General features: G+C 68.5%; 35 protein-coding genes. 18 read left to right on the forward strand and 17 right to left on the reverse strand.

Annotation, left to right across the window (positions count from 1 at the left end):
* The first annotated feature begins 26 nt into the window (after positions 1 to 26).
* From glf to E3O60_RS17620, 4 genes are all read left to right on the forward strand, one after another.
* Positions 27 to 1193, forward strand: a complete 1167-nt coding sequence (gene glf / locus E3O60_RS17605) for a UDP-galactopyranose mutase (protein WP_088455278.1) — start codon at positions 27 to 29, stop codon at positions 1191 to 1193.
* 29 nt (positions 1194 to 1222) lie between these two features.
* Entirely contained in the window at positions 1223 to 2446 is a 1224-nt protein-coding gene (locus E3O60_RS17610) for an acyltransferase (RefSeq protein WP_166789024.1), read from the forward strand.
* 80 nt (positions 2447 to 2526) lie between these two features.
* The gene (locus tag E3O60_RS17615; RefSeq protein ID WP_134498805.1) at positions 2527 to 4209 is read left to right on the forward strand and encodes a glycosyltransferase; all 1683 of its coding nucleotides are present in this window, start codon (positions 2527 to 2529) and stop codon (positions 4207 to 4209) included.
* Positions 4197 to 5099: a glycosyltransferase family 2 protein gene (locus tag E3O60_RS17620; protein WP_088455281.1), complete on the forward strand. Its 903-nt coding sequence runs from the start codon at positions 4197 to 4199 to the stop codon at positions 5097 to 5099. The genes E3O60_RS17615 and E3O60_RS17620 overlap by 13 nt, the downstream gene beginning before the upstream one ends.
* 88 nt (positions 5100 to 5187) lie before the next feature.
* Here the strand turns inward: E3O60_RS17620 and E3O60_RS17625 are convergent, their stop codons facing one another.
* Genes E3O60_RS17625 through E3O60_RS17640 form a run of 4 tightly spaced genes read right to left on the reverse strand, consistent with a single transcriptional unit; the run spans position 5188 to position 10312 of the window.
* Positions 5188 to 7422 (reverse strand): hypothetical protein, encoded by a 2235-nt coding sequence (locus tag E3O60_RS17625; RefSeq protein ID WP_134498807.1) that lies wholly within the window; start codon positions 7420 to 7422, stop codon positions 5188 to 5190.
* Positions 7422 to 8705: a hypothetical protein gene (locus E3O60_RS17630; protein WP_088455283.1), complete on the reverse strand. Its 1284-nt coding sequence runs from the start codon at positions 8703 to 8705 to the stop codon at positions 7422 to 7424. Before E3O60_RS17630 ends, E3O60_RS17625 begins: the two co-directional genes overlap by 1 nt.
* Before the next feature lie 4 nt (positions 8706 to 8709).
* Positions 8710 to 9459: an ABC transporter ATP-binding protein gene (locus E3O60_RS17635; RefSeq protein WP_088455284.1), complete on the reverse strand. Its 750-nt coding sequence runs from the start codon at positions 9457 to 9459 to the stop codon at positions 8710 to 8712.
* The gene (locus E3O60_RS17640; protein ID WP_174776281.1) at positions 9443 to 10312 is read right to left on the reverse strand and encodes an ABC transporter permease; all 870 of its coding nucleotides are present in this window, start codon (positions 10310 to 10312) and stop codon (positions 9443 to 9445) included. Before E3O60_RS17640 ends, E3O60_RS17635 begins: the two co-directional genes overlap by 17 nt.
* Before the next feature lie 275 nt (positions 10313 to 10587).
* On the opposite strand from E3O60_RS17640, the gene E3O60_RS17645 reads away from it, so the two are divergent.
* Positions 10588 to 12369 (forward strand): hypothetical protein, encoded by a 1782-nt coding sequence (locus tag E3O60_RS17645; RefSeq protein ID WP_134498809.1) that lies wholly within the window; start codon positions 10588 to 10590, stop codon positions 12367 to 12369.
* 26 nt (positions 12370 to 12395) lie between these two features.
* Here the strand turns inward: E3O60_RS17645 and E3O60_RS17650 are convergent, their stop codons facing one another.
* Positions 12396 to 13697, reverse strand: a complete 1302-nt coding sequence (locus tag E3O60_RS17650) for an O-antigen ligase (protein WP_134498811.1) — start codon at positions 13695 to 13697, stop codon at positions 12396 to 12398.
* Positions 13694 to 15007, reverse strand: coding sequence for an O-antigen ligase (locus E3O60_RS17655; RefSeq protein WP_166789025.1), 1314 nt, complete (start codon positions 15005 to 15007; stop codon positions 13694 to 13696). Before E3O60_RS17655 ends, E3O60_RS17650 begins: the two co-directional genes overlap by 4 nt.
* 103 nt (positions 15008 to 15110) lie before the next feature.
* Between E3O60_RS17655 and E3O60_RS17660 the strand changes: the two genes are divergently transcribed.
* Positions 15111 to 15422, forward strand: a complete 312-nt coding sequence (locus E3O60_RS17660; protein WP_088457870.1) for a rhodanese-like domain-containing protein — start codon at positions 15111 to 15113, stop codon at positions 15420 to 15422.
* On the forward strand, positions 15419 to 15718 hold the full coding sequence (locus tag E3O60_RS17665) for a metal-sensitive transcriptional regulator (protein ID WP_134498815.1): 300 nt from the start codon (positions 15419 to 15421) through the stop codon (positions 15716 to 15718). Before E3O60_RS17660 ends, E3O60_RS17665 begins: the two co-directional genes overlap by 4 nt.
* A gap of 44 nt (positions 15719 to 15762) precedes the next feature.
* Here E3O60_RS17665 and E3O60_RS17670 read toward each other — a convergent pair whose 3' ends face one another.
* The 5 genes from E3O60_RS17670 to E3O60_RS17690 all read right to left on the reverse strand — a co-directional run bounded on the left by E3O60_RS17670 (position 15763) and on the right by E3O60_RS17690 (position 21681).
* Positions 15763 to 17517 (reverse strand): HNH endonuclease signature motif containing protein, encoded by a 1755-nt coding sequence (locus E3O60_RS17670; protein WP_134498817.1) that lies wholly within the window; start codon positions 17515 to 17517, stop codon positions 15763 to 15765.
* A gap of 188 nt (positions 17518 to 17705) precedes the next feature.
* Positions 17706 to 18149 (reverse strand): SRPBCC family protein, encoded by a 444-nt coding sequence (locus tag E3O60_RS17675; protein ID WP_241983704.1) that lies wholly within the window; start codon positions 18147 to 18149, stop codon positions 17706 to 17708.
* An 8-nt stretch (positions 18150 to 18157) separates the two neighbouring features.
* Complete coding sequence (locus E3O60_RS17680; protein WP_134408692.1) at positions 18158 to 19639, reverse strand: NAD(P)/FAD-dependent oxidoreductase; 1482 nt, start codon at positions 19637 to 19639, stop codon at positions 18158 to 18160.
* A complete protein-coding gene (locus E3O60_RS17685) occupies positions 19640 to 20425 on the reverse strand; it encodes a polyprenol monophosphomannose synthase (protein WP_088455292.1) in 786 nt (261 codons plus the stop codon).
* 77 nt (positions 20426 to 20502) lie between these two features.
* Complete coding sequence (locus tag E3O60_RS17690; protein WP_088455293.1) at positions 20503 to 21681, reverse strand: acyl-CoA dehydrogenase family protein; 1179 nt, start codon at positions 21679 to 21681, stop codon at positions 20503 to 20505.
* A gap of 127 nt (positions 21682 to 21808) precedes the next feature.
* On the opposite strand from E3O60_RS17690, the gene manA reads away from it, so the two are divergent.
* Positions 21809 to 23092 carry a mannose-6-phosphate isomerase, class I gene (gene manA, locus E3O60_RS17695; RefSeq protein ID WP_134498819.1) on the forward strand — a complete coding sequence of 428 codons (1284 nt, stop codon included), beginning with the start codon at positions 21809 to 21811 and terminating at the stop codon, positions 23090 to 23092.
* On the opposite strand, the gene E3O60_RS17700 is transcribed toward manA, so the two are convergent.
* Entirely contained in the window at positions 23020 to 24081 is a 1062-nt protein-coding gene (locus E3O60_RS17700; RefSeq protein WP_088455295.1) for a GlxA family transcriptional regulator, read from the reverse strand. The genes manA and E3O60_RS17700 overlap by 73 nt on opposite strands.
* An 89-nt stretch (positions 24082 to 24170) precedes the next feature.
* Between E3O60_RS17700 and E3O60_RS18610 the strand changes: the two genes are divergently transcribed.
* The 6 genes from E3O60_RS18610 to E3O60_RS17725 all read left to right on the forward strand — a co-directional run bounded on the left by E3O60_RS18610 (position 24171) and on the right by E3O60_RS17725 (position 31556).
* Positions 24171 to 24314 carry a hypothetical protein gene (locus E3O60_RS18610; protein WP_165787882.1) on the forward strand — a complete coding sequence of 48 codons (144 nt, stop codon included), beginning with the start codon at positions 24171 to 24173 and terminating at the stop codon, positions 24312 to 24314.
* A gap of 51 nt (positions 24315 to 24365) precedes the next feature.
* Positions 24366 to 25331 carry a UDP-glucose 4-epimerase GalE gene (galE, locus tag E3O60_RS17705; RefSeq protein ID WP_088455296.1) on the forward strand — a complete coding sequence of 322 codons (966 nt, stop codon included), beginning with the start codon at positions 24366 to 24368 and terminating at the stop codon, positions 25329 to 25331.
* A gap of 147 nt (positions 25332 to 25478) precedes the next feature.
* A complete protein-coding gene (locus E3O60_RS17710; protein WP_088455297.1) occupies positions 25479 to 25814 on the forward strand; it encodes a WhiB family transcriptional regulator in 336 nt (111 codons plus the stop codon).
* Positions 25815 to 25909: 95 nt separating this feature from the next.
* On the forward strand, positions 25910 to 28987 hold the full coding sequence (locus E3O60_RS17715; RefSeq protein WP_134498821.1) for a glycosyltransferase family 2 protein: 3078 nt from the start codon (positions 25910 to 25912) through the stop codon (positions 28985 to 28987).
* Positions 28977 to 30431 (forward strand): DUF5719 family protein, encoded by a 1455-nt coding sequence (locus E3O60_RS17720; RefSeq protein WP_134498823.1) that lies wholly within the window; start codon positions 28977 to 28979, stop codon positions 30429 to 30431. The genes E3O60_RS17715 and E3O60_RS17720 overlap by 11 nt, the downstream gene beginning before the upstream one ends.
* A 24-nt stretch (positions 30432 to 30455) precedes the next feature.
* The gene (locus E3O60_RS17725) at positions 30456 to 31556 is read left to right on the forward strand and encodes an NAD(P)-dependent oxidoreductase (RefSeq protein ID WP_134498825.1); all 1101 of its coding nucleotides are present in this window, start codon (positions 30456 to 30458) and stop codon (positions 31554 to 31556) included.
* 29 nt (positions 31557 to 31585) lie between these two features.
* Here E3O60_RS17725 and E3O60_RS17730 read toward each other — a convergent pair whose 3' ends face one another.
* Positions 31586 to 32737: a cell wall metabolism sensor histidine kinase WalK gene (locus tag E3O60_RS17730; protein ID WP_134408697.1), complete on the reverse strand. Its 1152-nt coding sequence runs from the start codon at positions 32735 to 32737 to the stop codon at positions 31586 to 31588.
* A complete protein-coding gene (locus E3O60_RS17735) occupies positions 32734 to 33495 on the reverse strand; it encodes a response regulator transcription factor (protein WP_198414976.1) in 762 nt (253 codons plus the stop codon). The genes E3O60_RS17730 and E3O60_RS17735 overlap by 4 nt, the downstream gene beginning before the upstream one ends.
* 109 nt (positions 33496 to 33604) lie before the next feature.
* Here E3O60_RS17735 and E3O60_RS17740 point away from each other — a divergent pair, with 109 nt between their 5' ends.
* The 3 genes from E3O60_RS17740 to E3O60_RS17750 are packed head-to-tail and all read left to right on the forward strand — an operon-like array spanning position 33605 to position 35600.
* The gene (locus tag E3O60_RS17740) at positions 33605 to 34273 is read left to right on the forward strand and encodes a glycosyltransferase family 2 protein (protein WP_198414974.1); all 669 of its coding nucleotides are present in this window, start codon (positions 33605 to 33607) and stop codon (positions 34271 to 34273) included.
* A complete protein-coding gene (locus E3O60_RS17745) occupies positions 34270 to 34911 on the forward strand; it encodes a DUF2064 domain-containing protein (RefSeq protein ID WP_134498827.1) in 642 nt (213 codons plus the stop codon). The genes E3O60_RS17740 and E3O60_RS17745 overlap by 4 nt, the downstream gene beginning before the upstream one ends.
* The gene (locus tag E3O60_RS17750) at positions 34908 to 35600 is read left to right on the forward strand and encodes a bifunctional 2-polyprenyl-6-hydroxyphenol methylase/3-demethylubiquinol 3-O-methyltransferase UbiG (protein ID WP_088455303.1); all 693 of its coding nucleotides are present in this window, start codon (positions 34908 to 34910) and stop codon (positions 35598 to 35600) included. The genes E3O60_RS17745 and E3O60_RS17750 overlap by 4 nt, the downstream gene beginning before the upstream one ends.
* Here the strand turns inward: E3O60_RS17750 and E3O60_RS17755 are convergent.
* Entirely contained in the window at positions 35549 to 36037 is a 489-nt protein-coding gene (locus tag E3O60_RS17755; RefSeq protein WP_133160298.1) for a hypothetical protein, read from the reverse strand. The two genes, E3O60_RS17750 and E3O60_RS17755, sit on opposite strands and share 52 nt — an antisense overlap.
* Positions 36034 to 37272 carry a molybdopterin-dependent oxidoreductase gene (locus E3O60_RS17760; RefSeq protein WP_240632373.1) on the reverse strand — a complete coding sequence of 413 codons (1239 nt, stop codon included), beginning with the start codon at positions 37270 to 37272 and terminating at the stop codon, positions 36034 to 36036. The genes E3O60_RS17755 and E3O60_RS17760 overlap by 4 nt, the downstream gene beginning before the upstream one ends.
* Positions 37273 to 37395: 123 nt before the next feature.
* Between E3O60_RS17760 and E3O60_RS17765 the strand changes: the two genes are divergently transcribed.
* Entirely contained in the window at positions 37396 to 38799 is a 1404-nt protein-coding gene (locus tag E3O60_RS17765) for a glycosyltransferase family 87 protein (RefSeq protein WP_134498829.1), read from the forward strand.
* On the opposite strand, the gene E3O60_RS17770 is transcribed toward E3O60_RS17765, so the two are convergent.
* On the reverse strand, positions 38787 to 40370 hold the full coding sequence (locus tag E3O60_RS17770; protein WP_165787883.1) for a glycosyltransferase family 39 protein: 1584 nt from the start codon (positions 40368 to 40370) through the stop codon (positions 38787 to 38789). The genes E3O60_RS17765 and E3O60_RS17770 overlap by 13 nt on opposite strands.
* Positions 40371 to 40644 lie beyond the last annotated feature (274 nt).

The raw sequence follows: 40644 nt of genomic DNA on the forward strand, positions 1-40644 counted from the left end.
GCCGGCTGTAAGTGAGGATGGGTGTTATGAACGTTGACCTTGTGGTTGTCGGAGCCGGTTTCTTCGGCCTCACCGTGGCAGAGCGCTGCGCCAACGAATTGGGATTGCGGGTTGTCGTCATCGACAAGCGCGACCACATCGGTGGCAACGCATACAGCTCGGTCGAGCCCGAGACCGGAATCGAGGTGCATCGCTACGGCGCCCACCTCTTCCACACCTCGAACAAGGTGGTCTGGGACTACGTCAACAGGTTCACGTCCTTCACGGCCTACCGGCACCGGGTGTACACCACCCACAAGGGTGAGGTCTTCCCGCTGCCGATCAACCTCGGCACCATCAACCAGTTCTTCCACAGCGCCTACTCGCCCACCGAGGCCCGCGCGCTGATCAGCGAACAGGCCGCGGAGGGTGAGCTCGCCACGGTGAGCAACCTCGAGGACAAGGCCGTCGCCCTGATCGGCCGTCCCCTCTACGAGGCGTTCATCAGGGACTACACCGCCAAGCAGTGGCAGACCGACCCGCGGGAGCTGCCCGCAGAGGTCATCAGCCGCCTGCCCGTGCGGTACAACTACGACAACCGGTACTTCAGCGACACCTATGAGGGACTGCCCGTCGACGGGTACACGGCCTGGATCGAACGCATGGCCGATCACCCCAACATCGAGGTGCGGCTGTCCACGGACTTCTTCGACCTCGACCAGGAAATCAACATCCGCGACACCGTCGGCACGGTCCCCGTCGTCTACACCGGTCCCGTCGACAGGTACTTCGACTACTCGGAGGGGCCGCTGTCCTGGCGCACCCTGGACTTCGAGGAAGAAGTCATCCAGACCGGTGACTACCAGGGCACACCGGTGATGAACTACGCGGACACCGACGTCGCGTACACCCGCATCCACGAGTTCAAGCACTTCCACCCCGAGCGGGACTACCCGAACGACAAGACCGTGATCATGCGGGAGTTCTCGCGCTTCGCCGAGGAAGCCGACGAGCCCTACTACCCCGTGAACACCGCTGCAGACCGCGAACGCCTGCTGCGCTACCGGGAGCGCATCGCCGAGCAGCCCAACGTGATCTTCGGCGGCCGACTGGGCACCTACCAGTACCTCGACATGCACATGGCGATCGGTGCCGCACTGTCCACCTTCGAGAACAAGCTCCGTCCGCTTTTCGCGACGGACGCCACGGCCTGACCCGGTCGTGGGCCACACGGAAGGCTGACGTGTCCGGAACCTCCCTCGCCGACACTCCGGTCGGCGCCGCCCCCATCAGGCAGATCCATGCCCTGACCGGTGTGCGGATCCTTGCCGCGCTCTGGGTGGTGCTGTTCCACATCCGGTTCAGCATCGCCGCAGAGTTCCCCGCGGTGTACGCCGCCTTCGCTCCGATCATCACCCACGGCGACTACGGCGTCGACCTCTTCTTCATCCTCAGCGGTTACGTCATCACGCTGAACTACGGGCGCAAGATGGGTGGCTCCCTCGACCGTAAGGCGAGCGTCAAGTTCTGGTGGGCCCGGCTGTCGCGCATCTGGCCGGCGTACTTCGTCATGCTGGCCTTCGTGTCGGTCTGGCACGGCAGCTTCCTGATCTTCGGCGCCACCGACCCCGTCGCGCCGCGTGACTTCAGCGTGTGGAGCTTCCTGCGCCAGTCGACCCTGGTCGTGCAGTGGACCGAAGCCGACTTCAACCGGCTGACCTGGAACGGCGCCGCCTGGTCGGTGTCGGTCGAAGCCCTGGCCTACCTGCTGTTCCCGATCCTCGCCCTGCTGTTGTTCCGCCTGTCGCGGGTGCTCGGAACCCGCGGCCTCGGCATCCTCGCTGTCGTCACGGTGATGCCGGTGGTGCTCTTCGCCCTCGCCCTCGGATCGTTGTACGCCCCCTGGATGTGGCTGATCCGCATCCTCTGCGAGTTCGTGGCCGGCGGGTTGCTTTTCTACGCTCTCGAACGGGTGCAGAACCGGCCCGGTGCTCAGCGCATCGCCAACTGGCTGGCACCCGCACTGATCGTGGTGGTGCTGATCGTGGCCTACCTGCTCAACGGCAGGGTCAACGAGCGGTGGGGAGTGCTCGTGGTCCCCGCGTTGCTGGTCTTCGTCGGTGCGATCGTGGTGGGCCGCAAGGGCCTGATGAGTCTCCTCGGGCACCGCTGGCTCGTGATCGGCGGCATGGCGTCGTACAGCGTCTATCTTGTGCACATGCCGCTGATCGAAATTGTCTGGACGGCCCAGGAGAGGCTCCCATTCCTGGCGCAAGGTACACTTGCTAGCAAGATCCTCATCTTCCTGGTCCCCGCGCTTGCCACGATCTTCGGCTTCGCCCTGTGGAAGTGGGTCGAGGAACCGGCCCGCCGCGCCATGCGACGCATGTCCCTCCAGAACATCCCCGAACGCGCCGTTGACGACGTGCCCATCAAACAGGCCGGCATCGAGGCACCACGTGCTTGATCCGGTCGGCTGCGGGAGTCGACGGTGCCACCGGGCATCGACTCCTGCCAGCCAAGCGAAGTGAAAGTACCCTCTTCACCATGTCTGACCTTCTCTCGACGGCCTTCGGTCGTCCCGCACTGTTCACCGCCGACCTCTCAGCCCCGGCGGCGGAGAAGCTCGGGTCTGCGCTGACCGAGCGGCAGCTGGCGCTGCTGGTCTCCGCGACCAACTTCCACGCCCTCGACAATCCGGGCGCCCGCCTGCGCATCGTGGTGCACATCAACCGCCCGGGCCTCGGGGCGCACCTGACGGATGCCGGCACCCGGCACGAGAAGGTCACCGCCGAAGCGACCAGAGTGGCCGAGTTCACCATCGTGAGCACCGTGGCCGGCTCGCCGCACCCGCACTACACCCACACCCGCAAGAGCTGGCTGACCGACCCGGAAACGGGGGTTCGCAACATCGTGATCGACGCCGAGCGCGAACCCGGATCCACCGCGACCGTCGGGCGGGCCAGCCTGTACTGGCGGCTGCGCGGCGGCATCGAACGGCGGTACCCGTTCGAGTACGACCGGCTGCGGCAGTGGCTGCTGCGCGGACGTGAGTCCTCGCTGAACTCCACCGTCGTGGCGCGCCGCGTTGTCGACCTGACCGGCGTGCCGACCGGCGGCACCGCGACCGACCTGGAACCCGCCGTCATCATCGGCCTGCACTGGCTCGAGCTGGGCGGTGCAGAGCGCTGGGCAATGGAGTCCATCGCGCTCGCCCGCAACAGCGGGCTGCGACCCATCGTCATCACCGATGTGCCCTCGACGCACCCGTGGATCACCAAGGCCGAGTTGGACGGTGCCATCGTTCTCACACTGACGCACCCGGTCAACCAGCCAGAGCACTCAGAACCGGTGCTGGAGGCCCTCGCCACGAACTTCGACGTCCGTGGCGCATTCGTGCACCACAGCCGGTGGCTCTACGACCGGTTGCCGTGGCTGCGCAACCGCATCCCGGGGCTGCACGTGGCCACCACCCATCACATCCTCGAATACAACGGCGGTGGCTACCCGGCAATCGGCGCGGCCCTGGACGAGTTCATCGACGTGCACCACGTGATCTCGCCGCAGCTGCAGGACTGGTTCGTTCGGGTGCAGGGCGTGGACCCGGCGAAGGTGGCGGTGGCGCCCCTGATCGGTCTCACCACAACGGGGTCGGTCGCCGAGGTGGCGCGTGCGCGCGTCGATGAGTCGGTGCTGACTCTGGGCTTCATCGGCCGCTTCGCGGCGCAGAAGCGTCCCTACCTGTTCACCAAGTTGGTCAGGGAGCTTCAGGACGTCGAGGGGCTGACCATCCGGGTGGTGATCCAGGGTGGCGGCGAACTCGAGCAGTTCGTCCGGCGGGACATCGACAGCCACAAGCTGTCCAGCCTGGTCGAATGGGTGGACGAGGGATCTCCGGTCAGCAATACCCTCGCCCGGATCGACTGCCTCGTCCTGAGCTCGCAGAACGAAGGACTCACCCTCACCACGCTGGAGGCCTTGGCAGCGGGTGTGCCCGTGATCTCCACCGACGTCGGCTCCCAGCGCACCGTCATCGTGCCCGACGCCCTGGTGTCCCGCGACCCCGGCCTGTTCCTGACCGAGGCGAGCGAAATCGTCACCCGGATGGCCGGCTCAGAGGATTATCGAACAGACGTCTGGCGTCGAGAAGTCGCCCTGGCCCAGGAATTCACCGAGTATGAAAGCGCCCACGATTGGGCCGGAAAGCTGTTCGAGTTATGGATCAAGTAAGCGCCGTCGTCGTCACCTTCAACAGGCTCGCGAAGCTCAAGACGGTGATCGCCTCCATCGAAGCCCAGACCTTCGCGCCCACCCGCCTCATCATCGTGGACAACGCGTCGACCGACGGCACCGCGGAGTACCTCGGTCAGCTGACGACCAGCATCCCGCTCGAGGTGATGTCTCTGCCCACGAACACCGGTGGGGCCGGCGGATTCTCGGCGGGCATGGAGCGCGGCTATCAGCTCGGCGCCGATTTCGTCTGGATCATGGACGACGACTGCTACCCGCAGCCCGACGCCCTCGAGAAGCTGCGTGACGGCTTCGTCGCCGCCGTCGCCGAGCTCGGCCCCGAGGTGCCGTTCTCCTGCTCGCTGGTCAACTACATCGACGGCGCCATCTGCGAGATGAACAACCCTGAACCCACCTGGGACTGGGCCAGGCTCGTGTCCAAGGGTCAGCGTTCGGTGACGGTGAAGAGCTGTTCCTTCGTGTCGGTGCTCATTCCCCGTTGGGTGATCGAGAAGCACGGCCTGCCGTACTCCGAGTACTTCATCTGGTTCGACGACCACGAGTACACCCTGCGCATCACCCGAGCCTGCCCGGGTGTGCAGGTCCTCGACAGCGTTGTCGTGCACGACATGGGCGACAACAAGGGCGTCAACTTCGGCTTGATCGATGACGCCAATGCGTGGAAATTCGCCTACGGCATCCGCAACGAGGCGTCCTTCAGGCTGCACCACCAGAGTCTCTTCGCTTACCTGTACCTGTGCGCCCGGGTGGCCCTGATGATGCGGCGGGGCCGGGTCGCCGGCAAGCTGCAGCGCCGGATGTACGGTCGCCTGCTGGCCGGAATCCGGTTCAACCCGGCCGTCGTGTTCCCCCGGACGTCGCCTCAGTAGGTCTGACGCGTTCGTCGCACGGTCCGCACTGCACAGACGAGAGCCCCGGCTGGATATCCAGCCGGGGCTCTCGTGCGCCTGCGTGGGGCTAGGCGGCGGCAGTGGAGCGGCGGCGCAGTCGGCCGACCGAAACGAGTAGCGTCCAGATCAGGATGCCCGCCAGCGCGGTCAACCAGGCGGTCACCTCGATGGCCCAGCCCGGCGGCTGGAAGGTGACGGTGACGACCTCGCCGACCGACGACTGCGGAATATCCACCCCAAGGAGGAAACCGTCCACAGGCGCCGTGCTGAGCGTGGCGTTCTCGGCCGAGTATCCGGGCCAAGCCAAGCGGCTCAGGGCCACCGTGCCCCCGTCAGCGGGCGCTGAGAGCACCTTCATGGTGACGGAGGTGTCCGTCTGGGACAGGGTCTCGACGCTGGTGCCGTCGCTGCTCCACACCACGTCACCGGCGGAACCGACGGGTTCGTCCCGGCTCCAGACCACGGTCAGTCCGGTGTCGCGCTCGATGCTCCACCCGGCGGGGGGTGTGCGCCATTCGTCGTCGTCGTCGAACGCGGCCTTGAGAATCTGGATGTTGTCGATCGAGAGCTGGTCCACCAGGAGCAGCCCCGTCGCCTCGCGCGGCTCGAAGAGGGTGGTGAGCAGTTCGGGGCAGGTGCCGCCCAGGTATTGCAGGCAGAGCGCCGAGTTGTACGCGGCGAACCCGATGAGCTGGTAGCGGTTCTGCACCTGGGCCGGGCTGAGGTACCACATGTTGGCCATCAGCGTCTCCCGCCAGGCCGCGGGGTCGGCCCCGTAGATGAGGGGGTCGCCCACTACGATCACGTCGCCTTCGATACCTTCGAGCACGCCCTTGGCGATGCTCGTGTCGGCGGGCACGTTGTTCATCGACAGCGGGCTTGAGCGCGTGTCGTAGTGCTGGGCAGCCGTCAGCACCAGGCTGACGGCGACGGCGACGGCGGCCACGGTCGGCCAGACCGAGCTGTGTTCGGGGCGCCGGCGCATCAACCACCAGATTGCGCCGAGACCGAGGATGGCCACCAGGCCGCTGAAGATGAGGGCGAGATAGTGCGGCGGAAGTTGGGCCCAGGACAGGTAGACCGCGGCAATGATCACGGCGGCGGCGCCGAAGATCCGGTTGCGGCCCGGCCGGGGCACGCCAGCCCGGCTGAGGGCGACCACGGTGAGGACAATCAGGGTGAGGGCGAAGTACGGCATGAAGCGCACCGGATAGCGCAGCGGCCCGATCACGGTCGGCAGGAGCACGTAGAGCAGGGACAGGCTCATCACGATGGTCAGGTCCCGCACCTGTGCGCGGTTCTGCAGGGCCTTGCGCCAATCGACGAAGAACAGCACCGGCAGGAACCAGGCGATGTAGACCACCGGGCTGGTCGCGGTGGGCCCGGACCACCACCAGGAACTCACCTGCGGGTAGCCCGTGGCGATGGTGGAGCTGAAGATGCCGCCCAGGTCCACGCTCATCATGCCGTCGTTGCCGACGATGTTCACGGCACGGTTGGTGACCGACCCCGTCAGCGCGCCGGGCAGGAAGACCGTGACGGCCACGAGCACCAGCGCGACGCCGACGCCGACGACGCGCATGGCTTTGGCCCAGTGCCGGCGGATGAGGCAGTCGACGCCGACGGCGAGAAGCACGAAGCCGATGGCGAAGACACCCTGCACGTAGCCGACGGTGACGATGAGATAGCCGACCAGGAAGGCGGGCAGCGGGTTCGCCGAACGCTGGGTGAGCCGCCGCAGCGCGACCCAGAAGTAGGGAATCAGCGCCCAGACCAGCAGACCGGTGACCCAGGATGGGGCATCGAAGTAGATGGTGAAACCGTTGAGGGTGACGGCGAAACCCGCCACGTAGGCCAGTGGCGGAGCGGCACGGTAGGACCGGGCCAGCAGGTACACGCCGCAGCCCGCGATGATCAGGAGCAGCACCTTCAGAACTGTCATGAACAGCACCGCGTTGGTGCCGAGGTACGCGCCGACGCCGATGAGCATGATCAGCGGGTTCCAGGTGCCCCACTGACCCTCTGCCAGGTAGTTGCCGCTTGACCATACCGACGGGTTGAGGACCGGGAGTTTTCCGGCCAGGAGATTCTGTCCGATGTGGTACCAGACGCCGAAGGCGCCGTTCTCCGAGTCGTCCTGGAAATAGAACCGTCGGTTCCAGATGAGGGGAACCAGTGCGAGCACACCGACGGTCAGAGCGGTCAGCGCCAGCCACTTGAGATCGGCGAGCCTGTGCGGGCCGGTGCGGTTCATGGCGGAGGTGTCTTTCGTCGAGGTGGTCGGCAGGGGAGGGACTGACATCAGTCAGTGACCAGCGCGTCAGGGGCGACGGGTGCGGCTTCGCCGTTCCGTGCGACGGCGAGGTACACGCCGTGCAGGAGAACGCCGGCGGCCGGTCCGACGAGCAGCGCGAGCATGGTGCGCTCGAGGAAGTCGACGGGCAGCAGCAGGCAGACCACGGTGGTGAGGGCGGCGACGACCCAGCCGGCGGTGAAGGCGCTGTGCGCGTTGCGGGAGAGCACCGCGGGAGCGCTCACGCACAGCGCACCGACGAGCGCGGAGGAGGCCACGAAGGTTGCGATGACCCAGCCCTCTGGCACGCTTTGGCCGGGGAAGAGGAAGGCGAACACGGCGGGACCGGCCAGGAAGCCGAGGACGGCCAGGACGGCGCCCAGACCCAGGACCAGGGCCTCGAGCTGCAGCAGCGATCGCCAGAACCGGTCCAGTCGACCGCGGAAAAAGACGATGAGGAAGCTCTGCAGGGCCATCCCCACGACGATCAGCGGAGCCCGGGTCAGGGTGGCCGCGAGAATGACGAGGCCGAGTTCGGCGGCGGGCACCGCCGGTGAGGTGAGGCTGAGCACGAGCGGGAACCCGCTGACCATCAGGCCCATCGACGCGGCTGCGACGATAGTGCGCACGACGTTCCAGGTGAGAGCAGGCAGCGCGACGTCCAGCTGGGTCTTGCCGACGACGCGGGACCTGGCGAAGGGCCAGATGGCCAGCACGGTGACGGGGAACGGGATGGCGACAGCCCACGCGAGCGGAACTGAACCGGGCAGGAAGGCCAGCGCGATCCCGATCAGCACCAGCCGCAGCACACCTTCAACGACGATCAGGCCGAAGAGGGCCTTCCAGTGGCCGATGCCGTAGAGCGACCCGGCCAGCACCGCGAGGGGCACATAGGAGGCGGCGCCGACCGCCAACGGCACGACCAGCGACCAGCCGTCGGTGGGGAAGACCTGAGCCTGCCAGAGCGGGGCGGTGCCCAGCACGAGCGCCAGGACGACCAGGAACGCGGCCACAGCGAAGACGCCTGCTCGGTTGCGGTAGCTGGTGTTGCCGGTGTCGCGCGGATGCGTCGCCCTGGTGACCTCCTGCTGGATGCCCGAGAGCGCCGCGGCGACGAGGAAGATGAACGACCAGAACACGGCGAACACGGCGTACGGGCCGACGCCGATCACGGCGGGCACCAGCCAGGTGATGACGTACCCCGCGATGCCCACGATTCCGGTGGCCGCGACGATGAGGATGAAGCCAGAGGACTTCTGGTCTGCTTCCTCGTCGGCGCTCTGGGCCGTCACAGCGTTACGCACCGTTCCCTTGCATCGAGGCGACAGCGTCGTTGACCGCGCCGTCGAAGCAGACCTTGCCGTCGCGCAGCACGATCCCCCGTTTGCAGACCTGGGTGACCATATCGACATCGTGGCTCACCACGAGCATGGTCTTACCCTGATCGGTGAGCTCTTGGATCTTCTTCTTGCACTTCTCGCGGAAAGGGGCGTCACCGACGGCCAGAACCTCGTCGACCAGCAGGATGTCCAGTTCGGTGTGGATCGCCACGGAGAACGCCAGCCTGACGAACATGCCCGACGAATAGTGCTTGACCTCGGTGTCGATGAACTCGCCGATCTCGGAGAATTCGACGATGTCGTTGAACCGGCGGTCGATCTCGTCCTTGTTCATGCCGAGAATCGCGGCGTTCAGGTACACGTTCTCCCGGCCGGAGAGATCGGGGTGGAACCCGGCACCGACCTCGATCAAGCCGGCGACCCGCCCGCGGGTGAGGATCCGGCCGGAGTCGGGTCGCATCACCCCGGAGATGAGCTTGAGCAGGGTGGACTTTCCGGAGCCGTTGTAGCCCAGCAGGGCCACGGATTCGCCCTCCTGAACGGTGAAACCGATGTCGGAAAGCGCGGAGAAACTTGTCGTCGTCTTCTTCTTCTGAAGCTTGGCGATGAACGATTCCTTGAACGAGTGGGTGTGCCGAAGGATGAAGGTCTTGTCGACGCCGTCGATGATGATGCGCGGCAAGGCCGGATCAGAGGTTCTGGGCAAAGTGCCCCTCCAGACGCTTGAAGACGAGTTGCCCGATAGCAAGGATGATGAGCGAAATCAGCAGGCCGATCAGGCTGAACGCGGCCAGGTGCGGCGGCTGGGGCAGGGAGCCCGTTGTGGTGCTGAACCAGAAGCCGGCGTGGAACAACTCAACTGCGGAGGTGAGCGGATTGGAGAGGTAGAGGTTGAAGACCCAGGGTGAGACCTTGTCGGCGACCATCGTCCACGCGTACAGCACCGGGGAGGTCCAGGTCGCGAAGAGGAGGATCAGTTCGACGAGGTTCTGCGCGTCGCGGAACGCCACGTTGATGGCCCCGAAGAACAGTCCGAGACCGATGGCCAGGGTGACGACGATGAGCATGCCGAGGATGATGCTCGCGATGCCGACCAGGGTGGGTACCCAGCCCGCGAACAAACAGACGACGACCAGGATCAAGACCTGCGGGAGGAAATGCACGAAGGCGACGATCACGGCAGAGATCGGGAACAGTTCCCGGGGCAGATAGATCTTCTGCACCAGGGCGGTGTTGTCGACGATCGACCTGGTCGCGTTGCCGAAGGCCTCGCCGAACAGGTTGATCGCGATCATGCCGGAGAAGAGATAGATCGGGAAGTTGTCGATCCCCTTGTTGAGCCCGAGGAAGAACCCGAAGACCAGGTAGAACACCAGGAACTGGGCGGCGGGCTTGACGTACGACCACACCCAACCGAGAACCGAGCCGTGATAGCGGGTGAGGGTGCCCTTCCGGATCAGCAGCCGCAGAAGGTACCGGTACGACAGGGCGTCGATGATTCCGCGGCTGTGGCCGGGGACCGTGAACTCGCTCAGGTCAGCAGGAAATTTTTGACTCACTCGAACTGGTTCCGATCACTTGACTGCGTCAGGGACTGTGTGCTCTCTCCCGCGCGGGGCGGCCGGAGAGCTCGCAAGATTGTAGCTGCACTTGTTCAGCGGATGGTGCGGGCGGCGGGCCTGGCGAGCCGTAGCGCATCCGCGGATTCGTGAAATGCCAGCTTAGACTTCTCAGTCCCCGCTCCTGAAATCCCGTTATAGGGGGAAGCGCGGATCTCGATCGCCCGCTAAGTTCACCGACACAGCATCACACGTGGCACCGGAAGGGCGAGCCAGTGGACTCTGAACGGTCGGCGGGGACATCCGTACGCGGGTGGCTGGCGTGCGGCGCGAGTGTTCTGGTGGCGGTGGCCGTGTTCGCGGCCACGCAGGCCGGCATGTACCTGGCGAATCCCGGCTGGTCGATTAACCGGTTTCGTGCCTTCTTCGAGCACGATCAACTGGGCTACCTGGCAATTGTCACGAACTTTTCTGAGGGGCAGTTCCAGGACGTCGAGCCGGACACCGAGACCGGGTCGAACACGTACCCGCGGGCGTACTACGAGTTCGCGGGACTGGTAGCGCGGGCGTTCGGGCTGACGCCGATCACCGCGTGGAACATCACCGGCCTGGTGGCGCAGCTGGTGCTGGTCGCCGTGCTCGCCACGGTGCTCATTACGGCCGGAAACCGGTGGTGGATGGGCCTATTGGCCCCGATTCCGTTCCTGCTGGGAACCTTCGCAGCGTTCCAGGGCGACGGCTGGTACACCGAATTGGCGTCCCACGCCGTGCTCTGGGGTCCGTTCGCGGTGCTGCATCCGCTCAACGGTGAAGCCGTCTCCCTGTCGATTGCGGGGATGGTGCTGCTCAGTCTCGGCTGGCTCTGGTGGCGGCCGCACGGACAGCGCGTGCGCCTGTTCGGCACCATCGGGCTCAGCCTGGTGATCGGTCTGCTCGCAAACGTGCAGACCTACTCCTTCATCGCCGCGGTGTATTTCCTTGCCGGGGTCCTCGCCGTGCTGGCTATCGTCAGCGGGCGCTGGCTGATTCTCGCTGTTGTCAGCATCGGCCTGATCCCGGTGCTCTTCGTCTGGGGTCCGCGGGTCGCCGCCGAGTTCGGCCAGCTGCCCGCCCTCGTGTTCGGACTGCTGCCGATGGCGCCCGGATTGGGGGTACTGATTGTGCGAACGAGGGGGGTCGTCGTGCTGTTTTTCGGTGCCGCGGCGCTCGGGGCCTCGCCGCAGATCGCTGCGACGGTCGGCGGGCTGGCCGCTGGTGACCCGTTCCTGTTGTACAGGGTTGCGTCGAATTCCCAGCTCGGGGTGCCGGCAGCCGCGGGCCTGCTGGGCGGCACCGTTCTGATCGTGCCGCTGGTCGGGATCGCGATCGCGGGCCTGATCCGGCGGCGACCCGAATGGGCCGCCTACGCGCTGGGCGGCGCGACGGCCTGGCTGCTGCTGGCGTCGAACGACCTGTGGGGCGCCAACGCGGAACCGTACCGGCTGTGGATCGATATGTTCTTCCTTATTGCCGCCACCATCCTTCCGGTGCTGGTGCTGGCGGCGAGGGACCTTCGGGCCCTATCGGTGGGTCGGTGGGTGGGCCTGGCCGGGTTCGCGGTGGTGGCCGTGCTGGCGTTCGTGTCGATGGGGGACTTCGTCCGCTTCGCCGGCGCGTTCCAGGCCAGGGCTCTCATGGACACGGACTCCGACCGGTACCGGGTTGCGGCCGGCCTCGCGAGGGAATCGGCTTCGGAGAGTCCGGGGACGCTGCTTATCGTGGGCCCGTGCCTGGATCCGCGGGTCGTGAAGGTCACCGCGGGGGTCCCCATCGCGTACTTCCACTACGGGATGGCGTGGCCGGAGGATTTCGGCGCGGTCAACGCCATCGTCGCCGCGGGAGGAGCCCTCGACCCGGTGGCGGCCCGGCAGGCGAGCGCGACCCTGGTGCTGACCGATGGGCGCTGCTCGAATGATTGGGCCGCACGGTACGCCGACATCCTGGTGCCGCAGTCGAGCGGGTCCTATGTCGCATCAGACGGTACGACCGCCACGCTGACCATCTCCACCATCCGCTGACCCGTGGGGGAGCCGGGCAGATCAGATCAGATCAGTTCGTTGCGCGGGCTGGGCGATAGCAGTCGGCGCCAGCTCTGGCCCTGCGCGGCCTTGACGGAGCAAATCAACAGCAGGAGCCAGCCGAACTCGACCAGCACGGTGCTCTCGGCCGCCGAGGTGACCAGAAGCACCACCAGGACCAGCGGCGACCAGACGTACACCACGGGCTTCTTGTTCGAGGCGAGCAGCCACGACCTGATGAAGGCCAGTGCCACCAACACCACGAATGAGAGGAACCCGACCAGGCCGACCTGGAAGTACACGTCGAGGAATGCGTTGAGGGCGGAGGAGTGCCGGCTACCGGTGACGAAGTCGAGCCAGCCGTACGGACTGACGTTCTGTGGCCAGATCCCGGTCCAGCCCCAACCCTCGAGTGGATGGACCTCCACCAGCCGCCACATCTCGCGCCACAGCGATGACCGGGTCTCGAATTCACTGCCGGCGTTGAGCAGGTCGATGATGCCGGTGCGGCCGACGAAGGCGAACAGGGCAGCGAGCACCGTGGCGCCGAGCAGACTCAGCTGCAGCAGCCAGCGGTCCTCGGCTCGGGTGCGGCGCAGCCAGTACAGGGCCAGCGCGGCGATGCCGACGGCGCTCGCCACGACGACGAACACCGGGGAATGGGTCAGGAGCAGGCCGAGCAGGGCCAGCGCTATCGAGGCGGCGGCGCGGCCCGGTCGTACGGAGCGGGACCGCAACTCGATGATGAAGCTGATCGCGGCGATCAGGGATACCAGGCCGAGGGCGTTACGCGACCCGAAAACGCCCTGGATGGGGCCGAGCATGGTGATGTTGCCCTGCACGCCGAGGAATGCGATCGGAAGATCCAGGAGCAGTCCGGACAGCACTTCGAGGGCCAGGGACAGCCCGAGGAGCAGCCTGAGCACATCGCCGGTGGCTCGAACGATCTGAATGGTGTCGCGCACCAGGGCGACGTAGATCGCCAGGAACGCGAAGGCCAGCTGGTAGGCGACGCCGCTGACGGTCTGCAGCGCATACCCGCTCCACAGCACCGACAGTGCGCACCAGACCAGGAAGACCAGGATCGACAGGGGCAGCAGGCCGTGCCACTCAATGCTCTGGCGCCGGGCGATCATGGAGGCTGTCGCAAGCACGACCAGACACACCAGTGCGGCGAGCAGGCCCGGCCAGCCCATCAGGCTGCGCAGCAGGTGTGTTGAAAAGGCGAACCCGAGGATCAGGTGAGTGAGGGTTGCGCTGAACCGCGGCGATGCGAGCACCGCGGTGATGGCGTCAGGAACGTAGGGGGGCCGTGCGGGGCCGGTCATCGCCGGCCCAGGCCGAGCAGCTCCGCGTCTGCGCCGGGACGCTTGGACCGCACGGCCAGGATCACGAGAAGCACCCAGCCGGATTCGACGAGGATCCGGCTTTCGGCCAGGCTCTGCGCGAGCAGCGCCACCGTGAGCAGGAGGGGCAGGATCGAGGAGACGGCGTAGGTTTCAGTGTCGGCGATACCCAGGCGGGGCCTGTCGACGGCCAGGAACCAGGACCGCCACAGGGTCGAGAGGGTGAGCGCGGCGAAGATGATCAGGCCGAGGATGCCCAGTTGGAGCCAGACATCCAGCCAGGCGTTGTGGGCCTGCAGATATTGCACGCCTTTGCGCACCGCGAGGCCGTCGAATGGTTCGACCCACGGTACCCAGTAACTCACCCAGCCCCAGCCCACGAGGGGGCGTTCGCCGGCGAGATCGATGACCCGGCCCCAGATGTCGAAACGTCCGGTCAGGTCTTCGCTCTTGCCGAGCATCGAAAGCAGTGTGGGCGAGAACGCGACGAGCCCGACCACCACGGCGGCCAGGACCGCGGCGGCGCTCAGGTAGAGCGGGCGCCGGCCCATCGGCGGCAGCCGGCGGGCCCACAGCGTGAAGAGCAGGGCGATGGTGACGGCGAGGAGGGCGACGGACACTGTGGCCGACCGGGTCAGCCACAGCATGATGAGGGCCACGGTCACCCAGGCGATGCCGCGGCCGCGGGCCACGGTGCCGGCGAAGAGCTGCACGGCGAAGACGATCAGTGCCAGCAGGGCGATGAAGCCGAGCAGGTTGCGGCTGGCGACGATGCCCTCGATCGGGCCGCCTTCCAGCAGCAGTCCGCGCGACCAGTAGAACGCGGCCGGGATCTTGCCGGTGTATTCAACCCAGAACGGGAGCACCGCGTGGCCGATGAACACGGCGACGACGATCTCGAAGAGTATCGAGAGGCCGAGGATCCACCGCAGAGCGACCGCGAGTGTGCACAGGAGCTCGGCCCAGGTGAGGCACAGCGCCAGGAACAGGGCGGTGATCGTGGTGATCCACTGCAGGGTGATACCGATCGCGCTCGCCCCTGGATATGCCGACCAGGCGAGGGACACCGTGGCGACGAGCATGAACGCGGCCAGGGACTTCGGGAAGCCGCGCCAGGTCCACTCGGGCTTCAGGGAGACGAGGAGACCGATGCTGCCGACCAGAATGAACACGGCGATGGCGCCGAAGCCCCACCAGCCGAGCAGGTTTCGCCAGAACTGGCCGGCCAACACGCTGAAGAACACCAGGGTCGCGAACAGGCGAACTGTGAGGCGGCTCTGAACGGCGGGCATGTGTCTAGGGTACTGGGGCGACCTCCTCTCAACCTGCCCCCATCTTCTGATACCCTCAGGGGTATACCGTCGTGCCCCGCTCTCCGTTCCGAAGGGACCCCACATGACCGACATCTCGGTTACCGAACTCGCAGCCCTTTCCGATCCCGTCGTGGTCGATGTGCGCGAACCCTACGAATTCGAGGCCGGTCACGCGGCCGGTGCCATCCCCATTCCCCTGGGTGAACTGAGCGAACGGCTGGACGAGGTACCGCGGGACAGCCCCGTCTACGTCATCTGCGCAGCCGGAGGCCGAAGCCTGCAGGGCGCCGCATTCCTCGAACGCAACGGAGTCGAGGCCGTCAACGTGACCGGCGGCATGAACGCCTGGCAGCAGGCCGGCCTGCCCACGGCGCTGGACGGGATCCGGTCATGACCGAGTCGACTCCAGTGGCGACGGTCGTGACCGACGACCAGCGTGCCGTGAACCAGAAGAAAGTGCTCAACCGGCTGCGTCGCGCGCTGGGGCAGCTGAGTGCGGTCATCACTGCCGTCGAGGCCGGCGGTAGCTGCAAGGATGTCGTCACACAGCTGGCCGCGGTGTCGAGCGCTCTCGACCGGGCCGGGTTCACGATCGTCTCCTCGGCGATGCGGGATTGCATCGCGGACCCCGACAACGCCGAATCACTCACCGTGGACGAGCTGGAGAAGCTCTTCCTCGCCCTGGCCTGACCTGACCTGACCTGGCCCGGCGCCCACGAGTCGAGGTGCCGTGGCTACTCGTTTTGTCGTCGGGTTTTGGGGTCGTGGGCGCGGTGCTGGGGTGGTTTTCGCCAGGTTCCGGTGGGGTCGATCCAGTGGGGGGCTTTGACTTCGGGCATGCCCAGGACCATGCGGATGTGCCACCCGGAGGTGTCGATGTTGTGGTGGTGATGCCAGCACAGCAGCACCCCGTTGCTCACGTTGGTGGGGCCGCCGTTTTGCCACGGCTTCACGTGGTGGACTTCGGTCCATTGCGGTGGGCAGGTGCAGCCGGGGATGATGCAGCCGCCGTCTCGGGCGGTGATCGCCCTGCGTTGCAGCGGCGTGAAGCAGCGGACCTTATCGCCCAGGGCGAGGACGGCGCCGGTGCCGCCGAAGAAGATCGGCCGGAAGCCGCCGTTGTCGACCATCTGGTTGATCGTCTTCATCGAGATCGGCCCCTCGACGCCGTCGATCCAACCGACCCCGACCCCGTTGATCAGGTCGGTTGCGTTCACGTGCACCATCACCGTCGGCGGCATCCCGCCCATGGTCGGGGTGCGGGGGTCTTGGGCGACCTGGACCAGGATGCCGCGGAGAATATCGGCGCGTTTCTGACCGCCGTCGCGTTCGTCGAGGATCTCGCCGGGCACGAGTTCGCCGGCCTCGATACGCTGCTGCTCCTCCGCGGACGGGAACGCGGGAGCGCTGCGCGCGGACTGGAAGGTGTTGAACAGGTTCTGCATGATGCCCTTGAGCTCCGGCGTCACCCCGCCGCGCAACGGATGCAACCCCTGGGCGAGCTTGCCGAACGAGAACGTGGACTTCGCCTCGAGGATCTCCGCGGTGGGCGCGGCCCCGTCCGGGTTCAACACCGCCTGCCACGTCGCCGCCATCTCCCGAATCCGGTCCGCCGGGAAGGTGAACCCCGCCGACGCACCCAAACGGCGGACCGGGCCGGTGCAGACGGCGTCGTCGGCTGTGTCGCCGGGTCCGGGGGTGCGGCCGAACACGGACCCGGTCGCGGACTCCACCAGCTCGGCCTCACCGCCGTCCACCAGCAACTGGTCCGCGTCGAAGCGGCCGTGCACTTTGTAGTCGGCCAAACCCTTCACGATGTTCTCCGCCGCATCAAGACCGATCTCCCCGGCCGCCAAGGCTGCGGCAACGAACGGGAACTCGGGCTCGAGGACCGTGCCGCCCAACATCCGCGGAGCGACCTTCTCACCCAGGCTCACGCGTCGTTTCATCTCCGGCACCGACGTGCCGGTCAGCCCGATCAGCAGATCATTCTGGTGCGACGCCCCCAACCGCCAGGCCAGCGACTCCGTGCCCAGCCCGCGGCGGGACCGGTAACCCACCACGATCGCCGTGCTAACCCGGGCCGCATCCACCGGCCGACCGGTGCGCTCGACCATCTGCGTCAACGCGACCACCTCCGGGTCACTCAACGCGTTCACGTCAATGGAGTCCATCACCGCCATCACCGTCCGCGCCGCATCATCCAGGGCCTGGAGCTTCTGACCGAACGCACCGGTATGAGCGCGCTGCACCCCCAGCAGCTCGGCCGGATCCCGCCACTCGGGCCGAGGCTTCGACCGACCTCGAGTGCGGCCGGCAGCTCCACCTGCAGCGGCGGCCTTCATGTCGGTGGTGCCGCTCAGACTATGGACATCCGGGCCTGTGAGGGGATCCGGACCGGCCAGACCGGTGTTCCAGTCGTGCAGGTTCGACCCGGTGGGAGTCGTTCCCGTCAGTGCGGTGGAGCCACTATCCAGCTCGTCGTCCATACCCCCATTCTCTCACGAATCGCACCTATATGCGAGGAAATGTCAGCAAGTTTCGGAACGGATATCGAAAACATTTCCGCACTGCACAGGATGGCTCGCGGGGTCTCGACAGGCTCGACCGACGGGACGGGCACGTTGTCGGGGACGGGTTGCGGGGTCTCGACAGGCGCCCGTCGGCGGCGGCGGGGCTAGTTGAACCCGGCGCCGCCCTCGGCGAGGAAGGCGAGCCGGCGCAACGTCTCTTCGTTTCGGATCTTGATGGCCGGTTCACGCAGGAAGGACGGGACGAACCGGGCGGGGCCGGCGGTGGCGTCCTCCGTGATGCGTACGACGCATCCGTCGCCGCGAGCCTTCACATCCAACGCCACGTGGGCCTCACCGAGCGGCCAGCCACGGGCCTTGAACAGCGCGTGCCGGGGTGGATCCCACTCCAGAACCGACGTGGTGTCGTCGATCAGGGCGGGCCAGACGCCTACAGAGTGGTAGATGACGCTTCCTGCGATCGGCCACGCCGGGTCGACGTCCCGCATCCGGGAGGCCCCGACGACCCAGCTCGGGTATAACCAGCCGTCCGCCAGAACGGCGAAGACGCTTTCGGGCGGGCAGTTCATGGTGCGATGGTTAACGGCCACGGTGTCACCTATTCCTGATTGGTCGGGGAGAGATCGGGGGCGGTGCGCACCCCAAGGTCGTGACGAAGAGCGCTGAGGGCGGCGTGCCAGCCGGCCAGGCCGTGCACGCCCGGGCCCGGCGGTGTGGACGACGAGCAGAGGTAGACGCCGTCCAGGGGAGTGCGCCAGGGGTCCGGCGAGAGAACCGGCCGCCGCACGAGTTGGGTCATGCTCACCTCGCCGGCGGAGATGTCGCCGCCGATGTAATTGGGATTGTGCGCTTCCACGCTGGACGCGCTGCGAGCGGCGCTGGCCAGGATGGTGTCGCGGAACCCTGGAGCAAAGCGCTCGATCTGGCGCACGATCGCCTCGGTCTGGTCGATGGCGGAGCCGCGCGGAACATGGGTGTACGCCCAGAGGGTGTGCTGACCGGCCGGGGCGCGACTGGGGTCGAGGCCACTGGGCTGGGACACGAGAACGTAGGGTTCCTCGGCGTGCCGGCCGCGCGCGACGGTGTTCTCGGCTCGCCGGATCTGCGCCCGGGTGCCGCCCACGTGCACGGTGCCCGCCGCCCGCAGTCCGGCCGCCTGCCACGGCACCGGGTCGGACAGCGCGAAGTCGACCTTGGCGACGCCGTTGCCGTATCTGAAGGCGCGCAGCCGCCGCGCGTATGCGGCGGGCAGCTCGCCCTCGGCGAGGCGCAGCAGCGCCCGGGGCGTCAGGTCGAGCATCACCACGCGGGCCGGCGGCAGGTCGCTCAGCCGCCGCACCTCGGTTGACGTGACGATCTCGCCGCCGTGGGCGAGCAGGTCGTCGACCATCGCGGTCACGATCGCGCCACTGCCGCCGACGGGGATCGGCCAGCCGCCCGCGTGTGCATAGGTGGCGAGAGTGAGGCCTGCGCCGGCGGTGGCGATGCTCGGCAGCGCCCTGATCGTGTGCGCACTGACGCCGGTGAGCAGGGCTGGCGCCGTCTCCCCCGCGAAGCGCAGGTCCCAGAGGGGGCTGCCCTGCTCGAGAGCCCGCAGACCGAAGCGCAGCGCGGTTTCCGGATGCCTCGGCAGCCGCAGGAGCTGCGCACCGGTGAACTCCGCCACCCGCTCGGAGTGTGCCACAAGGGGAGCGAACAACCGAATCCAGGCCGCGCCGTCCCGGCCCAGCTCGGCGGCGGTGCGTTCCAGGCTGCGATAGGCCAGCCCGGCGGTGCCGCCCGGCAGCGGATGCCCGTAGGAGACCTCGGGGACGACAAGTTCGATCCGGTCCGCGAGCCCGAACCGCTTGAAGAACTCGGAGGCCAGCGCGAGCGGGTGCACGGCGGAACAGACGTCGTGGTGGAAACCCGGCAGGGTCAGCTCCGCGGTCTCGGCGCCGCCGCCGACGGTCGCGGACCTCTCGTAGACCCGCACCGAGAGGCCGGCCCTGGCCAGCGTGACCGCGGCAGCGAGCCCGTTGGGGCCGGAGCCGACCACAATCGCGTCCACCTCAGGCGCTCCCCGCCGCACGGTGACCATCTAACGGACCGTGGCCTGCGCCCGGCCGGAGCGGATCCTCGTGAAGCGACGCTGGAATCCCCACTGGGTGACCCGCAGCATGGCCTCGATCACGATGGCCTGGCTCATCTTCGACTCGCCGGCCTCCCGCTCGCGGAACTCGATCGGGAGCTCTACGACCGAGCGGCCCTGATCGAGCACCCGCAGGGTCATATCGACCTGGAAGCAGTAGCCCTTCGACGACACGTCCGCGAGATCCATCGCCGCGATCGTCGCCGACGAGTAGACCCTGAAGCCGGCGGTGACGTCCTTGAGCGAGAGACCGAGCACCAGGCGCGCGTAGGTGTTCCCGCCTCGGCTGAGCAGCTGCCGGTGCCGCGGCCAGTTGACCACGCTGCCACCGGGCACCCACCGGGAGCCGACGGCGAGGTCGGGGGCGCCGGGTTCGTCGGAGGCGACCCGGCCGATCATGTCGGGCAGGCGCTCCGGCGGATGTGAACCATCGGCATCCATCTCGATCAAGAACTCGTAGCCTCGCGCCAGTCCCCACATGAAGCCCAGCACGTAGGCGGAGCCCAGGCCGAGCTTGCCGGTGCGGTGTTCGACCTTGATGCGGTCGTCAGCCTCGGCCATCCGGTCAGCCAGGGCGCCGGTGCCGTCCGGGCTGCCGTCGTCGACAATCAGCACGTGTGCAGCGGGCGTGGCCGTCAGCAGGCGAGACACGATCTTTTCCAGGTTCTCGAACTCGTTGTAGGTCGGGATGATCACCAGACTTCCGGCGCCGCGGGCCGCTTCTGAGGTTCGCATGCGGGAGAGCTTAGTTCGCCAGTATGACTTTCTCGTCCGAAGTCCCGGTCAGGGCCAGCCGGACCCGCCCGGACCGGTCAGACGAACGCGGCCAGACCGGTGATGCTGCGGCCGACGATGAGGGTGTTCATCTCCTGGGTGCCTTCATAGGAGTAGATCGCCTCGGCGTCGGCGAAGAACCTGGCGATGTCGTAGTCCAGCACGATGCCGTTGCCGCCGAACAGTTCACGGCACCACGACACGGTCTCCCGCATCCGCGACGTCGTGTACGACTTCGCCAGGGCAGAGTGCTCGTCGCGCTGGGTGCCGTCGTCGAGCATCTGGGAGACCCGCACCACCATGCCCAGGCTGGCCGTGATGTTGCCCAGGCTCTTCACGAGCAGGTCCTGCACAAGCTGGTGGCCGCCGATCGGCTTGCCGAACTGCACCCGTTCCACGGCGTACGCCGCCGCGGCCTCGTAGGCGCCGATCGCCAGTCCCACGGCCGCCCAAGACACCTCGGCGCGGGTGAAGCGCAGCACCTTGGCGGTGTCGCGGAACGAGTTCGCGTTCTGCAGCCTGTTGTGCTCTGGCACCAGAACGTTCTCCAGCGTGATGTCGGCGTTCTGCACCGAACGCAGGCTGATCTTGCCCTCGATCTTGGTTGCCGTGTACCCGGCGGTGTCCGTGGGCACGATGAAACCCTTGACGGCGCCGTCCGCGGTGTCCTTGGCCCACACGATGGTGATGTCGGAGAAGGTCGCATTGCCGATCCAACGCTTCTGCCCGTTGAGCACCCAGGTGTCACCGTCCAGGGTCGCGGTCGTCCGCAGCCCCTGCGCGGAGTCGGAGCCGCTCAACGGCTCGGTGAGGGCGAAAGCGCCGACGACGTCACCCGTGGCCAGGCGCGGCAGCCAGAGGGCCCGCTGCGCCGCCGACCCGCAGGCGGCGATCGATCCGGCGACGAGACCGTTCTGCACGCCGACGAAGGTAGCAACGGATGCGTCCACCCGGGCCAGCTCGAGCGCCACGAAGCCACGGAACACCGCGGAGTTCGGGAACGGCCGGGTCTCCTCCCAGCCGAACGAATACGCGCCGAGGGCGCCGAGCGGCCTGATGATCTCGGACGGGAACTCGGCCCGCTCCCAGCATCCGTTCACGACGGGCCGCACATCCGCCTCGAGATACGAGCGGATGCGCGCGAGCGCGGCCTTCTCGTTCTCCGCGAGGAGGTTCTCGTACCCGAAGAAATCACTGCTGAGCGGTTCGAAAGTCATCTGGCTCCCTTGCACTAGATGCCGGCCGCGCGAGCGCGTTGACCGGGACGTTCAGCCTAGAACTCTGCGCCGGGCGAAGGAAAGCGGTTGGTAGTTTGGTCTAAACCTCGAGGTTCAGGAGCCAAGCATGTTTGTGGGCATCAGCAACACACCGCGCGATTACGCCTGGGGCTCGCCGACAGCGATCGCCGACCTGCTGGGCCGGCCCGCATCCGGCGGCCCCGAAGCCGAGCTCTGGCTCGGCGCCCACCCCGGTTGCCCATCGGTGATCGCCGACCCCACCCTCACCGGGGGAGCGGCCAACCTCGCCGAGTGGATCGACCAGGACCCGGCAGCCGCGCTCGGTTCCGCGCAAGCCGGGCAGGCGCGCCTGCCCTTCCTGATGAAGATCCTCGCCGCCCACGGCCCGCTCTCGCTGCAGGCGCACCCGTCACCGGCCCGCGCCGCGGCCGGCTTCGCCCTCGAGAACGCGGCCGGCATCCCGATCGACGCGGCCGACCGCAACTACCGGGACCCCTTCCACAAGCCGGAGATCATCTTCGCGCTCAGCGACACCTTCCAGGCCCTGTGCGGCTTCCGCGACCCGCGTCAGATCCGCTCGATCCTCGCCGAATTGCGCGCGTTGGACGCCACCATGGACGATCCCCAGCCCGCGGCCCTGCTCGGCCTGGAAAACCGTCTGATCGGCGACGACGCAATCCACGACGTCGTGGACTGGCTGCTGCGCGACGGTCGCGGCGGCGACACCGGCGAGGTGTCCTGGCTGGTCGAGCGGGTCGTGGCCCTCGCCGAGCAGGCCGCGTTCCTGATCGACGGCGGCGCGAGGGTGAGTTTCGCCGCCGAGTTCGACACCGTGCGCTCGCTCTCGGCCGCGTACCCGGGCGACCCCGGCATCGTCATCTCCCTGCTCACCAACCTGGTGTCGCTGAAACGCGGCGAGGTGCTCTTCCTGCCCGCCGGCAACATCCACGCCTACCTGTCCGGCCTCGGCGTCGAGGTGATGGCCGCGTCGGACAACGTGCTGCGGGGCGGCCTCAGCCCCAAGCACATCGACGTCGACGAGCTCCTCGACGTTCTCGACTTCGCGCCCCTGCCGGTGCCCTACCTGGCACCGGAGCCGCAGGCTGACGGCGTCGCCGTGTACAGGCCCGACGTGCCCGACTTCGAGTTGGCGCACATCTCTGTGCCGGCGGATGCGTCCGCCACAGCATCCGGCCCGGCCGGCGTGCCGATGCGGCAGCTGACGCTCACCGGACCCGGCATCGCGATCTGCACGGCCGGCCGGTTCCTGGTCGCCGGTGCGGGCTCGTCGATCTCGCTGGCCAGGGGAGAGTCGGTCTACATCACGCCGGACGAGGGAACGCTCACCTTCGCGGGTTCCGGCGAAGTCTTCCTGGCCACCACGCCGTAGTCCGGCCCGCCCGGAACCATGCCGGCGTAGTCTGGCGCGGTCCGGCGCCGGCCGAAGGTGCGGCGATACGCCGTCGGTGTGGTCTGAAGACTGCGCACGAAGTGGTGCCGCATCACACTCGCGGCCCCGAATCCGGTCTGCGCCGCGATGAGGTCGAGGGTCTCGTCGGTCTCCTCGAGCAGTTGCTGGGCCAGGATCAGGCGCTGCCGGTTCAGCCAGGCCGTCGGTGTGGTGCCCAGCTCGGCCCGGAACCGGCGCGCGAAGGTGCGCGGCGACATCAGCGCGCGCCTGGCGAGCTGGTCGACGGTGAGGTCCTGGTCGAGGCTCTGCAACATCCAGTCGGTGATCGTGGCGAAGGAATCGCTGCGCTGTTCGGGGATCGGCGCCTGGATGAACTGGGACTGACCGCCGTCACGCTGCGGCGGCACCACCATGCGCCGGGCGATCACGTTCGCAGCTGCGGCGCCGAGTTCCCGGCGCACGACGTGCAGTGCCGCATCGATGCCGGCGGCGGTCCCCGCGCCGGTGACCACGTGATTGTCGTCCACGAAGAGCACATCGGGGTCGACGGTGGTGTTCGGGTAGGCCAGGGCGAGGGCCTCGGCGTACATCCAATGAGTGGTGCTGCGGCGCCCGTCCAGGATGCCGGCGGCGCCGAGGATGAACGCGCCGCTGCACACGCTGAGCACCCAGGCGCCCCTCTGCTCGGCCTCACGCACGACGCGGAGAACGTCGGGGTGGATCTCGCTGCCGGCCTCGTAGGCAGGGATCGCGATGAGGTCGGCGTCCGCCGCCGCGGTGAGGTCGTCGCGCACCACGATGTCGAAGCCGATCTTGGTGCGCAGGGCGCCCGGCACCGCCGTGACGACGTGGAAATCGAAGGCCGGGCCGCCGTGTTCCGACCTGTCGATACCGAATACCTCGCAGATCACCCCGAACTCGAAGGGGGCCATGCCGGGGATGGCGACGCAGACAATCTTCTTCAGCATGAGGTCCTCGGAGACGATGGCAGGAATGTGCGGGTAAACGGCAACTCTGCCACTCGTGGCAGAAAGTCGCAAGACCTACCGTTAGTGCCATGATCCTGTTTCTGAGTGTACTGCTGGCCCTCTCCATCTGGGCCGTGGCGGCGAGCATCGTCACCATGCGCTCCGACGGGTACGGCGAGGCCGAACTGGCACGCCGTAACCGGCATCCCGAACCGTTCCCGCGCGGGCGATAGTGTGGTCTGAAGCGGCAGCACACGGTTGCCCGGAGAGCGCAGGGGCACCACATGGCTTGGCTTGTAACCGGAGGGGCCGGCTATATCGGCTCCCACGTCGTCCGCGCGTTCCTCGCCGAGGGCATCGAGGTCGTCGTCCTGGACGACCTGTCCAGCGGGCACGCTGACTTTGTGCCGGCCGGAGTTCCTTTCATCAAGGGAACCCTGCTCGACACCGAGCTGCTGGCGAAGACCTTCGCCGAGCACCCGATCAGTGGCGTCGTGCACGTCGCCGGATTCAAGTACGCCGGTGTATCGGTGTCCCGCCCGCTGCACACCTACGAGCAGAACGTGACGGCGACCGCCCTGCTGCTCGCGGCCATGCAGGAGGCCGGCGTCGGCCGCATCGTCTTCTCCTCGAGCGCCGCCGTCTACGGCACCCCGTTCACCGACCTCGTCACCGAAGAGACCGCGAAGAGCCCCGAGTCGCCGTACGGTGAGTCCAAGCTGATCGGTGAGTGGCTCCTGCGCGATCAGGCCGTCGCCGCGGGACTGGCGCACACCTCGCTGCGGTATTTCAACGTGGTCGGCTCCGGCAGCGCTGACCTGCGCGACACGAGCCCGCACAACCTCTTCCCGATGGTCTTCGAGGCCCTGATCGACGGTCGCACCCCGCGCATCAACGGCAACGATTACCAGACCGCCGACGGCACCTGCGTGCGCGACTACATCCACGTCGCCGACCTCGCGATCTCGCACGTCGCCGCAGCCCGGCGGCTGGACGCCGGCCTGACGATCGCCCCGGTCTACAACCTCGGCAGTGGCGAGGGCGTTTCGGTGGGCGAGATCATGAGCACGGTCGCGGCCGTGACCGGAATCCCGTTCAGCCCGGAGATCGGCCCGCGTCGGTCCGGAGACCCCGACCGCATCGTCGCGTCGGGCGAGATGGCCGCGCGCGACCTGGACTGGCAGATGCGACACACCCTCGAAGACATGGTGCGCAGCGCCTGGGAATCCCGGCAGGCATCCACCGTCTGATCAACGACACGATTCGGGCATAGTGGGCGAGTCTGAACTCTCCAGCCCGCATTGAGGGTTTACGATCCGCGACTTGACGGATGTGAACTACACCGGTGTAATTAGTTCTAGCGCGAAAACGTGCGTGAGCTGATGGGTGGAGGCGATATGACGTTGTCTGAATATCGTTCTGGGGTACCTGAAGACTGGTTCGTCGATCCCGTACGCCTCGGCGTGCCCGGCGTTCGCAAGGATCCGACGATTGTGGAGGGCGCGGACGACAATCCGCTCGCCTGGCAGTCGGACTCCCTGTGCGCCCAGACCGACCCGGAGGCCTTCTTCCCGGAAAAAGGCGGCTCCACCAGGGACGCCAAGAAGATCTGTGCGTCCTGCGAGGTACGCCCCCAGTGCCTGCAGTACGCCCTTGCCAACGACGAACGCTTCGGAATCTGGGGCGGACTGTCCGAACGTGAGCGACGCAAACTCCGTAAGCGGGCGGGCTGAGCCCGATCCGCGGCGCGAGGCCGGACGGCCGGATTCAGGGCGCGCCTGACCGGTTCAGCGATCTTCACCGATAACCGACCTAGGCTGTTCCCGATATGCAAGCCAGAGTCACCGCCATCATCGTCGCCCGTAACGGCGCCTCGCACCTCGAGCGAACTCTCGAGGCCCTCCGCCGCCAGACCCGGCAGCCCGACACGGTCATAGCGGTTGACTGCGGTTCCAGCGACACCACCTCGGAACTGTTGGCTGCGTTCGGGCCCACCCATCTCATCTCAGCGGATTCCGACCTGTCGTTCGGTGCCGCCATCAGCGCCGCCACCCGGGTGATGAGTCCTCCTGCCGGCGACCACGAGCTGCTCTGGCTCCTCGCGCAGGACAGCGCTCCGGAGCCCGGAGCCCTGGAGAGCCTCATCGGTGCACTGGAGGTCGCGCCGTCAGTGGCGGTGGCCGGGCCCAAGGTCATGGAGTGGGTCGCCGACGACTACATCCACGACTTCGGCGAGTCGATGACGCCGTACGGCGCCACCGTGACGCTGGTCGAGAGTGAACTCGACCAGGAGCAGCACGACGGCATGAGTGATGTTCTGGCCGTCAGCGCCGGCGGCATGCTCGTGCGCCACAGCGTCTGGGACAAACTCGGCGGCTTCGACCCCGCGCTTCCCATCGTCGACGACTCCCTCGACTTCTGCGTGCGCGTACGCCTCGCGGGCCACCGCGTCTCCGTGGTCGCCGCCGCCAGGGTCAGCTCGGCCGGGGACGGCGTTGCCGGCCCCGACGGTTCCTCCCGCGGCCGGGCCAGTCGTCGCCGGGCGCGCGCCGAACGGTCCGCTCAGCTGCACCGACGGCTGGTCTACGCCCCGGCCTGGGCGCTGCCGGTGCACTGGATCTCCCTGATCCCGCTCGCCTTCCTCCGGGCCATCGGAAACCTCCTGCGCAAGGAACCGGGGTCGATCCTCGGTGAATTCGCCGCCGCCTTCGCCGCCGCCTTCCAGGGCGGCAGGGTGCTCACCGCTCGGCGGCGGCTCGCCGCCACCCGCACACTCGCCTGGTCGTCGATCTCCTCCTTGCGCGTGTCGGCCGCCGAAGTGCGCCGTCGGCACGCCCTCACCAGGGAAGCTGCCCTCACCGGACTCCGCGGGGACCGCCCGGAAATCCGGTTCTTCGCCGGCGGCGGGGCCTGGACCCTGCTCGCCGCCGCCATGGTCGGCGTCGCCATCCTGGCACCGCTGATCGGAGCTCAGTCGCTCACCGGCGGTGGCCTGCTCCCGCTCTCGTCTACTGTCGGCGACCTCTGGGCCAACGTCGGCTACGGCTGGCGGGACATCGGCCTGGGCTTCACGGGGGCGGCTGACCCGTTCGCGGTGGTGCTCGCCGTCCTCGGCACCATCACCTTCTGGTCACCGTCCTTCGCGATGGTCCTCGTGTACCTGTTGGCCCTCCCGCTGGCCGCCGTCGGCGCCTGGATGGCCGCGACCCGAGTGACCCACCGGGGTTCGATCCGCGCCGTGGCCGCCGTGCTGTGGGCGCTCTCGCCTACCTTCCTCACCGCTCTCGCGGCCGGCCGGCCTGCCGCCATCATCGTGCACCTGCTGCTGCCGTGGCTGTTTTTCGCCGGTTTCGCCGCCGCGCGGTCCTGGTCGGCATCCGGATCGGCCGCTCTGCTGTTCGCCGCGATCGTCGCCTGCGCGCCGTCCCTCGCTCCGGCGCTGCTGGTGGGCTGGCTGATCTGCGTGCTCGTCAGCGGCCGCAGCGTGATGCGATTCGTGGGGATCCCCCTGCCGGCGCTCGCGCTGGCCATCCCCCTGCTGTGGGACCAGGCGCTGCGCGGCAACTGGTTGGCGTTGCTGGCCGATCCCGGTGTTCCGGTGCCCACGGCACCCGTGCCCACCTGGCAGTTCATCCTCGGCTTCCCGGCCGGCGATTTCGGTGGCTGGACCCAGCTGCTGCCGCTCTGGGGCGGCGACGCTGCCGTGGCCGGCTACCTGGTTCCCTTGCTGTTGATCCCCATGGCCGTCCTGGCCCTGATGGCGTTGCTCCTGCCCGGCGCCCGCGGCGCAGCGCTCGCGCTGGTCACCGCCCTGCTCGGGCTGGGCACGGCCATTCTCGCCGGTTCTTTGTCGGTGGCGGAGCTCGGCTCCCAGGCGGTGGGCATCTGGCCCGGCGCCGGACTCAGCCTGTACTGGCTTGGTCTCGTCGGAGCGGTGGTCTTCGCCGCCCGCGGCCTGCACCGCATGGCCATCGCACCGCTCGTGGTCACGGCCCTGGCCCTGGCCGTGGTTTCCCTGCCGCTGGCCGGGGCGATCCCGCTCGGCACCTCGGCCGTCGACGAGGGCATCGGTCGCACGCAGCCCGCTTTTGTCACCGCCGAGGCCGCTGTCGAGCCCAGGGTCGGCACCCTGCAGATCGTGCCGCAGCCCGATGGCGGCATCCTCGCCACCATCGTCCGGGGCTCCGGCGTGCGCCTGGACGCCCAGTCCACCCTGAACAGCACAGCCGGCACTCTCACCGACGAACAGACCGAGCTGGCCACCCTGGCGGGCAACCTCGCCTCACAGAGCGGACTGGACGCCTCGGCCGACCTGGCGAAGTTCGGCATTCGTTTTGTCCTGCTGCTGCCGGCCGCCGCCGAGCCCGCCGAGTGGGGTGACGACATCGGCATCACGCAGGCGGCCAGCGACACGACCACCCGCACCACGACCTCCCTCGACGGCAACGCCGCCCTGGCACCCGTCGGTGATACCGCTTTCGGCCGGCTGTGGCGTTCTGACGTGCCGACCGACGCCGCCGTCAACGGGCAGGTCCCCGCTGATGCCGGCGGAATCTTCGGGCTGGTGACCGGCCTGATCGCCGTGTTCGTGATCGGCGCGACGGTGCTCCTGTCGGTGCCGACCGGGGCCGGTAGAGAGGCCGTCCGGCAGGCGCACCGCGAAGCGATCCGACGCGCATCCCGCCTGAGCAAACCGGCCAAGCCCACCCGGGTGGCGCGTCCGTCGCGGCCCGCGCGGCCCCGGCGCATGAAACGTCCGGCAGGCCGGCGCGCCAAGGGCGTCCTCCCCAGCATCGAGGACTCGGCCTCGCCGACACCGACGGAAGCTCCGGCCGAGCCGGCCGAGGCCACTGACCTACCGTCGGCGGACACCAGCAGCCCGAAGGATTCAGACCATGGCAACTAAGCGCAGAGTCGCCGTCCTCGGCGCCAGGTATGCCGCGGGCCTGATCGGCATCGGAGTCGTCGTCGTCGCCGTCGGTGGTGCCGCGATCGTGCCCTGGCCCTCCCTCGTGAGCGACCCGCCGTCGACCCTGGTGACGCCGGTCGCGAGCGACCAGTTGCGGGTCTGCCCCGGCCCCCTCCTCACCCTCGCCGAAGACTCCACCCAGGCGGATGCCGCGACCTCCGTCGGCCCGTTCACGGCCGTGTACGCGGCGCGCGGCACAGGCTCCGGCGCCGAAGAGGTCCCCGTAGAGCGCACCGACCTCACCGCAACAGACAACTCGCAGGCACCACGCGACGGCGCCCCGAGCGTGCTGACCGTGCCGGTAGAGGCCGGCGCCACCGACGCCCCACTCGTCGCCGGTTCCCAATCACAGACCGCGACGGGCGAGTCCGTCGGCGGGCTGGCGGCGGCCGCCTGCACCGAAGCGTCCAGCGACTCCTGGCTGGTGAGCGGGTCGACCGACGTCGGCCGCACCAGCGTCGTGCTGCTGAGCAATCCCACCACCGTCGTGGCGTCCGTCGACCTCGCCGTCTACGGCGAAGCCGGCCCGGTGGATGCCCCCGGCTCCACCGGCATCCTCGTGCAGCCCGGTAGCCAGCGGATCGTGTCCCTCGCCGGGCTCGCGCCCAACCTGCGGTCCCCGGTCGTGCACGTCACGGCCACCGGTGGGCAGGTCGCCGCGGCCCTGCAGCAGAGCCTGGTCAGGGGCATCCAGCCCGGCGGGGTCGATCTCAGCGGGCCGACGACCACACCGTCCACGACCCAGACCATCCCTGGCGTCGCCGTCACCGCCTTGGGCGCAGAAGCCTCTGCCGATGTCGGTGCCGTGTCCGACGACACCCCGTCGGTGCGCGTGCTGGTTCCCGGCGACACTGACGCAACCGTCAGCGTCGGTGTGCAAAGCGAGGACGGCGCGTCGACAGGGACCTCCCTCGAGATCGAAATTCAGGCCGGCATCGCCACCGAGATCCCGTTGAGCGGAGTCGTCGCCGGCAATTACACGGTCAAGCTGAACGCCGACCAGCCGCTGGTCGCCGCGGCCGTCACCACGACGGCCGGAAGCGCCGCCGCCGACTTCGCCTGGTCCGCCGCGGCCGCGCCCCAGGACGGCGACTTCCTGGTCAGTGTCGCCGACGGTCCGTCGCCGGCCCTGCACCTGGCCAACACCTCAGGTGCGGACACCGACCTGACCATCACCTCCGAAACCGGGTCGGTCATCGACGTGAGCGTGGCCGCCGGCCAATCCGTCGTGGTGGCACTGGCCGGATCCCAAAGCCACGTGGTTACCGGCGGAACGGGCATCGCGGCGTCGGTCCGGTACACCGGTGACGGCCAGTCCGCGTCGTTCACTCTCAGCCCGATCGGGCCGCTGGCCGCCGCCATCCCGGTTTACTCGCACTGACCCCCGTCCTCCAAGGAGCCCGCCGTGACCCAGACCAGCAACGCACCGGGCGCTAGACGCCAGAGCGGCCGCCACCTCCTCGTCACCGGCGGCGCCGGCTTCATCGGCGGGGCAATCGTCGATGAAGCCCTCACGCGTGGCTGGCGGGTGCGGGTACTCGACTCCCTCCGCCGTGACGTGCACGGCGGACTGCCCGCGGTCGATCCCCGAGTGGAGTTCGTGGTCGGTGACGTCACAGACACTGCGGTCGTCGCGCACGCGTTGCGCGGCATCGACGTGGTCTGCCATCAGGCTGCCAAGGTGGGTCTCGGCGTCGACTTCTCCGATGCGCCCGACTACGTGCACAGCAACGAACTCGGTACCGCGGTGCTGCTGGCGGGGATGGCCGCGGCGGGGATCGACAGGCTGGTCCTGGCCTCCTCGATGGTCGTCTACGGCGAGGGCAGCTACCGCAGCGCCAACGGGGTGGCCCGGCCGGGCCCGCGCCGCGCCGCGGACCTCGACGCCGGCCTCTTCGATCCGACCGACGCCGCCACCGGGGAACCGCTGGAACCCGCGCTGGTGGCTGAAGACGACCCCCTGGACCCCCGCAACGTCTACGCGAGCAGCAAGCTCGGCCAGGAATACCTCGCAACGGCCTGGAGTCGCAGCACCACCGGCCGCGCAGCAGCGCTTCGGTACCACAACGTCTACGGCCCGGGGATGCCGCAGAACACGCCGTACGCCGGGGTTGCGTCCCTGTTCAGGTCCGCCCTGCAACGCGGCGAGGCCCCCACGGTTTTCGAGGACGGCCGCCAACGCCGCGACTTCGTGCACGTGCGCGACATCGCCTCGGCCAACCTCGCCGCGATCGACTGGAGCGGCACCGCCCCGGCCGGAACCTTCCGCCCGTTCAACGTCGGCAGCGGCACCGTGCACACCATCGGTGACATGGCCGAGGCCCTGAGCACGGCCGCCGACGGGCCGGCCCCCGTCGTCACCGGTGAATACCGTCTCGGCGACGTGCGGCACATCACGGCGTCGTCAGAGCGGATGCGCACCGAACTCGGCTGGACGCCGTCGGTGAGCTTCGACGAGGGGATGCGCGAATTCGCCACGGCCCCGCTGCGGGCGGCCGTGGTCTGACTCCTGCGGCCGGGCGCCCGCGTCCGGGATCACACCCCGGCAGGCCCGGGGTGCGGGGGAAGCAGCACGTCGAACCGGCATCCGCCCGGCGTGTTCTGCACGGTGACCTCGCCGTGGTGTGCCGCCACGATACCGTCCACGATGGCCAGGCCGAGTCCCGCGCGGCCCTGGCTCGCCGACTCGGCCTCAGGTGTGCGCGGTTCGGTGCCCCGCCAACCGGGCTCGAACACCCGCTCGAGGTCCGCAGGGTCGATGCCGCCGGCCGAATCCTGCACCGAGATGACGGCGCGCCCGTCGGTGTGTTCGGTGACCGACACCACGATGGTGCCGCCGGGCGCCGACTGTTGCACCGCGTTCATCACCAGGTTGCCGACGGCCCTGGCCAGCTCGCGCGGGTCGGCCAGGATCGTCAGGCCCATGGCGCCCTCGAAGCGCAGGTCAAGCGATTTTGCCCGCGCGACGGGACTGAGGTCGGCCACGGTGTCGCTGATCAGGTCGTAGAGCGCAACCCGCGCCAGGTTCAGCCGGAGGGTGCCCGACGTGATCCTGGACAGCTCGAAGAGGTCATCGACCATGCCGTTCAACCGGTCCACCTGGCCGCGGATCTGAACGTAGTATCGGATGGGATCCTCGACCATGTCATCCTCCAGGGCCTCGGCCATCGCCCGGATGCCGGCCAACGGCGTGCGCAGGTCGTGGGATATCCACGCGACCAGCTCCCGACGGGCCGACTCGATCTTGCCCTCACGGTCCCTGGATTCCCGCAACCGTTCCCCGGTCGCGGTCAACTGCTCGGCCAGAGCCGCGAATTCGGTATTGCTGTGCCGCTCCGCGGACGTGACGGGCTCGCCCCGGCCCAGGCTCGCCGCCGCCAGAGTGAGGTGCCGGCTGTCCCGCGCGATCCACCGTCCCAACAGACCCGCCATCAGCAACGAGACGCTCCCCGCCACCCCGGCGACGAAGTAGAACACCGTCAGGTCGTGATCTGACACGTACATCAGCGACGCGGCCGCGGCCATCCCGCTGACCACCGACACGATCGTGGCCAGGGCCACCACCACCAGCTGCAACACGAGCGAGTATCTGGCGAGCAGGCGCAGGCTGATCAGGCCAAGGGTGCCCACGATGAGAGCGCAGGCCAGTGCGATGACGAGCACACTCACCAGCCCGGGAACCGTCATCGGAGGACTCCCGGGTCCAGATCGCCGGCCCGGCCGGCGGCCAGGGGCTCGGGGTCGAACCTGTAGCCGACCCCCCACACTGTTTTCAAAAGCTGGGGACGGGTCGGGTCGGCCTCGATCTTCTCCCGCAACCGGCGCACGTGCACCGTCACGGTGGACAGGTCGCCGAAGTCCCAGCCCCAAACCGACTTGAGCAGCTCCTCCCGGCTCAGCGCCCGGTGCGGACGACCGATCAGATGCGCGAGCAAATCGAACTCCCTGGCCGTGAGCACCAGCGCGGCACCGTGCATCCGCACCTCGTGCGCCGCCAGGTCCAACGTGAACGGTCCCGCCTCGACGGTCCCGCCGCGGGCCGGTTCGGCGACAGTGCGGCGCAACACAGACTGCACGCGCAGCACGAGTTCGCGGGGTGAGAAAGGCTTGGCGAGGTAGTCGTCGGCGCCGGCCTCCAGCCCTTCGATCCGGTCCTCCTCTTGGTTGAGCGCGGTCAGCATGATCACGGGAATCGCCCAAGTGGTCTTGATGCGGCGGCAGACCTCGATGCCGTCCAGCAGGGGCAGCATTCGGTCCAGCACCACGAGGTCGGGGCGCTGGGCCTCGGCCTGGCGGAGGCCGAGGCGCCCGTCCGGTGCCCGATCCGCAACGAATCCTGCCGCCACCAGGTAGCGGCAGACGATTTCGGAGACCGTCGGGTCGTCATCGATGACCAGAATGCGGCGTTGAGTGTCGGGGGGCCCGGTCGTCGGCGAGGGGTTCACCCTTGAAGGATAGGCGCTCCGGCTCCGCGGCGGCTCTGCCACAGATATTTCCCCAGTCCGTAACGTTTGCTGCGGAGTGTCGGCACGCCCCCCGACCTAGGGTCGAGGGGTGAGCGAAAACCTGGTCGATGTCGTGATGCCGTGCCTGAACGAGGCGGGGGCGCTGCCCTGGCTGCTGGCCCGGCTGCCGGAGGGGTACCGGGCGATCGTTGTCGACAACGGCTCGACGGATGACTCGGCGCGCATCGCCGAGGCGGCCGGGGCCCTGGTCGTGACCGAGGCCCGTCGGGGGTTCGGTGCGGCCGCGCACGCCGGGCTGTTGAGGGCGACCGCTCCCATCGTGGCGTTCTGCGACGCCGACGCGTCGATGGATCCACGCGACCTGCCACTCGTGGTTGACCCGGTGCGAGCCGGCGAAGCCGATCTGGTGCTCGGCCGGCGCCGTCCGACGACAGCCGGATCGTGGCCCGTGCACGCCCGGATAGCCAATTCCACTCTTTCTTGGCGACTGCGCCGAACAACAGGTGTGAACATTTACGACTTGGGCCCGATGCGGGCCGCCCGGAGAGACGACCTGCTGTCCCTCGACCTTCAGGACCGGCGCAGCGGCTACCCGCTGGAGGTCTTCCTCAAGGCCGCCGCACGAGGTTGGCGCATCCGCGAGGTCGATACCCCGTACGCTCCCAGGGTCGGCCGCAGCAAGGTCACCGGCACAGTGCGCGGCACCCTCACGGCGATCACCGATATGTCGCGGCTCCTGAAGGAGGCCAGACGATGACCACCCTGATCGTCATAGCCAAGGAATGCCTGCCCGGCAAGGTGAAGACCCGGCTGCACCCGCCGCTCAGCCTCGAGCAGGCCGCGGAGCTGGCCTCCGCCAGTCTCAACGACACCCTCGCCGCTGTCGCCGCGCTGCCCGCCACACGTCGGGTGCTTGCGTTCGACGGTGCGGTGGCGCCCGCCGCCGCCGCCGGCTACGACATCCTGCCCCAGGTGGCCGGTGGCCTCGACGAACGCCTCGGCGCGATATTCGACGGCTGCACCGGACCTGCCGTGCTGATCGGCATGGACACCCCCCAGGTGACCGCCGACGTGCTCGCCCCGCTGTTCGAGGACTGGCCCGACGACGTCGACGCCTGGTTCGGCCCCGCCGCCGACGGTGGATTCTGGGCCCTCGGCCTGCGTCACCCCGACGGCGACCTGATCCGCGGCGTGCCGATGTCCCAGAGTGACACCGGCATGCACCAGCTCGCCCGGCTCCGAGCCGCGGGGCTTCGGGTGCGCCTGTTGCCGACCCTCACCGACGTGGATCACATCGAGGACGCCTACGTGGTGGCCGCTCTCGCCCCGCACAGCCGGTTCGCGCTTGCACTGGCCGGCTTCGGCGCACTCCAGCTGAGCGAGGTGACCCGATGACGCTCCTCGCCGGCCGCGCCGGTCTCGAGGCGGACCCCACGTTCGGCTCCGGCGGCACCGAACCATACGCTGCCGCACTGCGCGACGAATCCGCGGTGCTGTACCTGCGCAACACCGCGGCGCAGGCCCCGGCGGCGGCTCCGATGGATGCCGGCCGCTGGAGCGCGGGCGCCGACGCCACCGACCTCGACGTGCTGACCGGCGCCGCCGGGCCGGTGCTCGATATCGGCTGCGGCCCGGGCCGGATGGTTCGGGCGGCCATGGACCTGGGCTTGTCGGCCCTCGGTGTTGACGTATCCCCGACCGCGGTGCGCATTGCCACGGAGGCGGGCCTCACGGTGCTCAACAGTTCGGTCTTCGCCCCGATGCCGCTCGAGGGCGGCTGGGGCACGGCCTTGCTCCTGGACGGGAACATCGGCATCGGCGGCGACGCCGGGGCGCTGCTGGCCCGGTGCGCCGAACTTCTCGCCGCAGACGGCGCGCTCGTGGTCGAGGTCAGCCAGGATCCCGATCGCGACCATGCCTTCGAGGGCACCCTCGAAGACGCCCAGGGCCGCAGCAGTGGCGTGTTCCCGTGGGCCGAGATCGGTATCGTGCCGCTCCGGGCGCGCGCCGAAGAGGCGGGGTTCCGGGTGGATCAGGACTGGATCCGCGACGGCCGCTGGTTCGCCCGCCTGGTGCGCACGTAGAGCCATACGGAGATCAGGGCGCTGGCCACGGCGAGCGTGAGCCAGAACAGGCCCAGGTTCCGCGCGTAGTCCAACGGCAGGATGGTGGGGTTCTTGGGCCCCAGGCCTTGCGCGGCAATGGCCGGCAGCACGATGAGCGTCATCAGTGACCCGAGCACGATGGCGGCCTGAACGGTCACGATGATGGCGCCGGCCAGCCGGTGCCCGGCGCGCCGGGTGAGGACTCCGAGCCCGAAGACCAGAGGCGAGATCACGGCGTCGTGCAGCACGATGGCCGCGCCGATCCAGAGAGCGACTCCCGGCAGCCGCCGCAGAGCGACGGTGTCGACCATCAGGTACCCGCCGAAGGCGAGTCCGAGCGCACCGACGACGACGAGAACCACTCGCGCCGCCCGCATCCGGCTCGATGGCAGGGCCGGGGATGATGTTGTCATCATGCGTCGATCGCCTCGATCCGGCTGAGCCACTTGGTCTGAAGAACGCCGGGCCGGCCCGGCGCGATCATGCGCGCCGGATAGCCGTGCTCGAGGTCGAGGATCTCGCCGTTCAACTCGAGGGCGACCAGGGTGAGCGGGTCACGCACGTACTCGCTGCCCATTTCGGTCTGTTTGAAGCCGCCGCGCTGCTCCAGGCTGATCAGCCTGAGGTCGGACTCGGGGGAGCCGCCGGCAGCGTCGACGAGGTCACGCAGGCGCACACCCCGCCAGGCGGCCATCTGGCTCCACCCCTCCACGCAGGCGATGGGCAGGTCGACATCGGTCTGCGGGAGTGCGGCCAGGTCGGCCCGACTGAACGAACGTTCGGTGTCGCCGACCGCCAGGGTGAGTACCCAGTCGGCCGACAGGGCCGCCGTGGCCACCTTGGCCTGCGCCGAAGTGCGGTTGACGGGCACGCCCTGCTGGCCGACGCCCTTCTTGCGCGGTCCGAACACGTTTACGGCGTCCAGCGGCGCGAAGGTCTGGCCGGCCGTGAGCCCGACGACGGCCGCGACGGCCAGCGCCACGGTGGCCAGGAACCCGCGGCGGCTGGTGCGGGCGGGGAGCTCCGGGGTGCTGTCGATGTAGGCGAGCACCCGTCCGGTGAGGCCGCGAGTGCGAGACAACCCCTCGTCATCGGCTGACGTTGCCTCGACGGTGTCGACGGGGTGGCGTTCTTCGGGTCCGGGAGCCGGTTCGGCTCGCCAGTGCGCCGCGATCAGCGGCAGTTTCACGCCGATGTGCACCAGAAGCGAGCCGACGATCACGAAGGCCAGCGCGAAGTGCACCTGCTTGAACGGGAACGGGAACGGGTACCACTGGTACGTGTTGAGCAGGCCGATCGTGATCTCCACCAGTGAGGCGCCCACGAAGAGCGCGATCGATGCCCGCTCGAGGAAGTTGGCGAACGAGGTGACCGGCGGGTACTGGAACAGTTGCGGGAAAACCACATAGAGCTTGGCCAGCAGCAGCGGGAAGCAGGCGATCCCGGCGATGATGTGGGTGCCCTGGCTGACCTGATAGAGGCCGACAGGTCGGGTGGGGAAGGTCATCCACGGCAGTGGCTGCTGCAGGAAATGGCTGTACAGGCCGGTGCCGAAGCAGAGCAGGAAGGCCAGTCCGAGGAGGCGGCCGATGACGGTGGCCATCCGCGGGTTTCGCACCGGAGAGGCGAGCTGGGCCCTAGCCTCGTACATCAATCGGCGCATAGTCCATTCCACCACCTCATCGACGCCGGGAGCCTCGGTAATCCTTACGGTTCAATGACGCCGCCACCAGCCCGTCGGGGCGCCCGTCGACGGGTGCGGGAGGATGGCAGGGTGCGTATTGCCATTGTCTCGGTCCTCTTGGCCGCCAGCGCTGCCCTCACGGCGGGTATCGTGCTGGCTTTCGACCTGTTCAGGCCGCACCGGGACACCGTGCCTCTGTTGCTGGGCACCGTTGTGCTCTGGCTGTTTTTCGCCGCGGCCTTGGTGGTCCTGCGGAGGGTGCGGGGCCGGGCCGTCGTGGTGCTCGTGCTCGCCGGATCCGTGTTGATCGGTGGGGCCGCGATGGTCGGCCCGCCGAACACCAGCACCGACTCCGCGCGCTACGCGTGGGACGGCATCGTGCAAAACGCCGGCATCTCGCCGTACGCCTATGTGCCCGCCGACGACAGACTCGACGAGCTGCGGCCGGACTGGCTGTTCCCGGCGCCGGTGTCCGGCGCCGGCGGGCCGGACTGCGTGGGCGAACGAATAGAGACCGTGGACCGGGGTGCCGGCCTGCCGCTCTGCTCGGCGCTGAACCGGACGACGGTGCCCACCATCTATCCGCCGGCCGCCGAAATCTATTTCGCCGCCGTTCGGGCCGTCGTCGGGGCGGACGCGGGCTATTGGCCGCTGCAGCTGACCGGTCTGCTGCTGAGCGTCGGCATCACCGGGATGCTGCTGGTCGGCATGCGCCGCCGCGGCATCGACCAGCGCTATGCGGCGGTGTGGGCCTGGTGCCCCCTGGTCGCGACCGAGGGCGTCACCAATTCGCACGTGGATCTGCTGGGGGTGGCCTTCGTCGTCGCCGCCGCGTTCTGGGTCAGCAGCGCGAAGTATGTCCGCGGCGGCATTCTGCTCGGGATGGCCATCGGGGTCAAGCTGATCCCGGCCATCGCCGCGCCTGCCATGCTCAAACGACAGGGCTGGAAGGTCGTCGTCGCGGCGATCGTGACCTTCGCGCTTCTGTATCTGCCGTATGTGCTGGCCACCGGCATCGGCGTGCTCGGTTACCTGCCCGGCTACCTCACCGAGGAGGGCTACGAGGACGGGTCCAGATTCGCGTTGGTCTCCCTGATCGCGCCGGGCGGATCGGCCATCGTCGTCGCGGCGATCCTGCTGGCCGGTCTGGCCGCGTTGACCATCTGGAAGACCGACCCCGAGCGTCCCTGGCTCGGCCAGCTCGTGATGATCGGCGGCACCCTTCTGGTGCTCAGCCCCCGGTACCCCTGGTACGCGCTGCTGCTGTTGCCGTTCATCGCGCTCAGCGGTCGGTGGGAGTGGTTGGCGATTCCGCTCGCCCTGACCGTGCGTCTGCTGGTGCCCACGCTCACGGTCAGCAGGGTCTCGCTGGGCATCGCGCTGGTGCTGATCGTGGTCGTGTCGGTGCGACGCGCCGGTCCGGGCGCGCTCGACCGGTGGCGGGGCGCGCTGACCCGCATCCCCGCCGCGCTCAGGAACGGTCAGCGCACGTAGCGCAGAACGTTGACGCCGGTCAGGCCCCATTCCTCGTCGAGGGCATAGCCGAGCGTGCCGAGCTTGGCGGTGACGCTCGGGCGCCAGTCCTGCTTGTCGCTCGTCACCAACCAGACCGCGTCGACGCCGTCGAACCGGTCGGTCACGGCATCCAGCGGGTACCGGGTCTCCCACAGCCCGCCGGTCTGGGCGGCCGGGGTTTTCAGCTTCACGTCGATCAGCCCCTCGAACGCATCCGGATACGAATACGCGATCACCCGGGTTGTCGCCGCCGGATGCTGGCGCACCGGCCCGTAGATGATGGCGGCAGTGTCGTCGGGACGCGCGGCCCGCTCTGTGCTGATGAGGTCGGCGACCTCGCTCCAGGACGAATTCTGCTTGGCCTCCGGCTGTCGCTGTGCGACGAACTGCGGAGCGGCCAGACCGGCCAATGCGACGAGGGCGGTGACGATCAGCCAGCGGCGCCGCAGCAGGTCGAGCGCCACCCCGATCAGGATGGCCACCGCCGGCGCGCTGAACGTGAGGTAGCGAGGGGAGTACAGCGGCGTCGCCATCGCCGACGCGACGATGACCCCGAGTGTGGGCACGACCAGCCACGGTACCGCGATCGCCAGTAGCGACGGATTTCGGGACTGCTCCCGCGACAGCGCGAAACCGGTGGCCCTGGTCCGGCGGGCCGCGACGACCAGGGCGACGACGCCGACAACCATCAGGGCCCAACCCGCCACCGCGAACGGCCGGTTCAGGTAGAACCACTGGGTGACGAAGACGCCGTTCCAACTGCCCCAGCTGATCGGGGCGATCCAGCTCACCTGGCCGGACTGCCCTACCACGGCCAGGGCAAACGGCACCAAGAGCGCCCCGGCGGCGAGCGAGGCGACGATCCAGCCGAACAGCGATGCGCGGGCGGCCCGGTTCCGCCGCCGGCCGGCCCACACCGTCCACAGCGCGGTCAGCCCGTGGGCGCCGACCAGGAAGGCGAGGTAGATGAAGGTGACGGTGGAGACAACGGCGACCGCGCCGTAGAGCGTCCACCAGAGCACGCGGATGCGCCGCGGCGCCGGCCCGCGGCGCCACGCGGCGAGGAAGATCAGGGTCAGCGCCACCGCGAGTGCGGCGGTCAGCGCATACGACCGGCCCTCGGCGCCCATCCATGTCACCCTGGGCAGCAGGCAGAAGGCGACGCCGGCGAGTATCGCGGCGCGACGGCCGGCCCGAGAGCGAACCAGAATGACCGTCAGCGCTGCAGCGACCCCGACGCAGACGGCGCTCGGCAGGCGCAGCGCGAACGGCGAGTAGCCCACGAGGTCGAGCCAGAGGTGCATTCCGGCGTAGTACAGACCGTGCACGGCATCGATGCTCACCAGCATCCGGCCCAGCTCCGGCCAGCTACGCATGGTGGCGGAAACCGTCGCCGCCTCGTCGAACCAGAGAGAGGGCTGCCACGACCAGGCCAGCGTCAGCAGGGTGCCGAACAGCCCGACGAGCAGGGCGTCACGCCCCGACGAGCGGACCGGGATGCGCATGGTACGAATCGGTGCGCGGCGAAGTGTTGTGGTGGGGGCGGTCATGGTCGAGCGTTCTCCCATTCGTACCCAGTCATGTCGGTCGGCGGCCGATGCGACCCCCTGTCGAGGGTAGGCGACTTTTCCCGGGAATCTACCCGGAGGCACATATCGTCGTGTAGCCCCTCAGAGCCCCGTTCACGGGTACGGCCCGCTTTCGCGGTCTGGGCACGGGGTGCGGGGTGCTTGTGGCGCGAAAAAACGGCCGAGCTGGTGCTCGGCCGTTTTTCGTGTGGTGCGGGGGTGTTACTTGGTGTTGACGGTGATGGTGGCGATGCCG

Origin of the sequence: Cryobacterium sp. TMB1-7, assembly GCF_004402435.1 — a bacterium.
GTDB classification, from domain to species: Bacteria; Actinomycetota; Actinomycetes; order Actinomycetales; family Microbacteriaceae; genus Cryobacterium; species Cryobacterium zongtaii.

What these genes read in the sequence shown, in the direction of transcription:
- glf (WP_088455278.1), top strand. Translation starts at nt 27, where the DNA reads ATGAACGTTGACCTTGTGGTTGTCGGAGCCGGTTTCTTCGGCCTCACC.
- E3O60_RS17615 (WP_134498805.1), top strand. Translation starts at nt 2,527, where the DNA reads ATGTCTGACCTTCTCTCGACGGCCTTCGGTCGTCCCGCACTGTTCACC.
- E3O60_RS17620 (WP_088455281.1), top strand. Translation starts at nt 4,197, where the DNA reads ATGGATCAAGTAAGCGCCGTCGTCGTCACCTTCAACAGGCTCGCGAAG.
- E3O60_RS17625 (WP_134498807.1), bottom strand. Translation starts at nt 7,422, where the DNA reads ATGTCAGTCCCTCCCCTGCCGACCACCTCGACGAAAGACACCTCCGCC.
- E3O60_RS17650 (WP_134498811.1), bottom strand. Translation starts at nt 13,697, where the DNA reads ATGACCGGCCCCGCACGGCCCCCCTACGTTCCTGACGCCATCACCGCG.
- E3O60_RS17655 (WP_166789025.1), bottom strand. Translation starts at nt 15,007, where the DNA reads ATGCCCGCCGTTCAGAGCCGCCTCACAGTTCGCCTGTTCGCGACCCTG.
- E3O60_RS17660 (WP_088457870.1), top strand. Translation starts at nt 15,111, where the DNA reads ATGACCGACATCTCGGTTACCGAACTCGCAGCCCTTTCCGATCCCGTC.
- E3O60_RS17665 (WP_134498815.1), top strand. Translation starts at nt 15,419, where the DNA reads ATGACCGAGTCGACTCCAGTGGCGACGGTCGTGACCGACGACCAGCGT.
- E3O60_RS17670 (WP_134498817.1), bottom strand. Translation starts at nt 17,517, where the DNA reads ATGGACGACGAGCTGGATAGTGGCTCCACCGCACTGACGGGAACGACT.
- E3O60_RS17680 (WP_134408692.1), bottom strand. Translation starts at nt 19,639, where the DNA reads ATGGTCACCGTGCGGCGGGGAGCGCCTGAGGTGGACGCGATTGTGGTC.
- E3O60_RS17685 (WP_088455292.1), bottom strand. Translation starts at nt 20,425, where the DNA reads ATGCGAACCTCAGAAGCGGCCCGCGGCGCCGGAAGTCTGGTGATCATC.
- E3O60_RS17690 (WP_088455293.1), bottom strand. Translation starts at nt 21,681, where the DNA reads ATGACTTTCGAACCGCTCAGCAGTGATTTCTTCGGGTACGAGAACCTC.
- manA (WP_134498819.1), top strand. Translation starts at nt 21,809, where the DNA reads ATGTTTGTGGGCATCAGCAACACACCGCGCGATTACGCCTGGGGCTCG.
- E3O60_RS17700 (WP_088455295.1), bottom strand. Translation starts at nt 24,081, where the DNA reads ATGCTGAAGAAGATTGTCTGCGTCGCCATCCCCGGCATGGCCCCCTTC.
- E3O60_RS18610 (WP_165787882.1), top strand. Translation starts at nt 24,171, where the DNA reads ATGATCCTGTTTCTGAGTGTACTGCTGGCCCTCTCCATCTGGGCCGTG.
- galE (WP_088455296.1), top strand. Translation starts at nt 24,366, where the DNA reads ATGGCTTGGCTTGTAACCGGAGGGGCCGGCTATATCGGCTCCCACGTC.
- E3O60_RS17710 (WP_088455297.1), top strand. Translation starts at nt 25,479, where the DNA reads ATGACGTTGTCTGAATATCGTTCTGGGGTACCTGAAGACTGGTTCGTC.
- E3O60_RS17715 (WP_134498821.1), top strand. Translation starts at nt 25,910, where the DNA reads ATGCAAGCCAGAGTCACCGCCATCATCGTCGCCCGTAACGGCGCCTCG.
- E3O60_RS17720 (WP_134498823.1), top strand. Translation starts at nt 28,977, where the DNA reads ATGGCAACTAAGCGCAGAGTCGCCGTCCTCGGCGCCAGGTATGCCGCG.
- E3O60_RS17730 (WP_134408697.1), bottom strand. Translation starts at nt 32,737, where the DNA reads ATGACGGTTCCCGGGCTGGTGAGTGTGCTCGTCATCGCACTGGCCTGC.
- E3O60_RS17745 (WP_134498827.1), top strand. Translation starts at nt 34,270, where the DNA reads ATGACCACCCTGATCGTCATAGCCAAGGAATGCCTGCCCGGCAAGGTG.
- E3O60_RS17750 (WP_088455303.1), top strand. Translation starts at nt 34,908, where the DNA reads ATGACGCTCCTCGCCGGCCGCGCCGGTCTCGAGGCGGACCCCACGTTC.
- E3O60_RS17755 (WP_133160298.1), bottom strand. Translation starts at nt 36,037, where the DNA reads ATGATGACAACATCATCCCCGGCCCTGCCATCGAGCCGGATGCGGGCG.
- E3O60_RS17760 (WP_240632373.1), bottom strand. Translation starts at nt 37,272, where the DNA reads ATGTACGAGGCTAGGGCCCAGCTCGCCTCTCCGGTGCGAAACCCGCGG.
- E3O60_RS17770 (WP_165787883.1), bottom strand. Translation starts at nt 40,370, where the DNA reads ATGACCGCCCCCACCACAACACTTCGCCGCGCACCGATTCGTACCATG.